We start from the raw sequence: 57,671 nt of genomic DNA, 5'->3' as shown, positions 1-57,671 counted from the left end.
GCCCTGCTGGGTGATCCGCAGACGGTCATGCTGGACGAGCCGGTCAACGGTCTCGACCCCGAGGGCGTGCTCTGGATCCGCAACCTCCTCACCGAGCTCGCCGCCGAGGGCCGTACCGTCTTCGTCTCCTCGCACCTCATGACCGAGGTCGCGCTGGTGGCGGACCACCTGATCATCGTGGGACGGGGCCGGCTGCTGGCCGACACCACCGTGCAGGACCTGATCCGCGAGGTGGGCGGCGACACCGTGAAGGTGGCCACCGCCGATCCGGCCCGGCTGCGGGAGGTGCTGGCCGGTCCCGGCGTCGACATCACCGGCCACGCGGGCTCCGAGGAACTGCACGTGACGGGTGTGACGGCACGCCAGATCGGGCTGAAGGCGGCCGAGCACGGCATCGCGCTGTTCGAACTGAGCGCGAAGTCCGTATCACTGGAGGAGGCGTTCATGGACCTGACCAGGGATGCCGTCGAGTACCACGGCTCCACCACCGCGACCGGCGCCGGCGTCGAGACCCCCGGGAGGGCCGCATGAGCACCATCACCGCGACCGAGACCTCCGCTCCGCTCCCCGCACCCGTCGCACGCCCCGACTACCGGGTGACCGGACGCCGCGTGCTGCGCTCGGAGTGGGCCAAGCTGTGGTCCCTGCGCTCGACCTGGATCACGCTCGGCCTCGGCCTGCTCTTCCTGGTGGCCTTCGGCCTGATCGCCGCGGCCCAGTTCAAGTCGAGAATCAACTCCGGCCACCACATGGACCCGGACTTCGCCCACTCCACCGCCGTCAGCCTGTCGCTGTTCGGCACGAACTTCGCGCAACTGGCGCTGGGCGTCCTGGGCGTGCTCGTCACGGCGGGCGAGTACTCCACCGGCATGATCCGCTCCACGCTGGCCGCGGTGCCGCGCCGGCTGCCGGTGCTCTGGTCCAAGTCGGCCGTGTTCGGTCTGGTCTCCCTCGCCGTGGGCACGCTCGGCGCGTTCGTCGCCTTCCTGTTCGCGAGCGGCATCGTGTCCGGTACGAGCGCGGCCATGACGTTCTCGCACCCGGGTGTGGTGCGCAGTCTGCTGGGCGCGGGCCTCTACCTCGGTCTGGTCGGTGTGATCGGCGCCGCCCTCGGCGCGCTGCTGCGCTCGGTGGCGGGCGGTATCTCGGTGCTGGTCGGCGCTCTGATGCTGGTCCCCGGCCTGATCTCGCTCCTGCCGAGTTCCTGGCAGGACGACATCAGCCCGTACCTGCCCAGCAACGCGGGCGAGTCGATGTTCGCCCTCACCCATGACAGCACCACCCTGTCGCCCACCGCCGGGCTCGTCGTCTTCGTCGGCTGGACCGTGCTGGCGCTGGCGGGGGCCGCCTACCGGCTGGTGCGCAGCGACGCCTGACGGCCCGCGCACCCCGCGTATCGTCCGCTGTCGATGCGGTGCCCGGCTCATCCGGGTGCCGTGCCGCAGTGCCTCGCCCACGATGGACAGGTGACACCCGTGACCGCCGACGACACCGCCGGTATGAGCCCCCTGTTCGCCCGGCTGACCCGCGGCGGACAGTGGCTGCGGCAGGCGGACCGGGCGCGTCCGTGGGTGCTGGACACGGCCGTGGTCGTGCTGGTCTTCCTGATGTTCTGTCTGGCGGACCTGGTGCACGGGCACGACGGCCGGCGCGAACTCGCCGCGAGGTTCACCCGCCCGCCCCTCGCCGGGATGCTGGCGCTGCAGGCCGGACTGGTGCTGCCGCTGCTGTGGCGGCGCAGGAATCCGTCCGCGGCCTTCGCCGTCATCATGGCGGTCTTTCTCCTGCAGTGGTCGCTCGGTGTGCTGCTGCGCGCCGACGTCGCCCTGCTGATCGCCCTGTACAGCCTGACGCTGCACGGAACGCTGCGGCGTCTGGCGTGGGCCTGTGCCGTCACGGCCGTCGGCCTGGTCCTGGTCGCCGTGCGGGCCTCCGCCGTGGTGTCCGTCTGGGACGCGCTGTTCTTCCTGTTCAGCGCGGCGATCGCGGCCGTCGCCGTGGGGATGGCGGTGCGCATCCGACGGGCCCAGCTCGCCGGACTGCGGGAGCGCGCGGCCCGGCTGGAGATCGAGCGCGACCAGCGCAGCAGACTGGCGGCGGCCACCGAACGCACCCGGGTGGCCCGCGAGATGCACGACATCGTCGGCCACAACCTCGCCGTCATGATCACCCTCGCCGACGCCGGTGCGTACGCCTGCGACGTCACCCCCGAACGGGGCAAGCAGGCGCTGCTGCTCATCGGCGACACCGGCCGCCAGGCCCTGGGCGAGCTGCGCCGTATGCTCGGCGTGCTGCGCGAGGAGGCCGAGGCTCCCGCGCTCAGTCCCCAGCCGGGCATCGTCGACATCGACGCGCTCTGCGCGCGCATCCGCTCCGCCGGCCCTCTGATCACCTACCGGACGGCCGGTGACACGGACGCACTGGACGGCGGCGTACAGCTGACGGTCTACCGGATAGTCCAGGAAGCGCTGACCAACAGCCTCAAGCACGCCGGAGCCGACACGCGGGTCCGTCTCGCGATCGGGGTGGAGGGCGCGCGGGTACGGATCCGCGTCCAGGACACCGGGCCGCCGGACGACTCGCGGCCGGCCGGTCCCCCGAACGAGGACGGGCACGGGCTCGCCGGCATGCGCGAACGGGCGGCGCTCTACGGCGGCACGGTCGACGCGGGGCCGGTGCCCCGCCCCGGCCGCGGATGGGCCGTACAGGCGACCCTCGACCTCACCCCGCTCCCCGGCTCCGAAGGCGGAACCCCTTGACCACCGTGCTCATCGTGGACGACCAGCCCCTGCAGCGCTTCGGCTTCCGCATGCTGCTGGAGTCCGTCCCCGACACCGAGGTGGCGGGCGAGGCCGCGCACGGTGCCGAGGCCGTGCGCAAGGCGGCGGAACTGCGCCCCGACGTGGTCCTCATGGACGTCCGGATGCCGGGCATGGACGGCATAGAGGCCACCCGCCGGATCATCGCCACGGGCGGCCGCTCCAGGGTGCTCGTCCTGACCACCTTCGACCTGGACGAGTACGCCCACGCGGCCCTGCGCGCCGGGGCGAGCGGCTTCCTCCTCAAGGACGCCCGTCCGGAGGAGCTGTTGGCGGGCATCCGCGCCGTCGCCGCGGGGGACGCCGTCATCGCCCCCGCCCTGACCCGGCGTCTCCTCGACGCGTACGCCCAGCATCTGCCGGGTCAGGGCGTACCGGACGCGGACGCCGACCCGAGGCTGCGCTCCCTCACCGACCGCGAGCGGGAGATCCTGGTGGCCATCGGCAGGGGCTGGAGCAACGGGGAGATCGCCACGCGCCTCGTCCTGTCGGAGTCCACCGTCAAGACCCACGTCGGCCGGGTCCTCGCGAAGATCGGCGCGCGCGACCGGGTCCAGGCGGTCATCTTCGCCTACGACCTGGGCCTGGCCCGCCCCAACAGCACCGCGTGACCGGGCTGGGAGGCAGACCCGCCTCCCGGCCGCGCGTACGGGTTCGGACCACGTCGTAGTGACCCGGAGGCATAAGTGTCCCGGAGGCATAGTCGCCACACCCCTCGAGGGGAACATCCGTGCGGATGGGGGACGTCGATGGCGTACCGGAGACCGGTGTGGCCGTGCTGCGGAGTCTTAGCCACGGGGCTGTCGCCGGCCGCCCGTTCGGGGCCGTGGAGCCGGGGCAGGACCTGACCCCGGGACGTCGCCGTGTCCCCGCGCGCCTACGTCCTGGCCGGTGTTCGTCGCCGGAGCAGGTAGAGGACCGCGACGGCGACCAGGACCGCCATGCACGCGATGAACACCAGCCCGGCGCCCTCCAGTCCGATCCGGTCCGCCAGTACTCCCGCGCCGATCACCGGCAACGAGATGCCCACGTACGCCACCACGAACAGCAGGGAGATGACCGCCGCGCGCTGGTGGTCGGGGGACGCCTGGGCGACCGCGGACAGCGCCCCGCGAAACGCGATCCCCTGCCCGGCCCCGCCGACGATCGCGCTCAGCACGACCAGCACCAGCAGGTCCCACCGCAGCGCGCCCGCGAGCAGCGCCAGCCCCGCGAGGAGCGCGGCGCAGCCCACCGGCAGCGATCGCCCCAGCCCGATGACACCGACGGCGAGTTGTCCCGCGGTGGAGGCGAAGAAGGCCAGCGCGACGACCAGCCCGCTCACGGCGCGGCTGTGCACGTCCAGGGAGTGTTCGAGGAACGCCGGGCTGACCGCGGTGAACACACCGAACAGCGCGAACCCCACGAACGCGGCGATCGCGGCCGGCCCGAAGACCGCCCGCACCTGCGCGGGCAGGCCGGGCCGTTGCGGCCGTACCGTGCGCAGCGGCCGCCGCTCCCCCACGGTCTCCGGCAGCCGGAGCAGCACGGCGACCGAGCAGGCCACCAGGACGAGATGTACGGCGAAGGGCAGATACAGCGGCCAGGGGGCGTACTGCGCCAGCAGTCCGGCGAGCAGCGGACCACAGCCGAGACCGCCCATGTTGGCGGCCGTCGCCACGAGCGTGCCCCGGGAGCCGCTGCCGTGCGGTGCCAGATCGATCACGTAGGCCGTGGCGGCGCCGGTGAACAGACCGGCGGACAGTCCGGACAGCAATCGTCCCGCGTAGAGCCAGCCCAGCCCGGTGGCACACAGGAAGCAGACGGCGCTGACCGCCGCGAAGGCCAGGCCGCACAGCAGCACCGGTCGTCTGCCCACCGCGTCCGAGGCGTTGCCGGCCAGCAGCAGCACGCCGATGACCCCGAAGGCGTACACGGCGTACACGACCGTGACCATCAGCTCGGAGAACCCGAACTTCTGCTGGTAGAGGTTGTAGAGGGGGGTCGGCAGCGTGGTGCCGGCCATGCACACCGCGAACACCGCCCCGCCGAGCAAACACTGGCGCCACCCTCGGCGAACACCGTCCATGCCGCCGACAGTAACCCCGCGATCCGGCCCGGACCGGTGCGGCGTGCCCGGCGTGCCGGGTGTGCTCCGCGTGCCGCGCGCAGGGGGGTCGCGGGCCGGTTGAGTAGTGGCTACTGATCCGCCGCCCGCCGGACTCGGCCACAGTGCTCGTGTGGCGACGACGGGGGGATTACCCATGGGACAGGGATTCGGGGGCCCGAGGGCCCGAGGGTCCGGGCCCCACGTTTTGGACTTGCAGGTCCATTTTTTCCCTCGCACAGTGGACCTCGTGCCCTGGCCGTCCAGGGCCCCCGTCCGGTCGCGGGCAGTGCGCGTTCGGCCGAGCGGGTTCACGGTGGAGAACCAGGCAACGGAGTGGATCATGTCGAAGCGTCTTGAGGGCAGGACTGCCCTGGTGACCGGGGCGACCAGCAACATCGGGCGGGCGATCGCGGAGGCCTTCGCCGCCGAGGGGGCGCACGTCGCCGTCTCCGGCCGCAGCGCCGAGCGGGGCCAGGAGGTCGTCGACGGGATCCGCGCGCGCGGCGGCCGTGCCGCGTTCGTCCGGGCCGACCTGGACGGCAGCGCCGCCGCCTCGCAGGCGCTGGCCCAGGAGGCGACCCGGGTCCTCGGCGGCCGGATCGACGTCCTGGTCAACAACGCCGGCATCTACCCCGGTGACACCACGACGGCCACCGACGAGAAGACCTTCGACCAGGTCTACGCCGTGAACGTGAAGGCCCCGTTCTTCCTGACCGCGGCCGTCGCCCCCGCCATGGCGGAGGCCGGCGGCGGGGCGATCATCAACCTGGGCTCCTGGATCGCACGTCTGGGCATTCCGGTCGGCGCCCTCTACAGCTCCACCAAGGGAGCCATGGAGACGCTGACCCGGGCCTGGGCGGCGGAGTTCGGGCCGCAGGGTGTGCGCGTGAACGCGATCTCCCCGGGTGTGGTCCTGCCGCCCGCACCGGGCGAGGAGCGCCCTTCCGCGATCATGATGAAGGGCACCCCCGCGGGCCGGATGGGCACTCCCGACGAGATCGCGAAGGCCGCCGTGTACCTGGCGGGCGACGAGTCCTCGTTCGTGCACGGCATCGTGCTCGACGTCGACGGCGGCCGCACCACCGCCGCCGTCATCGCCGCCTGACACACCTCACGGACCCGGGACGCGCCCAGGTCACGCCGTCACCACCGGCAGGCGGCAGCGCGGCGACTCACACGCTCCCGCACCGCGCCCTGAACGACGATCGCCCGGGTGCCGCGGACGCCGTCCCGCGAAGACGGCCCCGAGGGCCCTCATGTCCACCCTGGTGAAGGCGGGTTGACCCGGCGACGGGGTCAACCCGCCTTCCGGCACCGGGCTACCCGGTTGCCACTGCCGGGGCGCCCCTCGACCAGCACCTGCGCGGTCCGGAGCCGCTTCACACACGGCCGCGGACCGTACAGGCCTGTGGCGTACGGGAATTGACCCCTCGCCGCCGCATCCGAAAGCCCCCTCGCCCCGGAAGTACGGCACCAGAAGCGACAACGCGCGGGTGAAGATCACGCCGAAAGGTGCCGGGGGCCATGCCGAATCCGCAGCCGGGGCATCACAGCCCCGAGGACGTGTACATCAGTCACGTCGGCAACTGCCGTGTCTGCAAACGGGAGTCGGGCCGCTGCCCACGCGCCGAGCGGCTGTGGCGCGTCTACCAGGAGTGGCGCGCCACCACACGCGGCCGCTCCGGCTGAGCGGCACCCCGACGGCCGCGGGTGCCGACGCGGACCGAACGACGGCGACGCCTGCGGGACTGCCCCGGGGTGCGCGCGGATGGTGGAGGGCAGTGCCGGAACCGGGGGTGCCTCCGGGCGAGGGCCCGGTCATCGCCGGTTCCGTTGCTGGATCCGTTGATCCGGTAGGTGCCTCCGGGCGAGGGCCGGGTCATCACCCGCCCGGAGGCGTAGGGGGAGGGCGGCGCCCGTTCACAGCCCAACGTCGCGGCTGCGGATGTCGTCCAGGGACTCGCGGCGGACGAGCAGACGGGCGTGGCCGCCCCGCACGGCGATCACCGGTGGGCGGCCGACCATGTTGTAGCCCGACGCCATGGACAGGTGGTAGGCGCCCGCGACGGGGACGGCCAGCAGGTCGCCCGGACGTACGTCGGCGGGGAGTTCGACGTCGGTGGCGAGCACGTCGCCGGCCTCGCAGTGCCGGCCCACGACGGTCACCGCGGCCCGCTCCGCCGCACTGTGACGGCCGATCAGTCGGGGCGCGTAGCGCACGCCGTACAGCGCGGGCCGCGGGTTGTCGCTCATGCCCCCGTCGACGGCGACGAAGACGTGGTCGCCGCTCCGCTTGACGGCGAGGACGTGGTAGAGGGCGACCCCCGCCGGTCCCACGACGGCGCGGCCCGGCTCGATCATCAGACGGGGCACGGTGAGCCCGGCGGCCGCACACGCCTCGGTGAGTTCGCTCCGGACCCGGCGCGCCAGAGCCGTGAGGTCCAGCGCCTGTTCACCCGGCCGGTAGGCGATGCCGTGACCGCCGCCGAGGTCCAGTTCGGGCAGGACGAGGCCGTGCTGCTCACGCAGGCGCGCCATCAGCCCCACCATGCGCCGCACAGCGACGAGATACGGCTTGACGCTGCTGATCTGCGATCCCAAGTGGCAGTGCAGACCGGTGAGTTCGAGCTGCGGCTGGTCGAGGATCCGGGCGATGGCGTGCTGGGCGTACCCGTCGGCCATGGACAGACCGAACTTCTGGTCGTCGGTACCGGTCCTGATCTTCTCGTGGCCGCCCGCGCTGATGGCCGGCACCACCCGCACCATGACCTTCTGGTGCCCGCCGGGCCCGACCGCGGCGGCCAGCCGCGCGATCTCGGAGGGGCTGTCGATCACGATGCGCCCGACGCCCAGACGCAGCGCGGATTCCAGGTCGTGCGGGGACTTGGCGTTGCCGTGCAGCACGATCCGCTCGGGCGGGAACCCGGTGGTGACCGCGAGCTCCAGCTCACCGGCGGAGCAGACGTCGAGACCGAGGCCCTCCTCCTCCACCCAGTGCGCCATGCCCCTGCACAGAAAGGCCTTGGCCGCGTAGAGGACGTCGGCGTCGGGGAAGGCGTGCCGGTAGGTACGGCAGCGCTCGCGCACCTCGCTCTCGTCGAGGACGTAGGCCGGGGTGCCGAAGCGGTCGGCGATCTCGGCGAGCGGGACGCCGCCCACGGCCAGGTCCCCCTGGCGCGCCTCGGTGGCCGAGGCGGGCCACACCGACAGGTCGCCGCCGGTGGTGCTGACGGCGGATTCGTGAACAGTGGTCATCGTGCGTTCCCTCTCAACCGATCCACAGCGCCAGTACCGACACGAGTGCGGCGGCGCCGGTCACCCGCAGCACCCCGACGGCCTGCGGATCCCATGTGCTCGTGCGGGTACGGGGTGCGGACGGCTCCCGCGTGGCGGGGGCGGCGTTCCCGAACCGCTCGGGGGTGACCGGCTCGGCCTGGGCCGGAGCCGGTGCGGAGAAGGAGGGATCCACCGTGACCTTGGTGACTCCCAGCGGCTCGGCCAGCGCGCGCAGGGCGGGCTCGGCGAGCCTGATCCACGCCTGCTCGGGGCCGAGTGTCGTGGTCAGTCTGCGCTCCGAGGTGAAGCCGACGGCCGTACGCTCGCCGAGCGGCGTACGGAAGAGCCGGGCGGCACACCCTGCCGACCCCGGCCGGACCGGAACGAACAACGCTCCGGCCGGGAATCGTTCGCAGGGCTCGGGGTCTTCACCGCACGAGAGTTGTTGCATGGGATGCCTCCTGGAGGATCCGGAACGGTTCGGTGAGCGGCTCGACGCCTCGGACACGAGGCGTCGGACCGGCGCTCACTCCGAAAGCTATGCCCGTACCCCGCGGTTCTCCGACACCTCATGACGCGACGCTGACGGTCATCGAGCCGACGCTGACGGGATACTGACGCGGGGGACGACCGGCTCGGGGGAAGGCCGTCAGGAGCGCGACAAAAAGGGGCGTACGGGGTGTCGGAGCGCCCCGGGCCGGGAGTGCAATGGGAAGCGGTCCCCCGCGGACCGCCCGCGGGAGGGACCCGTGGACGCGTGCGAAGAACGGTCGAGTCATGTCTGATTCCGGCGCCCCCGCAGCCGCTCGTGTCGTGGTGGGGGTCAGCGGCTCCCTCGGCAGCCTCACCGCCCTGTGCCGGGCCGCGGACGAGGCCCGGCGGCGGAGCGCCGAGCTGTGGCCCGTCCTGGCCTGGGAACCGCCCGGCGGCGAACTCGCCGCCCGCCGCACGCCGGCCTCGTACGTGCTGCTCGACGAGTGGCAACGGCTGGCGCGGCGGAACCTGCTCACCGCGCTCGACCACGCCTTCGGGCACGCCGGACCCGGGGTGCCGATGCGCGCCCTCGTCGCGCGCGGCACCGCGGGCCGCGCGCTGGTGGAGAGCGCCGACCGCGACAACGACCTCCTCGTCGTCGGCGCCGGCCGGCGGAGCAGCTGGCACCGGCTCTGTTCGTGCTCGGTGAGCCGCTACTGCCTCGCCCACGCCGTCTGCCCGGTCCTCGCGGTGCCGCCGTCCCCACTGGAGGCGGAACTGACCAGCGCGCACCGGCGCAACCTGTGGCGCCTGCGCCTGGACACCCGGCGCCTGGCGGAGACGGCCGAGGAGACCGTACCGCCGGACGCCTGACGGTCGGGGACTCACGGTCGGGGACTGACGGTCGGCGAGCGACACGGCCGTCGCCCCGTCCCCGGCCTCGCCGACCATCACACGTGTGGCGACGGGGACACCTCCCGGGCGTGGGCCGGACCGGGTCCGGCCGGCAGCGGCAGCGGCAGCGGCAGCAACACCCGTACGGTACCGGCCGGTTCGAGGGTGAGCCGGCCGTCCGCCGCGGTGGCCTGCACCCGCAGGCGTTCCGCGACCGGACCCGGCACCGCCAGGCGCACGCCGGTGACCGTGAGGTGCAGCGCTCCCCGTCGACGCCGCGGCCGCACCCGCGCGGGCCCCCGGTCGCCCGCGCAGGGCGCGGCCTCCACCATCCGGTACGCCGTCAGGGTCACCGACGCCGGCAGTCCCGCGGCGGATTCGAGGGTCCCGCGCAGTGTCACCTCGCGGCCCGAGGCACCCTGCGTACGGCACAGCGCGACGAGGTCGGCGCCCGTCGGCTGCGGCGCGAGCCGCCGTTCGGACTCCGGTCCGTGTTCCAGGCCGTGCAGGAGTTCCCGCACGGCGGCCAGCGCAGTGCGGGCCTCCGCGGACACCTCCTCCAGCCGTCCCCGGTGGGCGAGTTCGACGAGCGCCGACGTCCGGTGCAGCACCGCGTCGCGCAGCCGGACGGCCAGCCGGTTCCGCTCGGCGCGGGCCGCGGTCCGCGCCTGCCACACGGAGTGGGAGAGGGCAAAGTCGTCACCGGGTCGTACGGCTGGCCGTGACCTCCGTCCTCACCGCCGCGCTGAGCTTCTTCTCGGCGGGGAGAGGCGGACCGATGACACCGAGGACGACGACCCCACCGACGGCCCCGCGGCCCCGCGGCGGACCGTGGGCGCGGCGGGCGACGTCCCGGCGGGCGGGGCCGGGGCGTGCCAGCCGTACGCGCGCGACGCCCGGCCGGGAATCCCCGGCCGGGCACCTGTGTGGACCGGGCGCGCCTCACCTTCCGGCGGTCGGCCCGGTCCGCTCAGCTGTGGGAGACGGTCAGCCCGTAGAAGGCGACACGCGCGCCCTTCGTGGTGCTGTCGGAGGACGACTGGTTGTACGAGCCCGCCTTGAAGTACTGCTTGTACGGGTCGAAGGACGACGGAATGGAGTAGTGCGTGGTGGTGCCGTTGACCGTCAGGTCGATCGTGTGGCCGCCGGAGACGCCGATCGTGTAGCTCCATGTCTTGCCGATCGACACATGGCCGACCGTGTGGGTCGTCTGGCCTCCGGACGGCGAGTTCTCCGTGCCGAGGACGATGTCCCCGTTCGAGTGGTAGTACAGCTCCAGCAGCGGCTTGGTGGAGCTGCCTCCGGTGCCGAGGTGGATCTGTCCGACGCACACGTTCTGTGTCACCGACACCACGCGCAGGGTCGCGCTCATCCGGTGGGTACCGCTCAGCGACCAGTTCGCCGCGCTGCCGCTGCGGTTCATCTCCCGCAGCTCGGAGCGGGCGTAGTTGGAGTTCGGTGTCGTGACGCCCTTCTCCGGCGCCCAGAACGTCATGGCACCGTCACGGGTGTCGGTGTAGAAGTACGAGTCCTGGAACCCGTTCGCCCCCTGGAGCCGGGAGGACGGGATCGTGGTGGGCGAGCCGGGCGAACCCACCGGCTCCTGGAGCTGCCAGACGGACAGGTCGAAATTGCCGCCGGGTGCCACGGACGGGTCCGCCAGGACTCCGGCGGTGGCGTTGCCGGTGCCGAGCAGGGCGAGAGTGCCGGCCATGCCCGCGGCGGCGGCTATCGCGAGAAGTTTGGAACGGATCATGTGGGGGGTCCTTCGACGATCGGAGCGATGAAGGGGCGGAGCGATGACGCGAGGGAGCGATCGAACTAGGTCTAGTCCAATAGGACGTCCCACTTGAGTAACACGACCCGGCTCGGCCGTCAACGGGCCCTGACACACACGGAGTTCACGCCCCTCCCGCCGACCGGCCGGCCGGTCACCCCCGGATCCCACCGGCCGAACACCAGGGACACCCGAGGGGGTCCGGGGCGAACGCACAGCGGCCCGCCCTCCCCGGGGGAGGACGGGCCGCGGTCGGTTCGTGCGGAGGGCGGACGGCGAACCGCTCGATCGCGACATCGGTCCGCTCCGGCGACGCCGTCGATCTCCTCGGAGGGGTCACGTTCGGCGTGAAGCCGGAGAACCCGGCCCGATCGCAGCGGGCCGGGTTCTCCATGCGGTGCGGATGGCGCGGTGACGCCTTCACTACCAGTCGCGGTGGTGGTCCTCGACGACGCGGAAGCTGCCCACGACGCCGTTCCTGACCTTCACACTCCCGTGGACACGGAAGGGCATGACACCGTTGCTTGTGCTCCACGGACCGACCGTGGCGACGGGCGAACCGTTGTCACAGGTGGCACCGCGGAAGACCTCGACGGTCTTGTGGCTGTCGTTGCGGACGTTGAAGCTACGCGAACCGAGACCGCTCACCACGGTGATGCAGCCCCAGCTCTGGGCGGAGTAGGAGCGCTCGTTGAAGTCGATGCGACCCTCGTAGTGGCCCCGGCCACCGCGGTCGCCGCCGCCTCCTCCTCCTTCGTTACCCTTCGACTGGCCGCTGTCGCCACCCATGGGAGCAACCTGCTTGACGACGGGGGCGGCCTCAGGAGCCGCGGAGGCCGAGGCGTAGGTGACGCCCGTGGCGACGAGGGCCGTAGCAGCCGCGACAGCGGCCGTCACGGCAATGTTGCGCGTGGTCATGTCACTTTCCCCTATCTCTGAGACGTCGGCCGCACCGGCCGACCTGCGAGAGAACGTACCGATAATCCCTTTATCCGGAATATCGGACACGCAGAAGTCCCGTGGCAGACACCCGTTTGGACCACCACACGCCGTTCACCCCCACCGGTCCGCCCAGGTGACACTTCGACAATCAGCGCTGCGGCAGCCGTAGTTGGCGCTTCCCGGCGACCCGGCCGAGAGGGGCGAGTCGAACAAGGCGGAACGTCGACACACACGGAACCCGAGCCGCCGGGTGCGGCCGGTTCCGCGGCGAGCACATGACGGCAACGCCCCCGGCCACCCAGAGGAGCGGCTCCCGCACGCCCGACGGCCACCACGGGCGCCACGGCGCCCGCGCTTCGAGCGCGGACCCAATTCCGCTTACTCGAAACCGAGTTGGCCAAATCCACTCATACCGGCCTCCGAGTCACTCCGCCCCTCACGACGTCCCCGCACCTCAGTCGCCCAATACACCAGCGCAGAGGCGAACGCGATCGGATCGTTGTACGTTTGGTGGTGCTGGTTCAGTTGTGCCGGCCGCGTGACCGCCGTCGACGGCCGAGCCAATCGCGCCCGTGTCCGCGGTCCGGCGTACCGGAAGGGGCTCCGCATGACATCGCAGCAGGCGCCGACCCATGGATCACGGCGAGCGCCGTCCCGCGGCCCGAAGGGCAGGAAGGCCCTGTGGCCCGTCCCGCTGCTGGCACTGTCACTGGCGACCGCGAGCCTGGGTGTGACGTACCCTTCGCACCCTTCGGCCGCGTCGCGATCGCCCGAGGCGGCAGCCGCGAGCTGTGTCGACAAGGTCTACTCGGCGATGACCGGGCCGCAACGCGTCGGCCAGTTGTTCATGGGCAGCATCACCGCCTCCAAACCGGATCAGGCGCGGATCCAGGTCCTGCGGCAGTACCACGTCGGGTCGGTCTTCCTGGCCGGACGCAGCAAGGCCGGCACGAAGGCGACCAAGTCCCTGGTCGACAGCCTGCAGGCGAAGGCCGACACGGTGTCGAAGCATCGTGTGGGCCTGATGGTGTCCACGGACCAGGAGGGCGGCCAGGTACAGGTGCTGTCCGGCCCCGGGTTCTCGACCATACCGAGCGGGCTGGTGCAGGGAAGCTGGTCGACCTCGAAGCTTCGTGCCGAGGCCGCCACATGGGCGAAGCAGCTCAAGGCGGCCGGTGTGAACCTGAACCTCGCGCCCGTCGCCGACGTCGTGCCGCTGAGCCTGGGCAGGAACAACGCGCCGATCGGCCGGTACGACCGCGAGTACGGCCATACGGCCGCGGCGGTGACGCCTCACACCAACGCGTTCGCCGCGGGTTTCGCCCAGTCCAACGTGCTGGCCACGCTGAAGCACTTCCCGGGACTCGGCAACGTGCGCGGCAACACCGACACCACGGCCAACGTGGTGGACACGGTGACCACGACCAAGAGTTCGAGCCTCACGCCGTTCAGCTCGGGGATCAAGGCGGGCGCGCCGTTCGTCATGATCTCCTCGGCCACGTACAGCAAGATCGACTCGAAGCACCGGGCGGCGTTCTCCTCCACGGTGATCCAGGGGCTGTTGCGCAAGACGATGGGCTTCAAGGGCGTGGTCGTCTCGGACGACCTCGGGAACGCGGTGGCGGTGAAGACCGTACCCCCGGCCGACCGGGCCCTGAACTTCCTCTCCGCGGGCGGAGACCTGGTGCTGGCCGGCGAGCCGAACCAGGTCCCGGCCATGACCAAGGCCGTGACGGCGCGGATGGCGCAGAGCTCGGCCTTCCGCACCCAGATGGACCAGAGCGTCCATCGCGTCCTGACCGCCAAGCAGAAGGTGGGCCTGCTGACCTGCGGTTGATCGCCCGATCGGGGTGGCGTCCCCAACTCCCGCCACCGGAGCGACGGATGAGGTCGTAGCCAGGTCGGTTCCCCACCGCTGACGCGGTGGGAACCGACCTGGCCGCGTTCACCCGACCTCTTCCTTCTTCGAGTTCAGTGCCTGCGCGACGGCGTCACGGACGCGCGCGTCCTCGCGCCGCGTGCGCCGGGCCCGGCCGCGGCGCACGAGGAGGAAGGCGCCGACCGCCGCGGTGGCCACCAGCACGACGAGCAGCAGCAGCGACCAGGGGACGGTCCAGGTGTCCGCGGTGGCCAGGACCGGCTTGAGCGACGTGGTGGAACCCGAGGCGTCGGTGAGCAGCGGGACGAGGTTCACGGTCGCCGTCAGCCGGACGCCGGGGGTCACGCCGTGCACGGGCACCTTGACCTTCCAGTGCTCGCCCGGCAGCAGCTCCGGAGGCGCGGGGACGGTGCCCGCGTCCGTCCGCCACCATCCGAAGGGACCCGTGGTGAAGACGGTCTGACGGGCCGACAGAATGGCGTTGCCGGTGTTGTGGATCGTGTACGTGACGGTGGCGTCGCCGGTGCCGAAGGGGTTGGCCGTCCCGGTGTAGTCCACGCTGAGGTCCTCGACGGCGAGACGCGGCTTCAGTTCACCGCTGACCCGGAGCTTGACCCGGATGCCGAGGCGCCGGTCCACGTTGATGCCCTGCGCGTCGTCGGACTGCCGCAGTGAGGTGAGGACGCCGCCCACGTAGTCACCGGGAGAGGCGTTGCCGGGCACGGCGATCTGGAACGGTACTTCGACGGACTTGCCGGGGCGGACCACCACGGTGGCGTGGTCGGCGTGGACCCAGCTGCCGACGGCGACCGACTTCTTGTCCTTGGTGACCAGGTCGAGTTGACCCGTGTCCGTGGTGAACCCGTCGGCGGCGTAGACCGCGAGGGTGAGCGGCGCCTTGCCGTGGTTGGCGACGACCATGGCGTCCTTGATCCGGCCACCGGGGTTGACCCCGTAGCTGAAGCTGGAGCGGTCGTCGCCGTACCCGTTCGCGGCCGTCCTGACCGTCCAGGTGACGTCGCCGTCGGCCGCCGCGGGGACGGCCCGCAGGCCGACGAGTGCGCAGGCCGTGAGCAGGGTCAGGGTGACGACGCGGACGAGTGCCGTGACCGTGGTCGTACGGCGCGATACGGGCGGGTGCATGTCGGGGATCTCCTGGGGAGGGGGGCGGGGCGGACACCGGGAAGGTGCCCACCCCGCCCGGTGGAACGGGTCGGATCAGCTGCTGAGCGCGGTGATCGTGAGGGTGGCGCGGTAGCCACCCTTCTCGACGCTGTCCGGGATCTTCAGATCCAGGTCGGCGCCGAGGCGGGCCTCGCCACGCGGGTGGCCCTGCTCGGCCGAACCGAGCGCACGCGAGAGGGCCAGGCCCTGACCGTGGTCGTCGTAGCCGGAGGCCACCGGGTCACCGGCCTTGGCACCCGCGCCGCCGTCGAGGACGAACGGCGTCCAGCCGAGGTTCGCGCCCGAGAACGTCTTGTCGGCGTCCCGGAAGTCGCCCACGTTGGCCGAGATGGACCAAGGGGCGAGCGAACGGCGGCTGTCGGAGACGAGCAGCGGGTTGATCTTGCCGGTCGCCGTGAAGTGGTCGCCGTCCTGCTCCTTGGCGGTGCCGAGGTCGACCAGGCCGTTGTAACCGTCGATCGTCCAGCCGAACTCGCCCGGGGCCGGGTTGGGCACGTTGACCTGGAGGTCCTGCTTGTCGCCGTGGAACGGGTGCACGGTGACCTTGTCGACCGTCGAGCCGACCGGCTGGTCGGCGGTGGTGTTGCTGCACGACAGGCCGTGCTCGACCTCGGAGTTCGGGGCCGCGCACGTACCGCTGCGCAGGTTCTCGACGACGAGCTTGTCGTTGCGCACCTGGACCTTGACGTAGGAGCGGACGTGCTCCTGGTTCTGGACCGAGTTGTACCAGTAGTTCTTCGGGTTCAGCGGGTCGGCGCCGTTGCCCGCACCGCTGGTGCCGCTGTTGTCCGGAGCGGTGATGTCGTAGTACTTCGAGCCCGAGGAGGAGTTGGCCGTCACATAGAGGACGCCACCGGGGCCGGGGTACACGTCGGCGGCGCCGGGCTGCTCGGCCGGGTCCGCCTTCTCACCGTTCTTGATCAGGTAGCTGCGGGAGTAGCTGTGGTCGTGACCCTGGAGCACCAGGTCGACGCCGAGCTTGGAGAAGGTGGTCGGGAAGTCCGTACGACGGGTCTTGTTGTCGCCGTCCTTGGCGTGGGACGCCGGGGAGTAGATCGAGTGGTGGTAGACGAGCACCTTCCACTTGGCCTCGGAGCCGTGCTTGTTGATGACGTCGGAGACGTAGTTGACGTGCGCCGCGTCGCCGCCGCCCCCGGTGGCCGGGTTGTAGCTGTTGCTGTTGAGGTCGATGAACAGCACATCCTTGTAGATGTACCAGTAGTCACCGCCCGAAGTGTTCGACGCCGGGTTGCCGTTGGAGTAGTACGACCCCGAGCGGTCGGTGTTCGGCGTGGTGAAGTGCTGCTCGTACGCCTTGCCGCCGACGTCGTGGTTGCCGATGGTGGCGGCCCACGGGTACTGGCGCAGCTTGTCGGGAGCGAGGAACGAGTTCCAGTTGGACTCGGTGTTCGCGGTCTCGACCTGGTCGCCGCCGGACACCAGGAGTTCGGCGTTCGGGTTGGCGGCCAGCGAGACGTCCAGGGTGTCCTGCCAGCCGGCCTGGTCCTTGGCGAGGTCGCCGGACGAGCCGATCTGCGGGTCGCCGTAGAACAGGAAGTCGTAGTTGCCTTCGAAGTCCTGCGTCTTGAAGGAGTACGCCGAGGACCAGTTGCCCTCGGTGCCGACCCGGTAGGAGTAGGCGGTGTTCTCCTTGAGGCCGGTGATCGTCGCGTGGCGGTTGAAGCCGCCGCTCGTCGCGATGTTCGCGCTGCCGGTCGCGTCGAAGGTCGCCGCGTCGGCCGGGAAGTCGCCGCCGGCGAGCTGCGCGGTCGGGACCATCTGGACCTTCTGCGCGGTGTCGGCGGAGGTGTACCAGGTGACCGTGCGCTGCGACTCGTTGGCGCCGACGCCCAGGACGATGCCGGTGACCGCGTCGGTGCCGGCGGCCGAGGCCGGGGATGTCGCCAGGCCGGAGCCGAGGGCCACGGTCAGGCCCAGGAACGCCGCGGCGGCCCCCCGGGCCATACGGCGCTGCGTGGGCTCGGAAGCCCGCGCGGAGTGGTTCGATCTCATTGCTGTGTTCCTTCTGTGCACGGGAGATGTGCATGGTGTGGAGATCGTCAAGCTCGCGGCCCAGGGTAAAGAAAAGGTAAATGCGATCTCCGGGTTGACTGAACAGCGCAGGATGTCTGGGCTGGTCTCACACAGCGGACACGCGTTGCACGAACCACAACAGACCCATCGCGGCGACGCCCGCGGAGATCGTCCCGGTGGTCCAGACACCGGTCCTCGGCGCCTGTCGGCGGATCAGGATCAGCAGCGGGAAGACCAGGCCGATGATGGCCAACTGCACTGCCTCGATACCGATGTTGAACACCAGCAGCGACCACAGAAGGGTCCACGACCACGCGTCGTGGATGCCCAGGGCACCCGCGAATCCCAGCCCGTGCACGAGACCGAAGCAGAACACGACGCCCAACCGGGTCCAGCCCGCGCGGTCCAGGCCGAAGTGACCTTCTCCCGCCGCCCCGAGGTCGGCCGCCGCGCCGCCGCGCCGCCACACCCGCCACAGGTACCAGCCCGCGACCACCGCGATGGACAGGGCGATGACCGGCTCCACCACCGCCGGAGGCACGTCCACCACGCCGAGGGCGGCGAGCAGGAACGTCACCGAGTGCGCCAGCGTGAAACTCGTGGCGGCGAGGACGACCTCGCGGGGGCGCCGCGAACCGGCGATCAGCGCCAGCAGGAAGAGGATGTGGTCGATGCCGGTCAACAGGTGCTCCGCGCCCAGGCGGAAGAACTCCCAGAACCGCTCGTACCACGCCTGACCGATCGAGAAGGAGGGGTGCTCCCCGTCGAGCGCCGCGCTCCCCGAACGGCCGCCGACCTCGTAGGTCACGATCGTCTTGGCGTCACGGACGTAGTGCTCCCCGTCCGGGAACAGTGTGCTGCGTACGACGTGGTCGGCACTCTCCGCCGGGCACGACCAGTCGAGCACCAGCCCCGCGTACGGGACGCCCTCATGACGGCCGATCGTGAAGTCACCCGCGCGTGTGGCCCGGCAGGCCGTCCCGCCCGAGGTGACCGAGAACCGGTCCGTCACGTACTTCACGGCCGGGCGCGTGTGAGCGCGCAGGGCCGCGGCCTGCTCGGCGGCGTCTCCCGCGTCGAACGCGGCGGTGCCGGAACGGAACAGCGGATCGTCGTGCTCGGAGTCCGCGGCGGACACGACGAAGAGGTCGTACTCGACGTCCACGGCTGTCCGCAGGCGGCCGCCGTCCCCTTCGGTGACATGGACGTACACGGTCGAGCTGAATCCGTGGGCGACGGCCGGGCCGCCGACGCACAGGAGAGTGATCACCGCTGCGGCAAGGGCGAGGAGGGCGCGGCGGAACAGTCGTGACATGGTGCTCCTTCAGGTTTCCCGTGCACCGTCCATGTCATCGGTGAACTCGCGCCGCCCCGTCGGCGAACCCCACAAGAACAACCGCGCGATCGGGGCTTCCCGGGCCGGAACCCTCGCCCCGGGATAGCAGGATGGGGGCGTTCCGCTCGCCACCACCCGAAGGACGATCACCTTGCGCCCCCCGCTCAGCGCCCTGGCCGCACTGGCCGCGGTCGCCGCGCTGGTCACCGGATGCGGTGCCGGCGACGACTGGTCAGGTCCGCATCCCAGGCCCACCGCCGTAGGTGCCCTGGGTGCCGGATTCGTCGACCCCGCCCGACGGCCCCAGCCCGAGGCGACCACCACGCCACGGCCCGGCTCCTGGAACGGCGTGCACCCGCCGAAGGACTACCGGGTCGTGCTGCTCACTTCCGGTCACGACCGCCCCACCAGGACGCTCGTCACCGCGGTCAAGGCCTGGGCCGGGGCCGAACACGTCTCGCTGCGCACCATCACCGCCTCGGACCCCTCCGCTCTCGTCCCGAGTGTCACCAAGGCCCTCGGCATGCGGCCGGACCTCGTCATCAGCGCGGGCAACGATCTGATCGACCCCCTCGCGATGGTCACCCCGAACCATCTCGCGCAGCAGTTCCTCGTCGTGGGCGCCGAGTTGGCCGAGCCCACCGGGAACGTGACCGCCGTCGACTGGTCGGGCGCGTCCTTCCGGGGCGAGGGCCTCGGCATGTCGTCGACCTACGACGCGCGTACATTCACGGACCGGCGCTGCGCGGCCGCCGTCAGGGCCGGTGTGGCGGCCGTGCTCCACGACCTGACGGGGATCGTGCTCTGGCTCGACCAGGTGTAGCGGTCTCGTCCTGAGTCTGCCCCGGCGGCGCCCGCGCCCGGCCCCACCGACGCCCGGCGGAGCGGGGTACGAGGTGGTCCCACGACCAGGGCCCCCGTTCCCTGAACGGGGGCCCTTACGAGCGGTTCCCCTCTCGGTCGTACGGTCGGTGCGGCCATTGCTTCCGTACGGCGGGGAAGGCCAGGTGCGCCGGTCCGGCGCCGACCGCCGCCTGTCGCGCCTGTCGCGGTGGACGCGGTGCTCGCGCCGCACGTCATCGCCGGTGCAGACTCGCCACCAGCGCTGCCCCGCGGCTCCGGATCCGGTGCGGGGAAGGGATGTCGGGGTTGGGCGTCGAGGGGTTGGGATCGGGCAGTTCCCGAGCTGCCGGGTGCCGGCTCGTCGACGGGTGCGCGAGCGCGGCGGGAGGAATCACCCTGTCCTCCCGGTCCGTCGCCGAGCCGCTCTCCAGGACATACGGCGCCGACGGCAGTTCGGCCTTCCGCGCCGTGCCGGTGATGATCCGTGCCGGTCGGCCGTTCCCCTTGACCCGGGCGACCGTACCCGTCATACGCCCGTTCCCGGCCGGGAGTGCGAGGGCGTCCTTGCGCTCCTGAATGTGCTGGAACCGGCGGAAGATTTCCGCCGCGTGCGAGAAGTCGGCCGTGGACCCCGCATCGAGACGGCTTTTCGCGGCCAGAAGGTCGCCGTAAACGGCGCTGTAGGCACTGCACAGTTTGATGGCTTCGTCAGCGCGATCGCTCAGCCCGCTGGCGTGCGGGGCGACGATCACGAGTGCGGCGAATCCCGACAGCGCGGAGACGACCACCTGGGCGCCGAACTGCGAGGATTCGGCGACCGCGGGCCAGACGAGCAGTCCCGCGGTGAGGCTGAGCCCGGCCGAGGCGAGGGTGTACATCCGAACCCTCCGCACCAACCTGGCGGCTTCCCTCGGCATGCGGCCGGCCCAGTATCCCGCGTCCTCGGCGCTTTCCTCGAGGAGCCGCAGCATCACTTCGTCAGCCGAGTTCTTCGGCTGTCTGAATACCTTGGACAGTAGTTTCATAGCGCTCTCACGATTGATGGACAATGCATCGACAGTGATAGCACCAGATCCCGACCCGGGACTTCGACGCGCATATGGTCTGCTAAACAATCATCCTATGTGGCGATTCCGAGCTGCGAATGAGGGTGTACGCGAGGCCGGCGAAGGCAGGCCGGAGAGTCGTGATGCCCGGGTCCGGGCGTAGCGACACGCGGAACGGCCGAAGAACACTTAGTATGGCGTAACAGGTTTAACCGGGCGCAGGGCTTCCCGCGGGTTCAGGCCTCCACACGGGACGCCCCCGGGACCCGCACCACATGCCGGAGACTCCGGCCCGATTGCAGCGGGCCGGAGTCTCCATATGGTGCGGACGTTGCCCGTGAGGACTAGTCGCGACCGCCACCGCCGAAGTCGCCGCCGCCGAAGCCGCCACCGTCGCCACCACGGTCGCCGCCGCCGAAGCCGCCGCCGTAGCCACCGTGGTGGTCCTCGACGACGCGGAAGCTGCCCACGACGCCGTCCCTGACCTTCACGCCACCGTGGACGCGGAAGGGCACGACACCGTTGCTGGTGCTCCACGGGCCGACCGTGGCAAGCGGCGAACCGTTGTCACAGGTCGCGCCACGGAAGACCTCGACGGTCTTGTGGCTGTCGTTGCGGACGTTGAAGCTACGGGAACCGAGACCGCTGACCACGGTGATGCAGCCCCAGCTCTGGGCGGAGTAGGAGCGCTCGTTGAAGTCGATGCGACCCTCGTAGTGGCGGCGGCCACCGCGGTCGCCGCCGCCTCCTCCTCCTTCGTTACCCTTCGACTGGCCGCTGTCGCCACCCATGGGGGCAACCTGCTGAACGGCGGGAGCGGCCTCAGGAGCCGCGGCCGAGGCGTAGGTGACGCCCGTGGCGACGAGGGCCGCAGCGGCCGCAACGGTGGCAGTCACCGCAATGTTGCGCGTGGTCATGTCGCTTTTCCCTATCTCTGAGACGTCGGCCGCACCGGCCGATCTGTGAGTGAACGTACCGATAATCCCTTTATCTGCAATATCGGACACGCAGGAGTTCGTCGACAGACACCCGAATGGACGCATGGGCGCACGGGCCCCGGCCCGTCGACGCCCAGAACGCACCTGTTGAGCGCCCAAAGGCCCTTCCGCCGTGGGTATTTGACGCTTCACGGGGGAGGTGGGCCGACGGCACCTGGAACCGGCCGCCGCGGCGGGCCCCGTGCCGCGGGCCGGGCGGCGGACCGGCCGCCGCGACCGGCCTTCACCCGACCGGGCTACCCAAGACCGCCGGCACGGTATCGACGGCCCGCCGCGTCCCAAGGCCGAGCACCAGGTACCTGTTGTCACCGGTAGGGCCACCGGGAAACTCCCCCATGGTGCGGCCCGGCGAGGTGCCCGGGGCGTACCTGTGCGGGCGTCGGACGACGGGGGGGCGCACAGGTGCGCCGGCGCGGCACGGATCGGTGGGTCAGCCCGGTTTGCGGCACAGGAGGGCCGCGGGGCCCGGGTCGGCGCCCAGCCGAGTGGTGAAGGCGATCCCGGCGGCGTACTCGTCGTCGGCGCACTGGCCCTTGTGGTCGCCGTAGGCGAAGTCACCTCCGGCGGCGTCGGCGGGCCGGTTGTCGGACCGGTCGAACCACACCGTTCGCCCGGCGCCCCCCAAGGGGATGCGGGCGGGGACGCACAGGGCCGCCGAGGTCCGGCCGCCGCGACGGCTGTAGCCGATGAGGAAGTTCGCCTCGGGGCACTGGAACTTGGTGTATCCGGAGGCCCAGTCGCCGCCGGCGGGAACGTAGCGCTCGTCGGTGACGACCGTCTGGGTGTTGCCCGCGGCCCGCAGGTCGCCGGTGGTGACATCGGTGCACAGTCCGCGACCGCCGCTGTGGCCGAGCCCGGTCAGCCGCTCGCCGTCCGGGCAGGCGGCCTTGTAGGCGCCCGGGTCCCAGTCACCACCGGCGCGCACCCGGAGCGACTGCACGTAGTCGCCGTGGTCGGTGGCGAGCATGTGCCAGCCGGGAACCGTGGCGACGGGTCCGGTGCGCGACGGGGACGTCATGAGCCGGTTCCACGCGGCGCCGCGCCAGTCGGCCTGGTCGAGGATGCCGTACCGGTTGCCCGCGGTGTCGTAGCGCAGCAGGGACCAGTCGTCGTGCCCCTCCCACCCGACGAGCGGCCAGTAGGCGAAGTCGGTGTCGTGGTCGGCGAAGTAGTCGGTGATGTTGCCGAACCACGTCCGGGCGGCGGCGCCGGTCTCACCCGCTCCGATACCGAACTCGCTGACCCAGACAGGTGCGGTGAAGTGCTGGTTCCCCTGCTCCGCGACGAAGAGGGCCTCGTCGTCGAGGGTTTGGTACAGCTGGTCGCGGGTGAGGTCCTGGTAGCGGGCGTCATGGGTCTCGCCGATCCCGGTGGCACCACTGTGGTGGGGGCCGGTGTATCCGTAGAAGTGGGCGGAGTACACCAGCTTGTGAGCGGCGACGAGGGTGTGCGAGAGCGTGCGTGCCGGGGCGAGGGTGGGACGGTCGTGCGGCAGTCCGTCGACCGGCAGGCCGGTCCAGTTGATCCCCTCGATGACGATGAGCAGGTCGGGATCGGCCTCGGTCAGGATGCGGTCCGCGGCGAGTTGCGCCGCCGCGTACCAGTCGTGGGCGTCGCCCTGGCCCCAGTTGGGGTCGTCCAGCACGTCACGGCGTACCTCGTTGTAGAGGTCGGCGCCCACCACACCGGGGTCCCCGGCGTAACGGCGGGCCATGAAGACCCAGTCGTCCGCCCACTGCTGGGTGGACTGGCCGCTGTTCCACCGTTCGTTGCCGTCGATGCCGCAGCACCAACGGGAGGTGTTGGTGTGGTTGTTGAGGATGACCGCGAAGCCGTCCCCGGTGAGGGCGGCGACGACGGCGTCGTAGACCTGGAGGGGTGTCCTGCCGCGCAGTTGCGGGTTGGCCGTGACGGCGACGTCCGGCACGGGCGTCGTCCCATGGATCATCTCGTTGGAGAACGGCAGCCGGACGCTGTTGATGCCGAGCCGGTGGAAGTCGCCGAGAAGCTGGGGCAGGGGGACACGGTCCAGGCCGAGCGGGATGCCGTAGGAGTTCTGGCCGGCGTGGTGGTCGGCCGGGTCGGCGGTGCTGCCGCTGCCGGTCCAGGAGCCCTGCGCGCCGTCCCAGTTGGCCGACTTGAGCCGGAAGCGGTTGCCCGCGGCGTCGACGATGTACCGCCCGCGGGTGGACAGCGGCGGTTGCCATGTGGCGGCCGCGTGGGCGACGGCGGGGACCGTCGGTTCGCCCGCTGGTTCCGCGGTGGCGGCGACGGCCCCCGGCGCCGTGGCCAGCAGCAGGAGGGCCGCGGCCGCTAATGTCAGGTACTTGCCAAGTCTGTGGGTTGTCACGGGACCTCCGCGAGTGGGGGTTGGTGCACGGACGGTGGGGTGTGCGCGTCGGATGTCACCTCGGGGGTACGGGGCCCGGCGACATGTTCCTGGACCGGGGGCGAGGGCCGGAACACCGGTTGCGGCGACGGGACTTCACCCTTACCGCTGATCGCAGGTACGGGCCCGAGCGTAGCGGGAAGGCAGTGCCCCCGGGGACGGTTCGGGCCGCGCGTGAAGGCGTGCGCGGAAGGGTGTGCCCCCACGGGTGCGGGTCGCCTCCCGCGAGAGATCGGCGACAACGTCCGGAAGCGCCGTAAGGCCATCCGCCAGGGTGCGGCACGAAGTGCTGGTGCCCGAACACCGTTTCGGGGCTTGCCAGTTGTTCATGTGGCGGAGGGCTCCGCGGCCCTTGCCTGGTTGGGCATGCACACGCCATCATTACCGCCGGGTATCTACTCGCATAGACACCCGCTTCTCCTCATTTCTCCCGCTTCACCTGCTTCGCCAGCTCCACCAGCTCCACTGACAGCGACCATCCGTCCCCCGCTACCTGGAGGATCGCCCCAGTGAGACCCCGTCAATCCCGTCGGCGCGGCACCGTCGCCACCCTCGTGGGATCCCTGCTCGTCCTGTCCGCCGGCCAGACCGCCGGCGCCTTGCAGGCGACCGCGGCCGCCCCCGCTCCCTCCACCGCGGCCTCGGTCGACGCGACACAGGACCAGGCCGCCCGCTCGATCGCCCGCTCCCTCGCCGACTCCGCCTGGCGCGCCCGCGTGCAGCACGCCGCCCTCACCTCCGACGAGGTGCCCGTCACGGCCCTCGCCGGGCGGGCGGGCGGTGGCCTGAAGGCCACGCTGGCCGCGGCCGACCGCCGGATCGCCACCGCCAAGGGCCTGGACACGAAGGTCGGTCCGCTGCTCCGGCTGCGCCTCGGGTCCGACAGCATGCGCGGTGCCCTGACCTCCGGCACGGCGCCGTGGGTCGCCCCGGCCACCTCCGACGACGCCGCCACCACCGTCGTCGCCTACGACAGCCACGGCCGGGCGCACACCCTCGACGCCCGCCACACCCCTTCCCACCCCGTGTACGTCGTCGACATCGACGGCTCCAAGGCACTGGCCGCCGGCCTGGACGTCCTCGACGAGCAGTTCCGTCGGTACGGCCTCAACTCCCCCACCCCGACCGCGGCATCGCAGGCGGACGGGACCAAGCGGGCGCGGGCGGCCGGCGCGGGCTTCTGGACCAGCCGTATCACCGCGGTGGAGCTCTCGGACGACGAGGAGCCCTGGGTGAAGGGCGACGCCGAGATCTACACGCTCGTCACCGGCTTCGGACAGGACGGGCAGGTGCGGGTCGACCCCGTCGACATGCCGTACCTCGACAACGACGGCACCGTCTACCGGCCCAACCAGATCCTCGTCAACTGGTCCAACTACAAGTACGACCTGGCCGACGCCGTGATGATGGAGGAGGACGGCAGCACCAACTACCGCGACCTCGCCAAGGCCATCGCCACGGCCCTGCTGACCATCACGGACCAGGGCACCTACGTTCCCCTGGTGAACGCGGTGCTGGACGCCATCCCGGACGACTGGTGGACCGACGACCCCGACTACGTCGACTCCTGGTACACCCTCGCCCAGAGTGACAACGGCACCCGCTACGGCGCGCGAGGCAACGGCTGGATGACCGTGGAGCCGTACTTCGTGCAGGAGTTCTGAGTCGGCACGAACGGAAGGAGCCGTGCCCGGGGACTCCCCGGGCACGGCTCGGCCGCGATACGCCGTCCCTCACCACGCGGTGACCGGACGACGGATCCCGGCGGGGATCAGCGGCCGGTCTTCTTCAGGAAGACGGGGTTGGTGAGGGCGGCCATCGGGCCGAACATGAGCGCGGCGCCCATGGTGTTGCCCTGACCGGGCGTGCCGTCCGCCATGGGGTGGCGGACCTCGGCGCGGACGTACGCGGCGAGCGACGCGGTCGTCCGCCAGGTGACGGTGCCCTCGCCGGAGGCACCCACCGACTCCTGGTGCATCTGACCCTCGTCGGTGATGAAACGGACCGTGCCGTTGGGCACGCCCTTCACGTCGAGACGGACGTCCACGGGCGCGTCGGCGGACACCTTGAGGGTCTCGCCGATGCCGGCCTGCCTGGCGTCACCGGAGACGGTGAAGGTCAGCTGGACGGCGGAGGTCTCCGCGATGTAGCTGCGGCCCGCGCGAATGCCGTCCATGATCGAGTCGGTGGCCAGGTCGTCGGCGAGGACGACGTTGTGCGGCATACCGATGACCTGCGGCTCGCTGTGCGCGTCGCTGTTACCCATGGCCGGGACCCAGCGTCCACCACTGCGGACCGCCTCACCGATCTTCTGGTCCCAGGTGCTGATGGCGTGCTCGTCGTCGTACGTCCACGGGCCGGTCCACACCTCGGTGGCGTCCGTATCCTCGAAGCCGAACTTCCACTGGCTCGCGACATACGCGCAGTACATGTGCGCGGGCACCACGATGCCGCCGCTGCGGCGCACCTGGCGGGCGAAGCGCGGGAACGCGTCGTCGCGGTTGCGGTAACGCCAGTCGATCCACTCGCCGGGCTCCAGGCCGAGGGCCAGCCAGTGGCCGTTGCGGGTGGTGACCTCCTCACCGGTGATGATGAGCAGCTCGGAGTCGGCGTACTGGCCCCAGACACCGTGCGAGGACGAGGTGTTGTGGTCGGTGGAGACCATGAAGTCGAGCCCCGCGGCGCGCGCGCCGGCGGCCACCTCGGCGGGCTGGCGCTTACCGTCGGAGTGCACGGTGTGCAGATGGCAGTCGCCCCGGTACCAGGCGCGGCCACGGCCCTTGGCACGCCGCGGCGGGAAGTTCCTGACGGCGGCCGGGCCGGGCTCGCCGTAGGTCAGGGTCACCTGCACGCGGTAGTTCAGACCCTGGGGCGCGACCTGGTACGGGCCGAGGACGATGTGCCAGGTGCCGCGGCCGACGGGGCCGGGCAGGTAGCCCGGGGTGGCCTCGCTGTTGCTGATCTCGAACGAGGTGCGGAAGCCGCCGGACCAGCCGCGGAAGCCGCGGCCGCCCAGCTCGATGCCGCGTTCGTCGAAGACGCCGATGTCGCAGGAGTTGCCGGGCGTGCCGGACGGGACAGCCGGCTTGTCGTAGGAGTACGACACGGCGATCTTCTGCACGCCACGCGGAACCTCGACCGGGAGGTACACGAAGTCGGCGACACCGGTGGGCAGCAGCCCGGTGATGACACGGGTCTCCTCACCGGTCTTCGGCGGCGCGCCCGCGGTCGTGCTGTCGGCCGCCTCCGCGAACGAGACCGGGGCGAGGGTGATGGCCGCGGCGCCCGCGACACCAGCGGCCAGCAGCCGACGACGGCCCAGCGAGCCGTTCGCCTCGCCGTCGCCTCCCGCCTCGGGCTCGAAGATGTTCACGTGGCTTTCGCAGTGTCCGTCACGGCACATGTATGTGTCCTCAGCAATGTCTTCGTGGTGGGTACATGGGATGCCCTGGACTCTCATACGCCTCGGTGAACGACACATGAGTCCCGGATGGCCCGGTTGGCAACTGCCCGTGGCGTACTCCTCCGCGTTGCCGCAGGTCAGGACCATTGGCGGAACCAGTGCCCGGGGACGGGTACACGGACATCCGACGCATCCGGCGCATCCGGCGCGTCGCCCTGTCACGGACCGGACCGCCGTCCTGTCCGTGCACACGATCGCGGCACCCGCCCCGCGCGTCATCGACCAGCGCGTGGGCGGGTGCCGCGACCTTCACCCTCGGACGTGTGCCGTGTGCCGGCTCACCCCGCCGGCTGCACAGCGGGCGGGGCCGCGTCGGGGGACGTCCCCCACGCGGACGGTTCGGCGCCGACCGTGAAGGAGAGCGACCGCAGGTGCCGGAGCGACTCGGTCGTCAGATACGTACGGCCGTAGGGGGAGCCGTCCACCCGCGCCGACCGGATGTAGCGGTCGCGGTCCGAACTGCCCGGCGCGCTCACGGTCAGCGTGCCGCGCGGGTAGTAGCGCCGGTCGAGCGCCAGGTCGACCCGCTCGAAGACCGGCGTCGACAGGCCCCAGGTGTCGTAACCGGGCTGCACCGGGTAGATCCCGATGGACGAGAGCACGTTCCACGCGGACATCGTGCCGAGGTCGTCGTTGCCGGTCATGCCGGTCGGCGCGTCCGTGAACAGCGTCAGCGCGGCGTGCACCACGTCGGTCGTCTTCCAGGGCTGTCCCGTCGACAGATACGTGTACGGGGCGATGAGGTCGGGCTCGTTCTGCGGGTTGTACTTGTCCGCGTTGTAGTAGTCGTACGGGCCATTGACCCACACCTCGCGGGCCGTCTTCGCCGGGTCCTTCACCAACTGGTCGTACGCGAAGAACGAGTCGAGGCGGTCGTTGGCCGCCCGCGTGCCGCCGATCAGGTCGACCATGCCGGGCAGGTCCTGCGGCACGAGCCACTGGTACTGCCAGGCCGTACCTTCGTGGAAGCCCTCGCTCAGGGCCGGGTCCGCCGGTCCGGTGAAGGCGCCGGAGGCGTCCCGCGCCCGGAAGAAACCGGTCGAGGCGTCGAAGATCTTCCGGTAGTTGCGGGACCGTGCGGCATAGCGTGCCGCGTCCGCGTCATGGCCCAGATCCCGTGCCATCGCGCCGAGCATGGCGTCGGACAGCGCGTACTCCAGGGTGGCGGAGGCTCCGTGGTCGTAGTCCGAGTCGCCGGGCTTCGCGTGCGGGCGGTCCTTGACGTAGGGCGCGAACCCGTTCGCGAGGTACTCCTTGTTGGCCTCGCGGCCCACCGCGGGCGAGTCGGCCGGCGGCACCCCGTCGTCGTTCTTCTTCAGGGCGCGGTAGGCCCGCTCCTCGTAGCCGCCGGCGCCCTTGAGCAGGCCCTGTTGGTAGGCGTTGGTCAGGAACGGGGTGACCGGGTCGCCGGTCATGATGTTCGTCTCGACCGTGCCGTAGCCCCACTTGGGCAGCCAGCCGCTGTCCTCGTCGATCTTGATGACGGAGATCGCCATGTCCCGGGCCTCACGCGGCGCGAGCAGGGAGAGCAGCTGTGACTGGGTGCGATAGGTGTCCCACAGGGACCAGTTCTGGTAGTAGGTGAAGCCCTGCGCGCGGTGGATCCGCTGGTCCCAGCCGGTGTAACGGCCGTCGGCGTCGCTGCCGATGTTGGGTGCGAGGAAGGACCGGTAGAGCGACGAGTAGAACGTGCGGCGCAGGGTGTCGCCGCCGCCCTGGGCCCGTACGGTGCCCAGCCGGGCTTCCCACGCGCGGTGCGCCGCACGCCGCACGGAGTCGAACGAACGGCCTCCCTCGGAACGGAGGTTGAGGGCGGCGCCGCGCGCGTCCACGTACGAGAGCGCGGTGGTCGCCTCGACCGTCCGGTCCTTGGTCGTGTCGAAGCGGACGAAGGCGCCGCCCCGTCCCGTGCTCACCGACTCCTTGGAACCCTCGGTGACGGTGTCGCCGTTCCAGGTGCCCGAGGTGGTGAACGGACGGTCGAAACGGGTGACCGTGTAGACGGTGTAGGGCTTGGTGTCCTGGCAGAAGCCGCTGCCGGTGATGGCGGTGCGCACCGTGCGGCTGTCGAGGATCTCGACCTTGGTGGAGATCGTCCTGTGCAGTGACTGCCCCGCGTTGAGCAGGACGTTGGCCTTGTCCGTGGCCGGGAAGGTGTATCGCTGCACACCGGTCCGGGCGGTCGCGGTGAGTTCGGCCTCGATGCCGGTCTTCAGACCGACCTGATAGGAGCCGGGGGCGGCCCGCTCGCTGTCATGACTGAACTCCGCCTCGTACTTGGCGTAGTCCGTCTCGGTGACGTCACCCGTGGTCGGCAGCACGGGCAGGTCGCCGCCCAGGCCGCAGCCGACGCCCGAGAGATGGACGAGGGAGAAGCCCCGGATGTGGTTCTGGGAGTAGTCGTAGCCGGTGTTGTGGCCGGTGTCCGGCGAGAACTGCACCATGCCGAAGGGCACGGCGGCGCCGGGGTAGGTATTGCCCTCGTTCTCCGTTCCGATGAACGGATTGACCAGATCGGTGAGCGGGGAGCTCGGCGGGACGGCCGCCCGGGCCGCCGGAACCGCCAGGGAGCTGCCGAGGAGCATGGCGGTCGCCACCGCCATCCCCGCGCCGCGCAGCCGTTGAGTCCATCTCATGGGCGGGAACGCCTCCTCAAAGCCTGGACAACGTTGTCAAAGCATGGAGCGCGATCATTCTTCGTCGTGTACACGTAATCGTCAAGGGCGCCGGACCGGCGGGCAGTTCGGGTGTCGCGACGCCAACCGGGGTATCGCCATGTGCCGTTGCCCGCCGGTTCCGCCGTCCATGCGTCGCACGACCGGTCACGGCGCCGGAGTGTTCAGCCCGTTCCCTCCAGCCAGTTCTCCGAGATCGCCAGAGCCACCGCCATGATGCTCAGTTGCGGATTGACCTCGGGGCAGCCGGGCAGGACCGAGCCGTCCACGACGAGGATCCCGTGGGCGCCGCGGAGCCGGCCCTCGGGGTCCACGGGAGCGCGCTGCGGGTCGTCGCCCGCGGCGGCCGTGCCGGTCGGGTGGAACGCCGAGAGATGCAGGTTCCGCGCGGTCACCCGCGTGAGCAGTTCGTCGAGTTCGGCCAGCGAGCGGGCGCGCGGTGCGGAGGGGACGCCGGTGAGGACCTCCTCGGCGCCGGCGGCGAAGAGCAGCCGGCCCATGGCGCGTACGGCCGTCATCAGCCGCGCCCCGTCACGGGGGTCCAGGTCGTAGCGGACGAGGGTACGGTCCCGGCCCCGGACCCACCCGGAGGGGCGGTCCGCGATCATGGCGCCGAGGGTCGCGAGGCGCTCCGCGTCCTCCAGTTCGCGCCGCAGCTCGCGTCCGAGACCGGGGAGGACGAAACTTCCCATGCCGGGCGGGCTCGCGGTCGCCTCGATGAGGATGCCCTGGTCGTGCAGTTCCTCGATTCCGGCACTCTGCAGGACGCCCCGCCAGGCGGTGACCGGCTCGGCGAAGCGTCCCGCGACGCTGGTGGCCGGGTGCACGCTGAGGTTGCGGCCGAGCCGCGGGTGTCCGCCGAGTCCGGAGCGGCGCAGCAGCGGTGGGGTCCCCAGCGCGCCGGCCGCGGTCACGACGAGCGGGCTGAGGATCTCCAGTTCGCTGCCGTCCGGCCGCCGCGCCCGTACGCCGGCCGCGCGCGGGATTCCCGGCCCGTCGGCGTCGAGGAGGATACGCCGGACCCGCGCACCGGTGACGATGCGGGCTCCAGCGGCGCAGGCGGCGGGCAGGACGGAGAGCTGTACGCTCTGCTTGGCGCCGGTGGGGCAACCGACCACGCATTGGCACGAGCCCTTGCAGCCGGGGGCGTTGCGCCGCAGCGGACCGGCCCGCCAGCCGAGCCGTTCGGCGCCGGCGAGCGCCAGCAGGCCGTTGTTCCCCAGTACGTCGAGGGGTTGGGTGGCCACGCGGAGGGTGCGCTCGATCTCGTCGAGGCGGGTTCCGAGGCCCTCCGCGAGACCGAATCCGTACACACGGCGCCACCGGGCCAGCACATGCTCCGGAGTCCGGTAGCAGGTACCGGAGTTGACGACGGTGGTGCCGCCCACCGCACGGCCGACCGGCAGCAGGAGGGGTGGGTTGCCCAGCGCCGCGATGGCACCGCCGTCACGGTACAGCTCGGTGAAACGGTCGAGCGGCGCCCGGCGTCCGAAGGATGCCGTCGAGTGGTGCTCGCCCTCCTCCAGGACGACGACGCTCATCCCGGCGCGCGCGAACGTCCGGGCGGCCACGGCGCCGCCCGCTCCGGACCCGATGACCACCACGTCGGCGGTGGAGCGCGCGGGCCAGGCGTGCGCAGGAGTGCAGTCGAGGGGCGGGTCCTGCGGAGCGGACACGGGAGCCGGCACGGCCGGCCTGCGTTCGGTGCCCGCGGCCAGCAGGACCGGCACCTTCAGGACGTCGAGCAGGGGCACGAGACGCGGGTGTGCGCCGAGCGACCGCAGCACACTCTCGCGTTCGTCGGGGCCGAGTACGGCCAGCCGCCTGCCGGTGCGCAGCAGGGCGTACGTCTCCACGGCCGCGACGGCGGTGTGCACCCCTGCCCTGGCCGGGCGGGGCAGCGCGGCGAGCACCGTGTCGAGGCGGCGCGGCACGCGGGCGGGCCAGTCCTGCTCGCCGTCGTCGGCGAGCAGCGCGGCGATGAGTCCCTCGGCGGTCATCGCTCGCCCGCCTCGGCGTGCGCGGTGCCGTCCAGCACCCAGGACCGCTCGGGGCGCCAGCGGCCCCACCAGCGTTCCAGTACGACACGGGCGTCGGCGGACTCACTGTTGCGGCACACCGCGCGGGCGCCGTCCGGGTCGCGGTACTCCAGGGTGAGGGTCCGCTCGGCGGGCTGTTCGACCTCGACCCGGATGCGGCGCAGCGCGGTGCGGCCGGTCACCGTCCATCGCGGCAGCCCGAATCCGGCGCGGAACCGTCCTAGGCCCAGCCAGCCGATGGCGGACCGCTCCGCCCGCCGTGGCCAGGTCCGGTCTCCCCGGCGCAGGCGCAGGAAGACGAGCGGGGGAAGCCGTCGCAGACCGGGCCTGGTGGACACGGCCGCGACGATCTCCAGGACGTCGCCGCCGCCCAGATCCGCGTGCAGCCAGGTCCACCGGTGCGCGTTGCCGTGCCCGTAGATGCGGGCCGAGGCGCCGGGTGCGCCGCGCAGGGTCAAGGTGTCCTGCCCGTACGAGAACACGCCGTCGTACGTGGCCCGCGCGGCCGGCAGCATCTGGGCGGCGGGGAGCAGCGGCCGGCGCCAGGACCAGCGCGGAAAGGTGAACAGGCTCGCCCCCTGAGGGCGTTCGGTGATCTTCCAGCGGAAGTCGTCGGCGCTTCCCTCCAGTTGTCCGGGGGCGGCGGTGACGGAACCACCCTCGAATCCGTCCGTCGGCCAGGTCCAGGGGACGGGCCCGAAGCGGGCGTGCCGCACCTCTCCCTCGCGGGGGAACGCCGCGACCCATCCGTGGGCGAACGCCTCCGAGCCGTCGGCGGGCGCGGTCACCTCGTGGTGCAGCCACACTCCGGTGCCGCTCGCCGGGTCGGTCAGCGTGGTGTACCAGACCTCGGTGCGGCCCGGTGTGCCGTTCCAGCGCGGTGCGAAGTGCTCGGCGTGGTCCTCGCGGCGGGGAAAGCGGAAGCTGAGGACGAACGGTGCCAGACCGGTCGTGAGGGGGAACCGCAGGACGCCTTCGCCGACCCGCGCGCCGTCCTCGTACAGCGTGACCGGCAGGACGGTCATCGACGCGACCGGGCGGCGTGCCGTGACGGACTTCCAGCCGTCCAGTACCAGGGTGCGGCCGTCGGCGGTGAAGGTGAGCCGGTAGCGGATGCGCCGCCGGGCCAGCGGTGAGATCTCCAACTCGCCCTCCTCGCAGGGCGCGTCGGCGATACCGGTGATCCGCACCCGGCCGGTCAGGCGGGCCCGGGTCGTACGGTGCGGGCGCAGCACCTCGTCGGCCTCGGCGCGCAGGTCGAGGCGTATGCGGCGCTCCCGGCTGTCGGCGTCGAGCCGGACCGTGCCGAGCATCGTCTCGGTGAACACGGTGCCCCTCATGCGAGGTTGTCCAGCATGATGCGCTCGGTGGCCGCGAGGTAGGCGTCGGCTGCCGCGTGTGCCCCGGGAGCGTCCGTGGCCAGCACCGCCGCCACGACGGGGGACAGCCGTTCATGGGCCGCCGCGGGGTCGGTGAAGGGGGCCCTGAGCAGGGAACGGACGGGCAGGTAGGCGTTGAACAGTGTGTTCGTCAGCAGGACGTAGACGCGGTTTCCGGTCGCCCTGGCGAGGGCTCGGTGCACTTCGAGGTCGGCGAGCTGTACCGCGTCGGCGTCGTCGCCCTCCCGTACGGCTTCCAGCAGGGCGCTGAGCTCCGCCCGCTGGGCGCGAGTGGCGCGCGTGGCGGCCCGCTCGGCGATCAACGCGCCGATGCTGCGCCGTACTTCGAAGATCTCACGGACCCATTTCGCGTCGTGCCGGACCAGCATGGGCAGCAGATCCGCTCCGCCCAGCCGGGCGTAGTCGCGCACCCGGGTCCCGACACCGTGCCGGGTTTCGAGCAGACCGGCCTGGACGAGCCGCCCGAAGGCGTGCTTGAGCGTGGTGCGGGTGACTCCGTAACCGTCGGCGAGCTGGCGCTCCGGTGGCAGGTAACTCCCGGCCGGGTGACGGCCGTCGAGTATGTCGGTGCGCAGTCGCCCCTCCAGGACGTCCACGATGGTCTCGCGGGGCAGCGCCTCCACGGTTCCTCCTCCGGTGAGTGCCCGATTCGTTCAGTGGCTGAGCCACTGAACCAGTGGAGGGTGCTGCGGGTCAACCCCATCGTGGCACGGTGCCGTTGACCCGCGGGTCTCGGAGCGCCGCGTCATGTGGGGTTCAGGAGCGCGGAGTTGGCGGGTAAGCCGGACAGTGGAGCGCGTGACGGGGCGCTGTCCACGTGGGCCGGGGGCGGTGCGCTACGAGGTAAGCGCATGCCCCCGCCCCGGTCAAGGGCGACGGCCTCCCACCGACCGGGACCGGCCCCGCCGATCCCGGGCCGCCCGGACCGGCCCCGCCGCCCCGGACCAACCCGCCCGCCGGCGGCACGCCGTGCGTCCCCGCTGGCCGCCGTCTCCGGTCGCAGGGCTCTGTCCTGGACAGGTCGACGGCGCCGGAGCGCGTCACCCGGCGGACGCACCCTCCGACGCCCACCGCCGCAGGACACTCCTGCGGCCTAACCCGGCTGGTCGGTGACCCTCGATGCGAACAGGCTGACCTGGGGGAACCTACGATCACGTTGGGAATCCGCACACATGACAGCCTCGCAACGACGGCCGATATCCCGCAGGACCCGCGTCTGCGTCCTGCTCGCCCTTCTGGCCACCACCAGCGCGACGCTGAGCGCCTGCGGCGGCGACCGCGCCTCCGACAAGAGCACGACGCTGACGAGCGTCGTGGGCGACCAGGCGAAGGCGAAGTACGTCGCCTGCGGCACACCGCCGGTGAAGCTCGAGAAGATCGACCAGGACTTCCTCGACGGGCTGGCGGCCGCCGGCGGGCCGCCGCTGTACGAGATGTCGTACAACGCCGCCCGCGAAGTACTGAACAAGCTGCAGGCGGGGCCGGTGGACATGCTGCCCGCGCAGATCAGCGAGCGGACCGTGCCCGGCGGCCCGACCGGCCCGGTCTCCGTTCACGTCGTCCGTCCCGACGGGGTCAAGGGCGACCTGCCCGGCATCGTCTACATCCATGGCGGCGGATGGGTCCTGGGCAACTTCACGACCCACGAACGCCTGGTCCGGCAGCTGGCCCACGGTGCCCGCGCCGCTGTCGTCTTCGTCGACTACACCCCCTCCCCCGAGGCCCAGTTCCCGGTACCGGTCGAGCAGGCCTACGCCGTCGCCCAGTGGGTGGCCGGCCACGGCCGGGAGATCGGCGTGGACAGCAGCCGCCTGGCGGTCGCCGGCGACTCGGTGGGCGGAGACATGACCGCGGCTGTCACCCTGATGGCCAAGCAGCGCGGCGGCCCGCACTTCCGGCAGCAGGTCATGCTCTACCCCGTCACGGACGCCGACTTCGACACGGCCTCCTACAACCGTTTCGCCGAGAACTGCTGGCTCACCAAGCCGGCCATGAAGTGGTTCTGGGACGCCTACGCGCCGCGCGCGGCCGATCGCGGCAACCCGCTGGCCTCTCCGCTGCGGGCCACCGTCGACCAGCTGCGCGGACTGCCGCCCGCCCTGATGATCACCGATTCCGATGTGCTGCTCGACGCGGCCAACGCCTACGCCGCCAAGCTGCGCTCGGCCGGTGTGCCGGTCACCTCGTCCCACCACGGCGGCGTCACCCACGACTTCATGATGCTCAACGCGCTGGCGGACACCGAGGCCGCCAAGGAGGCCGTCGCCCAGGCCAACGCGGCGCTGCACGACGCGCTGTACGCGCCCGCCGGCACCGGCGCCGGCAAGTGACCGAACCCCCGGTCGTCCCCGTGGTCCCGCGGACGGTGTCCGGCGCACTCTCCGGCTCCCCGGCGAGTGCGCCACCGGGTCGCAGACGCCCCGGTGCGGTTCCGGGCACCGCGAGCGTTCCGCAACCGGGGCCGCCCCCGTGCGTCCTTCCTGCCGCGGGCCGCGATCGGACGCCTCGTCGCGTCCGTCAGTGATGGAAGGCGGAGCCGAGCTGCGCGCCGGGCACGGGGGCGGCGAGTGTGCCCGGTCCGAAGCTCACCGACCCGGTCGCGGTGACGCCGGAGGCGTTGGTGGCGAAGACCCACACCGCGCCGGAACCGGTGTTCTCCCGCGGCGCCGAGACGACGACGTACCGGCCGACGACGGCGGTGCGGCTGCCGAACCGGTCACCGTTCTCGACGGTACCGGGCACACCGGCCGTGTTCTGGCTGAAGACCTGGGCCCCGGTCCCGGTGAGACCCGACGCGCTCCCCTTGAGGACGGCGAAGGTGCCCCCGTCGGTCCGGCCGGCGAGGTCCTCGCCGGGGATCCCCGCGACGACGTCCGCGTACCCGTCACCGGTGACGTCCCCGACCGAGACACCGGTGCCGAAACCGTCGCCGCTCTCCCCCGTCCCGGGGACGCCGGCGGTGTTCTGGCCGATCAGCGTGGCCCGCGGGGCGAGCCCGCTCGCCGTACCCCGCACCACACCCACGAGGCCGCCGCCCGCCGCCGTACTGCGGCCGAAGACGACATCCTGGCGGCCGTCGCCGTTGACGTCGCCGAGGGCGATGCTGTCCGCGGACACGGTGTCGGGGGAGGCGATGACCGGCCCCGCCACCAGACCTTTCCTGGTGCCCCGGAAGAGTTGCAGGTGCGGCGGCGGCACCTTCCCCCCGGCGTCCGAGTCCCACGAACCGCTGCTGACGACCAGGTCCGTCCTGCCGTCGCCGTCCACATCGCCCGCCTCCATCGCGTAGAGCCGGACGTCCAGGTCCACGAGCGGCCCGGTGCGAGCCGCTTCGCCGGTGCGGCCGAAGGGCCCGTAGCGCATGCGGTCGGCCGTCGCCAGATCGAGATGCCCGTCCCCGTCGAAGTCACCGGCCCTGGTCTCCGACCGGCCGTCGCCGATGACGGAGGCGTCGATGAGCCCGCCCACGCTTCCCCACAGGACCGTGTGCCGCCCGGCGTCCCGCACGCTGCCGATGTCCTCGCCCGGGGCTCCGACGACGAGGTCGGTGAAGCCGTCGCCGTCCAGGTCGGCCGCCGTGAGGTCGCTGCCGAAGCGGTCACCCGTCTCCGCCGTGCCGGGTATCCCGTAGCGGTCCTGGCTGATCACCTGGCGCTTGACGCCTCTGGGGCCGTCGGCCATGCCGTAGACGACGGTGAAGTATCCGGCTCCGGACCTGCCGTTCACGGTGCCGCCCGGAGCGGCGATCGCGAAGTCGGTGTATCCGTCACCGTCGAAGTCGGCCCGCACGGAGCCCGCGGCACCGGCGGCGAGGGCGCCGGCGGAGGCCGCTTCGCCGTAGGACACCACGGGGCTCGCGCCGGTCACGGCCACGACGACGGCCGCGGCCGCGGTGACGGCGGACCGGTGGAATCTTCGAGAGGACAAGGTGAACCCCTTGGGCTGGAGAGCGGTGGGCCGCGCTTCGCGCACGCTCGGCAACCACCTTGACCCGCAAGGGGGACGAAGGGTTGTACGGGTTGTACGCCGTCCCTTCACCTCGGGTTCACCTGGCGGGGCCGTGATGCCGCAGTCAGATCAGGTCGATCGGGCCGGTGCGGTCGATGAAGCGTCCCGAGCCCGCGCCGGGTCCTTCGGTGGCGAGGCTGACGATCGCGTCGGTGCCCTCGGTGACGGTCTGGGGGCCGCTGTTGCCGTTGAGATCGGTCGCCGTGTAGCCGGGGTCGGCGGCGTTGACCCGGATGTCCTTCAGTGCCTTGGCGTACTGGGTGGTCAGCATCGTGAGGGCCGCCTTCGAGGCGGTGTAGAGCGGCGCGATCACGGAGGACTCGATCCGGGACGGGTCGTGGGTGATGGCCAGCGATCCCATGCCGCTGCTGACGTTGACGATGACCGGGTCGGGCGACCGGCGCAGCAGTGGGAGGAAGGCGGTGGTCGTCCGGACCACCCCGACGAGGTTGACGTCGAAGACGCCGAGGGCGTCCGGGCCGGTCAGGTCGCCGGGGTCGCCGTGCGGACCGTGGACGCCCGCGTTGTTGACGAGAACGTCGATCACGCCTTCGTGCGCGGCGACGTCGGCCGCCGCGGCGGCCACGGACGCGTCGTCGGTGACGTCGATCCGGACGAATCGCGCGCCCAGCGCGGTGGCGGCGGCCCTGCCCCGTTCCGGATCGCGGGCTCCCATGATCACGGTGTGGCCGAGTGCGACGAGGCGGCGGGCGGTCTCGTGGCCGAGCCCCTTGTTGGCTCCGGTGATGAACGTGGTGGTCATGCGTCGATCGTCCCCAACGCGCCGGCGCCCCGCCAGTGACGCTCCGGCCCCGGAACCGGCAGTACCAGGATCGGATTCCGCCGCCACCGGCGCGGTCCATGGTGGGGCGGGCCCGTGTCGGTCCCGCGCCACCGTCGACCGCGCCGGCGGCGTCCGCGCGTTGTTCGAGCGCCCCTTCGTCAGCCCGCGGAGACGCGCAGCCTGATCGTGCGGGCTTCGGGGCGCAGCGCGAACTCGGGCCACACGTCCGGTCCGCAGGCGCGTGAGCCGAGTCCGTGCTGGGCCGCGTCGACGATCAGATGACTCGTGGTCGAATCCGGCAGCTCGTAGGGGTGTGCGGCTCGGGCGATCTGCTGCGGGGTGTGGCGGCTGAGCGTGAACCCGGGGCGACGTCCGCGTGTGTCCGGCACGGTCGCGAGGCGCAGCACCTCGGTGCCTGCACTCGTCAGCGTCAGCTGTCGTATCCGGGAGCGGTGCCCGGTCTCCTGGGGGCGCGCGTAGTCGACGGACAGGTCGCGGAGGGTGGAGGAGAAGCGCCCGGTGCGTGCCGCGCGCAGGCTGTCGGGGTAGGACTCCAGTGGTCCGAGGCCGAACCACTCGGCGCCGTCGACGGGGGCCGTGCCGTCGGGCAGGTCGAAGCGGATCCCGATGCGCGGCCACACCGTCCGCCAACCGCGTGAGGGCTCGATCTCCACCCGCAGTTCGAGTTCGTCGCCCTCGACCGACCAGACGGTCTCCACCGTCACCGACGATCCGGAGTTCGCGGCGGAGACCTTGGAGATCGTGCGCAGGGCTTCGGCGGTGCGCTCCACGGACACCCGCCTTACGGTCAGCCGGTCGAGGCCGTCGGCACGCCACAGTGCGGCCTGGGAGACCCCGGCGACGGCGGCGTCGCTCTCCTCGACCTCGTCGGACGCGGCTTCGTCGTTGTCGGTCGGGGCACGGAACAGTTCAAGGCGCGGGCCCGTCACGGACCGTCCGGCGAGCCGTACGAGGGACCCGTCGACGAATTCGGCGATGCCGAGGGTCAGCGTTCCGTCGCTGTGCAGCCAGTCGGTACGGGATCGGACACCGGGCGCGGGACGACGGGCCGAACGGTCGAGCTGGGCGGTGGCGATCACATGCCCGGCGCTCGCCCAGGCGGTGTCGGCCGCCAGGACGGCGTCGACGGTGAGCCATGTCTCCGCGTCGTGCGCCACCGTGACCGACGGAAGCTTCACCCGCCCCGACGCGCCCGCCGCGACGACGGGGACCTCCATGTCCCCGGAGTCCACGAGTGTCCCGTCGTGCTCGACGCGCCAGACGAAGCGCAGGTCGGAGGTGTCGGCGGAATGCCGCAGGTTGGTGACCGCGACTTCCTCGGCGTCGCCGTCGAAGGTGAAGCGGACCGGCTGCACAACCGCCTTGTACTCGTGGAGACTTGGAGTGGGGACGTCGTCGCTCAGCAGCATTCCGTCCATCACGAAGTTGCCGTCGTGCACGGCTTCTCCGAAGTCGCCGCCGTACGCGTAGTAGGGCGTACCGTCCGGGGTGGTCGTCAGGATGCCGTGGTCGCGCCATTCCCAGACGAAGCCGCCGTGCAGCCGGGGATGCTCGTGCACCAGCGCCTCGTACTGGTCGAGCGCTCCGGGCCCGTTGCCCATCGCGTGGGCGTACTCGCAGAGCAGGAACGGCTTGGTGCGCTGCCGGGCGCTCTGTGCGGGAGTGCAGTTCATCAGCGGCGACCGTGAGTCGTCGCTTCCGATGCGCTCGGTCTCCGGCACCGACGCGTACATCCGCGAGTAGAGGTCGGTGTACTCGCCGGTGTGGTCGCCCTCGTAGTGCACGGGCCGTCCGGTGTCGCGGGCGTGGACCCACGCCGCCATCGCGGCGAGGTTGCCGCCGGTGCCCGCTTCGTTGCCGAGGGACCAGATCACGACGCTGGGGTGGTTCTTGTCCCGTTCGAGGGTGCGCCGCATGCGGTCGAGGTACGCGTCGCGCCACGCCGGGTCGTCGCTCGGGTTGCCGGCCCAGTCGACCTTGTCGAAGCCGTGCGTCTCCAGATCGCATTCGAGGACGACCCAGAAGCCGAGTTCGTCGGCGAGGTCGAGCAGTCGGGGATGCGGGGGGTAGTGGCTGGTGCGGATCGCGTTCACGTTGAACCGCTTCATACGGGCCAGGTCCTCGCGGGCGTGCTCCTCGTCGAAGACACGGCCGCGCTCGGGGTGCGTCTCGTGGCGGTTCATGCCGTGGAACACGACGCGCCGGCCGTTGACGAGGAACCGGTCACCGCGGATCTCGACCGTACGGAACCCGACCCGCAGGGCGATGCTCTCCGCGGCACTCGACACGGTGGCGTCGTACAGGCGCGGCTGCTCGGCCGACCAGGGCTCCACGGCGCCGACGTCGAACGGGACCACGTCGGCCGGCGTGGCCCAGACCTGCTCGATGCCGAGTTCGGGGACGCGGACGGTGACCGGGAACGCGGCCGCGCCGGCGGTGATCTCCGCCTCGATCCGGCCCCGCCCCTGCTCGTACCCGGCCCGCAGCCAGACGTCCTCGATGCCTCCGGCCGGCCGTGCGATCAAGGTGACGTCGCGGAAGATGCCCGGCAGCCACCACTGGTCCTGGTCCTCGAGATAGCTGGCCGCGGACCACTGGTGCACGCGCACGGCGACGACGTTGTCGCCCGGACGCACGGCCGACGTCACGTCGAATTCGTGGGCGAGCCTGCTGCCGCTCGCGCCGCCTATCTCCTCGCCGTTGACCCACAGCCTGAAGAGGGACTCCACACCGTCGAACCGCAGGACGACGCGCTCGGCCCCCGACCAGTCGGCGGGCATGTCGAAGTGGCGGCGGTAGTCGCCCGTGGGGTTCTCGTCCGGGACATGCGGCGGGTCGATCGGGAACGGGTACTGCACGTTCGTGTAGATCGGCCGGCCGTAGGCTCCGTCGCCCTGGAGCACCCAGTGGGACGGCACCGGGATGCTGTCCCAGTCGCCGTCGTCGAAGCCTTCGGCCGCGAAGTCCGCCCCCACCGGCACCGTCGGTGACAGCCGGAACCGCCAGTCCCCGTTCAGCGAACGAGTGGGGGCGTCGGAGTGCAGCCACGAGCGCGCCGCACGCAGCGCGCCACGCCCCGGGGCGGTGTCCGAAACGTATGCGGAGTTCTGGGAGGGCACGAGGTCACAACTCTTTCTTGCTGAAAAGAAGGGGGGATCCGAACGCCGGCTGCGTCCGCCGGCTCGACTGATCGGGGCTTGGTCGCCCTGTTCGCACGCGGTCGTGGGCTACCGGACCACGACTGTTCGGATCTCCCAGGGGCCGAGGGCGAGTTCGAGTCCGTCCGCGGCCGGTGTCGTGGACAGCGGGCGGCCGAGCAGGTCGACCGTGGTGGCTTCGGTGAACGCGCCCGTCACGCGGACGGCCGATCCCGTGTCGCTCATGGCCACCAACCGCATCTCGGTGCCGGGTCCGCGGTCGTCGTCGGCGACGCGGCGGACGCTCGACACGAGGACGTCCCTGCCGTCGACACGCACGCCGGTCGCGGCGGCCGGCAGCCGGCCCTCGGCGGGTGCGGTCCCGCGGGTGACGAGCACGTCGTTGCGGAACTCCTCGGCGAGGGCGACCGCGTTCGCGCCCTGCCACCCGGTCGCCGAGGGCACGACGGCGAATCGGTTCTCGACGCGCACGCCGAGGTCCTGCGCGCCCGGTGCGGGAATCTCGCTCGCCGCGGGCTCGTCCCGCAGGGGATGGATGTTGACACTGATCGAGCCGATCGCGCGCAGCAGCGTGATGGCGAGTTCGGAGCCGTCGCCGACGAGTTCGTACTCGGTGGCGTGGTCGAGCAGGACGTTGGCGGCGCCGGCCGACACGAACGCGCTCGCGGGGAAGGTCGGGATCGGGTACTCGCCCCAGCCTCCCTCGGCGGTGAGCCCGCGCTCGGTGACGGCGAACTGTCCGGCGGACGCGGACCCGGCCGCCGGCTCGGGCAGGGGCACATGGAAGCGCAGCCGGTGGTCGGCGGACTGGTTCAGGAACGACGTCGAGACGCGCACGAACGGCTCTCCCACACGCACCTCCACGAGTGTCTCCACCGGGGTCGGCACGGTGCGGGTGTCGCGTACGTCGCGCTCGCAGGAGAGGGCGGCGGGCCACTCGTAGACCCGGGTGACGCGGATCCTGGAGCGCAGCGGGCCGTCCTCCAGGAGCTCGGTGGCGATCTCCGTCGGCTCCGACACCAGCACGTCCCGTGCCGGAGGGGCGTAGTTGTAGCTGTCGCCGCGGTCACCGCCGTCGACGAGACGGCCCACCCCGCGCAGTACCGTGCCGTCGGCCCCGGTCACGTCGAGGGTGCCGTCGGCGGCGACCGTGACCTCGACCAGTCCGTTCGACAGGGTGCGGTCGGTCGCCGTCGCGGGGGCGGACGTCGTCGGGTGTGCGGCGGCGCTGTCGCTCGGTGCGACCCGGAAGCTCGTGAGCCCGGACGCGGGGACGTCCACGGGCACCAGCGCGGTCGCGCGGGCCTCCTCCAGGGTCAGCACCCGCCACTCCCCCGGGTGCGCGGCGGCCGCGGCGGCGACCTCGCGGCGCAGGATCAGCAGGTCGAACGGTCCGCTGCTCGGCACCTCGGCGAGGTGGAAGACCAACGACCCCGGGGTGAGTTCGTAGTGGTCGATCAGACGGCCGAAGAGCTCGCGGCGGTGGATGCGGCGCAGTACGCGTTCGAGCTGCGAGGCGTCCATGCGCTCGTCGGCGAGCACGGTCGGGGCCTGGGAGACGAGCTGCACCGGGTGGGCCGAGCCGTCGTCGGCGGTCGCGACGAGGACGGTCCCCTCGGGCGGGGCCACGACGTCCACCTCGGCCAGGGCCGTACGGGGGAAGGGCAGCGGGTTGGCGACCAGGTAGCCGTCGCTCGGCACCCGCGCGGCGGGCTCGGCGAGGGCGGCGTCGCGGACGGCGCGGGCGGTCTGCGCTGCCTCGGCGAGACGCGCCTCGACCTGGTCGGAGGTCTCGTCGGTGCCGGAGCCGACGACCGAGTCGTGCGCGGACGACTCGATGATCTTGTGCCAGGCGAGCGAGAGGAAGGGCGAGTCGTCCCGCTGGGACCACAGGGCGTTCATCCGCTCGGCGTGGTCGACGGTGCGCTCGGCGACGGCCATCCGCTGCTTGAGCGCGAGCCGCACGGAGAGCACGCCCGGGAGGATGTTGCCGCGTACATGGCTGCGCAGTTCACCGGTGACGACGGCGGACACCTCGTCGCGTACGTGCTCGCGGATGTACTCGTCGAGCGTCGCGATGGTGATGGCGCGCTCCTCGCTCGACGCGCGCCGCAGCCAGGCCGCGAGCTGCGGATCGGGTGCGTTGTGGTCGGTGCCGGCCATCGCGAGCAGCGGGTCGCCGCCCCATCGCCCGGCTGTCATCTCCGCGTACTCGCCGAGGGCGCGCCCGATCTGGTCGGGTACCAGCAGGACGTCGAGGCCGTTGTCGTAGCCGTCGAAGAGGAACTCGGTGCGTACCTCGGAGCCGTCGGGGGCGCGCCAGCGGAAGGCGTGGCCGTCGACGGAGCCCGGCACACCGCGCCACAGGGCCGCGTGCTCGATCCCGGCGCGCGCCAGGATCTGTGGCATCTGCGCGACATGGCCGAACATGTCGGGCAGATAGCCGATGGGCATCGAGCCGCCGAGGTCCGCCGCGGCCGCCCAGCCCATCCGCAGGTTGCGCACGATGGTCTCGCCGGAGCAGAGGAACTCGTCGAGCAGGATGAGCCAGGGCCCGATGGCGAGTTGACCGCCGGCGACCAGGGCCACGACGCGGTCGCGGTTCTCCGGGCGCATCTCCAGGTAGTCCTCGATCGCGGCCATCTGCCCGTCGACGGTGAACCGGAAGTCCGGGTTCGCCTCGGCTGTCTCCAGCACGGTGTCGAGAGCGGTGACGAGGCGGTGCCGGAACACCTGGAAAGGCTCGTACCATTCCCGGTCCCAGTGGAAATGGGGCACGAAAACGGCAGAGTCGGCGGAGTTCTGCATAGCGCGAGCGACCTTCTCTTGGCGGGTGACGCGGAGGGGGAGGCGAGTGGGGGCGCGGTTACTTGAGGGCGCCGGAGGCGAGTCCGGTGCGCCAGAACCGCTGGAGGAGGATGAAGAGGATGATCACGGGCACGATCGAGACCAGTGAGCCGGTGATCACGGATTCCTGCAGGAGCGGGGCGCGGGCGGTCTGGCCGTTCCACTCGTAGAGGCCGAGCGTGATCGGGAAGAGCGACTCCTTCTGCAGCATCACCATCGGCAGGAAGAAGTTGTTCCAGATCGCGACGAACTGGAACAGGAAGATGGTCACCAGTGAGGGCGCCATCAGCCTGATCGCCACCGAGAAGAAGGTGCGGAACTCACCGGCGCCGTCCAGCCGCGCCGATTCGAGGATCTCCTCGGGTACGGAGGCGGACGCGAAGATGCGGGCGAGGTAGACGCCGAACGGGCTGACGATGCTGGGCAGGAACACCGCGAGGTAGGTGTTGACGATCCCGGTCGCGGAGAACAGCAGGAAGAGCGGGAGCGCGAGCGCGGTGGTGGGTACGAGGACGCCGCCGAGGATGACGGAGAACAGGAACTCGCGGCCCCGGAACGTGAACTTGGCGAGCGCGTAGCCGCACATCGCGGAGATCAGGGTTCCGACGGCGGCGCCCAGCACCGCGTAGATCACGCTGTTCAGGGCCCACTGCACGAAGATGCCGTCGCTGCGGCTGAACAGGGTGCCCAGGTTGCTGAACAGGTCGAAGTGCGAGAACGCGAGTCCGTTGGTGGAGGCGAGGTCGCGCTGCGGCTTCGTCGCCGCGACGATCAGGAAGTAGACCGGCAGCAGGAAGTAGATCGCCAGGAGGAACATCAGCGCCATGACGGCGGTCCGGCTGGCGCGGCTTTCGCGGATCATGTTCTGGTTGCTCACAGTCCGGCCTTCTTCGAGGTCAGTCGCATGAAACCGAAGCTCAGGACGAAGGTGATGACGGCGATGACCACGGAGATCGCTGCTGCCTGCTGGTAGTTGTTTCCGGAGGCCACCGCATACGCGAGCATGTTCGGTGTGTACGTGCTGGAGATGTTCGAGGAGATCTGCCGCAGGACGGCCGGCTCGGCGTAGAGCTGCAGGGTGCCGATGATCGAGAACACCGTGGTGAGGATGATCGACGGGGCGATGATCGGGACCTTGATCTGCCACGCGATCGCCCAGTTGCTCGCCCCGTCGAGCTTGGCGGCTTCGTACAGCTCCTGCGGGATCGACTGCAGTGCCGAGAACATGATCAGCATGTTGTAGCCGGTCCAGAGCCAGGTGGAGACGTTCGCCGCCGACCAGAGCACGGCGCCCGGACCGAGGAAGTCGGGGTGGAGACCGACGCTCTTCAGCCCGTCGACCAGGGGGCTGATCTGCGGCGAGTACAGGTAGGACCACATGATCGCCGCGATGACACCGGGAACGGCGTACGGCATGAACGCCGTGATGCGGAAGAACGACTTGAGCTTCAGCAACGGGGTGTCGAGCAGGAGTGCCATGATCAGCGCGACGAACAGCATGACCGGGACCTGCACGACGCCGAACAGGCCGATGCGTCCGATGCTGGACCAGAACTCGTCGTTCTGGAACACCTTCGTGTACTGCTCGAAGCCGCCGAAGGTCGTGTACGACGTGCCGTACTGGCCTCCGGTGCGGCGCACGACGAGGAAGCTCTGCCAGATCGCGTAGCCGACGGGGACCAGGTAGAACAGCACGAACGGGAGGAAGAACGGGGTCAGGAACGCGGCGATGGTGCGGCCCCGGGGGCCGCCGCCGCGGTGACGGCGGCGGCCCCCCGTAGACGCCACCACGCGGGTCGCGCGGGGTGCGATGTCAGTCATTCCCTGGTCACTTGCCCGCGGTCGCCGGGATCGCCTGATCCTTCATCGACTTCAGCGCGGTCGCCTGGGCGGCCGAGAGCGCGTCACTGAGGGTGCCGCTGCCCGCCGCCGCCTTGGCCATCGCGTCCTGGAGCGACAGGTTCACCGTCTTCTGGGTGGGGCCCCAGGAGAAGTCGGTGTCGATGTTCTTGGACGAGTCGGCGAAGACGTCGAAGATCTTCTCGTTGTTGTAGTAAGGGACACCCTGCGAGAGCGCGGGAAGCTTCGAACCGGCGGTGGCCGCCGGGTAGAGGCCGCCCAGCTTGTTCTCCAGCGCGAGGGCCTCCGGGTCGGTGTTCAGCCAGGAGTTGAACTTGACCGACTCGTACAGGTGCTTGTTGCCCTTCATGAACGCGACGGTGGAACCGCCCCAGTCACCGGACGCGGCGTTCGCACCCCAGGTCGGCATCGGGACGATGGACCACTTGCCGGCCTGGTCGGGCAGGTTGTCGCGGAACATGCTGTAGCCCCAGGCGGCGCCGACGTAGCTGGCGATCTGGTTCTTCTGGTACGCCGTGTACATCTGGGTCGAACCGTGCGCGAGGTCGGTGCGCACCAGCTTGGCGTCGATCAGCTTCTGCCAGTAGTCGGCGACCTGCTTGCTCTGGTCGGACGCGACCGAGACGTGCCACTTGTCACCGGAGTACTTGTACATCTGGGCGCTGTTCTGCCAGAGCAGTCCGTTGAACGCCTCGGCGTTGTTCGGATCGAAGAAGGTGATGCTGAGTCCGGGGTCCGCCTTGTGCAGCTTCTGCGCGTCCGCCGCGTAGTCGTCCCAGGTCTTGGGGATGTCCAGACCGTGCTTCTTGAAGATGTCGCTGCGCACGTAGAGCGCCATCGGGCCGGTGTCCTGCGGGAGCGCGAACACGCCGGTGCCGCCGAAGCTGGACTGGGACCAGGTCCAGGGCACGAACTTCGACTTGGCCGCCGTGGCCGCCGAGCAGGCCGAGGCGTCCACGAAGGCGTTCTGGGTGCGCAGGAAGGGAAGTTCGTCGTATCCGACCTGGGCGAGCTCCGGCGCCTTGCCCGCCTTGAGGGCGTTGCCGATGGTGCCGTACTGGTCGTTGGAGATGTTCTTCATCTGAACCTGGATGTCCGGGTTCTTCTTGTTCCACAGGGCGACGACCTTGTCCATGCCCGGAACGGTGTTCCAGTACTGGAGGGTGACCTTGCCCTTCGCGGGCTCGCAGGAGGCCGCGGATGCATCACTCGACGGAGCGGGCGAGGAGCACCCGGCGAGTACGGCGACGCCGGCTGCCGCGGCGACGACGGCGAGGCGGATGCGCGTGACTGTGTTGCTCATATCTTCCGTTCCAGAGAACGACTAGCGACGGCGCTAGGCGGGTCGACGTTGACACCTCAGGCGTGAAGCCTTCTGGTTGGAATGGTGGGACATCACGGTGTCGGCGCTGAACGCCGGGCGCCGTGGTGGGACTCAGCAACCTTGCAACGCGCCCCGTGAGCGTTCCCGTGAACGTTCACGGGAGCGCTCACGGGAACGCGGTGAAGTGTTCGGAAGTGTGCGCTCCGGCGTGTTCGAGTGTCAAGACTTTCGAGTCGTGCACGAGTCCGGCAGGTTAAGCGGACCCGCCGAGCCGCAGCTCGGCGCGGACGACGAGCTCGTCCTCCGCCAGCGGGTCCGCTCCGGTCAGCAGCCGTGCGACCTGCTCGATGGCGAGCGCGCCGAGCTTGCGCGTGTCCAGGGCGACGCTGGCGAGCGGGGGTTCGACGAGCGCGCCCAGTTGCAGGCCGTCGAAGCCGATCACGGCCAGATCCTGCGGCACGCTCCTGCCGAGCCGGCGTGCCTCGCGCAGGACGCCGATCGCGATGATGTCGTTGAAGGTGAACACCGCGGTGACGTCGGGATGGGCGTAGAGCAGGGCCCTGAGCGCCGCTCCACCGCCGTCGGCCGACTGGTCGGCGCCGACGACCACGTCGGCGTCGATCCCGTGCGACACCGCGGCGGTCGTGAACCACTCGCGCCGGATGCTGGGGTCGACACGACCGTGGTGGTCGAGCATGCCGATCCGTGTGTGCCCCGCCGCGACCAGATGCGCGACCGCGGCGTGGACGCCCTCCTCGCCGTCGATCCGGATCGAACTGAAGCGCGCGGTGTGATGCTCACGGCCGATGAGCACCACCGGCATGCCACGGGTGAACAGCTGGAGTTCGTCCTCGGGGCAGCTGAAGTATCCGACGACCGCGTCCACTTGCGAGCTGATCACCTGGAGTGTGCCGCGTTCCTCTTCGGCCCTGTCCGCGGTGTCGTACACGACCACGTGCCAGCCGCGCGCCCGGGCCGCTTCCAGCGCGGCCGCCGCGACCTCGGTGAAGAAGGGGTTGAGCAGGTCGGGTATGACCAGCCCGATGGTGGTGGTGTCCTGCCGGACCAGACCGCGGGCGAACCGGCTCGGCCGGTATCCGAGCGCGCGGGCGGCGTCGAGGACGCGCTGTTTGGTGGAACCGTCGATCTCGTCCTTGTCGTTCAGTGCCCTCGACACGGTCTGCCGGGACACCCCGGCGGACCGGGCGACGTCATGGATCGTGACTTTCCGGGGCTCCCCCGACACCGACGACGACACCATCGCCCACCTCCTGCTGCCAGCGGACGCCGATGCGCCCGCAGGGCCCCGAGTATGCCTGTGCCCGGCGCGAACGCGCGACGTCAGGTCTCCTCGCCTGCGGCCACGGCATCACCAGGTCCGGACGGGTCTCCGCGTTCCGTCTGCCGGGATCCGGTGCTCGTACGGCGTCGGCGGCACGGGATCTTCCTGGCGCCACGAGGAACACGCCCTCAGGTCGCTGACGAATTTCCGCCGCTTTCCGAGGACGCGCGAATTTCGGCATCCGGAGGGAATCGACGTACGGAAGTCCAGCGCGGAAAGTCGACGCGGGGAAACTGTCTCGATACAGCAGCCCGCTTTCCCCGCCACTATTACCGTACAGCAGACAGGGGATCTTACCGCAAGGCCCCCATAAGGGGTGAAAATCGCTTCCTGTGCGCCGGACGTCCGGCGTGGGACGGGAGAACGATGCGCTTTCTGTTGTCCACGATCGGGTCGCGTGGGGAAGTCCAGCCAGTCGTGGCGCCGGCCGTGCGATTGAAGGAAATGGGGCAGGACGCCGTGGTGTGCGCACCTCCCGACTTCCGCGGCTGGGCCGAATCGCTGGGAATTGCGTACGTGTCCGTCGGACCCGAATTGCGCGGAACCGCGCGGCGGAGTGCCGGAACCGTCCCCACGCCCGGACAGCGGCGCCGGATGATCGAGGACACGGTGGCCGTGCAGTTCGAGGCGGTCGGTGCGGCCGCCGAGGGCTGCGACGCCGTCGTGGCCGGCGGGGCGCCGGCCGTCGCCGCCCGTTCGGTGGCCGAGCGACGTGGCATCGGCCATGTCTACGCCGCGTTCGCGCCGATCACCCTGCCGTCCGCCCACCACGCCCCACCCGTCTTCCGGATGCTCGGACAGGGGCCCGGGGACCGCGACCCGGACCGCGTGTCCGCCTCCGGCCGCCGGCCCCGTTCCTGGTCAGGGGTGCGGGCGACTCCGGCGGGGGGGTGAGCCCGGACACGAGTCCCGACAACACCCCCCTGGACCAGCCGTTCCTGGACAACCGGCCGCCCGAGCCCCGGTCGGTGTCCCGTGGCATCGCCGGCGGTGCGGGAGCCTCAGCCGGTGAAGGCTTCGACCAGGGTCCAGACGGCGAGTCCGGCCATGCACGCGGCGCCGATGCGCTGGACGTTCTTCAGAGGGACGCGCTGGGCGATGAAACGGCCCACCAGCAGAGCGAGCGCGGAGACCGACATCAGGGCGAGGGCCGAGCCGATGGCGGTGGGCAGCCAGCCGTTGGTGGCGGCCAGGTTGGCCGTGGTGATCTGGGTGAGGTCTCCCCATTCGCTGATGAAGACGGCCATGAAGGCGGTGGTGTAGACGGGCCAGAAGCCGGTCACGGTCTTCGCGGTGCCGTCCTCGTCGTCATCGTCTCCCCCACGCAGCAGGACGAACGCGCCGAACACGAACAGGGCGGCGGAGACGAGCTTGACGGCCATGCCCGGAAGCATGCCGAGCAGACTGCCGGCGCCGACGGCGATGGCGACATGCACGAGGAAGGCGGTGGAGGTGCCGAACCACACGTACAGCGGCCGCATCCTGGTGCCCATGGCCAGTGAGGCGAACATGGTCTTGTCAGGGAGCTCCGCGAGGAAGATCAGCCCGAAGGCGGTGATGAGCGCCAGGGGGTCGAAGGTCATTCCCTTGCTTTCTGCTGGGGGCCGGGCCGACGGCTCGTACGGCACCCACGGGGCGACGGGAGGAACCACTCGGCCCGGCACGACGGAGCGGCCCCCACGGACGTGCGGGGCCTGGTCATGCCTGGCCGAAGGTCTCGTCCGCCCCGCACTGCGTGCGGTGGCCCGGTGGCCGGGGCTCCCTAGGGTGCCCAGTGTGTCGACCAGCGGTTCTCGGGACTACTCCCCTTCGCTGCCATTCACCCTAACAGGCGATCCTCGCCGCCCGTCCCGGCCGCCAGGGAGCCTGGTCACGCCGCAGGCACGGGCGGGCGTCGCCGGGCGTCGCCGGGCGCCCTGTCGGCTCGGGCGAGGCCGCGATCGCGGTCAGGGAGTGTCGCCCGACCAGTCCCAGCGGGTCCCGTCGCCGGGGCGCGGGTCGTATATAGCCCGCCCGCCGGCACCGAACCGCCCCAGCTCCGTCTCGAGCGCGACGCCGGTGCCCGTCTCCTCCGGTGTCCAGCCGGTGATGTCGAGCAGCAGGCCGTCCAGCGGACCGCCGACCAGTTGGCCGTAGACATGGCCCGGCTGAGGACCCCGCCGGGGATCGTCGTGGTCCACGCCGTAGACCCGGCCGCGCAGCAACTCCTCGTCCCTGTCCATACGCCCCAGGATTCCAGGCACCACTGACAGTCATAGTGGTACGCGGGTCTCCGGTGGTCGTGACCCAATCACTGACTGACGTCCTGCTGGGCTGTCCTCCGGTCGTCCCGTCTCGTGCCCCCGACGAGGGCGGCGGCATCAGGTGCGACGATCACCCTAGGCTCAACCCCATGACCGTATTCGACGACCTCGTTAGTCACGTCCCTCCGCCGTCGCGACCCCTGTGGGCGAGCGGGGACTGGAACAAGGTCGAGTCAGTGCTCGGCCTGGAACTCCCCACGGACTTCAAGCAGTTGGTCGGAGCCTACGGGGCCTACCACTTCGCCGGGTTCTTGACTCCCCTCACACCCTTCGGCGGGCGAGACCTGCTGGTCGGCCCGGCGAAGCGGCTGCTGGACCAGGAACGCGGCTTCCGGGACAGCAACCCCGAAGCCTGCCCGTACCCCTTCTACCCGGAGCCGGGCGGACTCCTGCCGTGGGCGCGAACCGACAACGGGGACAACGTGTGCTGGCTCACCGACAGGACGCCGGACGAGTGGACGGTGGTCTGCTGGAATCCGCGGGGCTGGTACTACGACGCCCATCCAGTGGGCGCGGTCGAGTTCCTGGCCGGCTGGCTGTCGGGACACCTCAGCACCACCGTCTTCCCTGATGCCCCTGAGTTCGCGGGCGAGGACTGATTCACTGCTCATCGGGCAACGTCTCCGGCCCGGCCGCACACACCAACTCCAACCACCCCAACCAGCCCGGCCGCGTCAACAACCCTGCGGGTCAATGCACCTAGGCGTTCGCGACGCCGAGGAAGCGGAGGACAGCCAGCACCCGGCGGTGGTCGGCGTCCGCCCTGGGCAGGTCGAGCTTGGTGAAGATGCTGTTGATGTGCTTCGCGACCGCGCTGTCGCTGACCACGAGTTCGGCCGCGATCCCGGCGTTGGACCGGCCGCCCGCCATCAGCTCCAACACCTCGCGCTCGCGCGGTGTCAGCCGGTCGAGCGGATCGCTGTGGCGACGCACCAGCAGTTGTGCGACGACCTGCGGGTCCAACGCGGTGCCGCCGGCCGCGACCCTGCGGGCCGACTCCGCGAACTCCTCCACGTCGGCGATCCGTTGTTTGAGCAGGTAGCCGACGCCGGACGTGTTGGCGGCGAGGAGATCGGTCGCGTACCGCTCCTCCACATACTGCGACAGCAACAGCACGGAGGTGTCCGGCCACTGCCGACGGATCACGAGAGCGGCCCGTACGCCCTCATCGGTGAACCCGGGCGGCATGCGGACATCGACCACGGCAATGTCCGGCCGGTGCTCTTCGACCGCTGCCAGCAGCCCTGCCGCGTCGGCCGCCTCGGCGCACACCTCGAAGCCGGCCATCTCCAGTACCTTGACCACCCCGATCCGCAGCAGGACGGAATCCTCGGCGATCACGGCGCGCACGGCAGCTCCACAGTGACAACGGTCGGGCCCCCGAGGGGGCTGCGGCAGGAGAACGTACCGTCGACGGACGCGACACGCTGGGCGAGTCCTGCGAGCCCGGTGCCCGAGACACCCGAGGGATCCGCGCCTCCTACGCCGTCGTCCGTGATGGCGATCGACAGTCTCCCCCTTGTCTGTTCGACGGTCACGTCGGCCCGCGAAGCCCGAGCGTGCTTGACCACGTTTGTCAGGGTCTCGGAGACCACGAAGTACGCAACCGCCTCGACGGTGGGCGACGGGCGCCGCTCAAGGCTTACCGACAGACGGACCGGCAGGGGAAGTCGGGCGGCGACGCCGGAGAGGGCGGCGTCGAGCCCGCGGTCCTCCAGGACCGCCGGATGCAGGCCACGTACGAGGTCGTTCAGCTCGGAGATGGCCTCCTTCGCCTCGCGGTGCGCCTCGTCGATCACCTTGCGGGCGTCCTCCGGCAGGTCGCCGAGGGTGGCCTTGGCGAGGCCGAGGTTGACGGCGAGCGCCACCAGGCGCTGCTGTGCGCCGTCGTGCAGGTCACGCTCGATCCGCCGCCGCTCGGCGTCGGCCGCATCGACCACGCCGGCGCGGCTCTCGGCGAGGTCCGCCACCCGTCGGGTCAGTTCCTCCTCGCGGCTCGGCCCGAGCAGCGCGTTCGCCGCGCGGGCATCACGGCGGGCCAGCCCGTTCGCCAGCCAGGCCGTCGCGTAGAGCAGGGCGACGCCGGCGACGGTGACGTAGGCATCCTTCACCGCGTATCCCGCGTCCTCCACCCGCCACTGCCACGGGGTCACCCAGAGCCACACGTAGATCGAGGCCGCGGCGGCTCCTGCCGCCCACAGCACCAGCACCAGCAGACCGCCGAGCGCGCACAGCGGGCCGACGAACAGGTGGTAGCGCAACTGGCGGCGGCCCGGACTCGAGCGCAGCCACTGCCGGATGCCCTGCCGTCCGGGCCGCTCCGCCAGGCCCGCGGGCGCGGGCACCACCACGCCCAGCCGGTCGCGGAAACGTGTCCGTTGCACCCGGGTGAGCAGCGGGCCGCCGAGCACCACGGCGGCCGACGGCACCACGACGGCCACCGTCACGGCCCACATCGCCGTCGGCACGAAGTAGATCCATGGCAGCGCCAGGACCAGCAGCACGCCGAACTGGATCGCGATGCCGGCGCAGAGGAACGCGGTGGCGCGGCCCGCGCCCTCGAACGGCCGCCGCACGAGGGCCGGTTGCCACGCTCTGAAGTGCATGCCCGAACAGTAAAGCCGCTGGCCACCGCCGGGCCATGACGTTTGTGCCCGGGGCCGGGGTGCACTTTTCTCCACCCCAGGTCGGATACCTGCGTGACTGACGACGCCTGGGCTCGCCACGGAGGCTGGAGGCCGTAAGGGAAGAGCACGCGGGAAAGGGAGCGAGAGCATGCGACAACTGGCCTCACATACCGAGGAGTTCACGGCGGAAGGCGACGCGTGTGCGGACGGCGTTCCGCTGCACGGCCGTGCCCGGCCGGAGGCGTCGAAGCGGGCGGCGGCCGAGGCGGAGCCGGGCTCGCGGCTGGTCGGCCGGGCTGGGTGGCTGCTGGTCGTGTGCGGGCTCGTTCTGCTGCCCTGGCTGTACGTGCTGGCGACTGAACTGCCGGACGCCGCGACCGCCGCGCACTGGCCAGTCGCATGGGTGGGTCTCGATGCGCTTGAGGCGGTCGGTCTGATCGCCGCCGGCGTCCTTGCCGCCCGCGGCGACCGGCGGCATTCCTTGGCGGCCACCGCGGCCGCCACCCTGCTCGTGATCGACGCCTGGTTCGACACCACGACGGCGGCCGCAGGGAGCGACTTCGCCACGGCCGCAGCGATGGCGCTCTGTGCCGAGCTGCCGCTGGCCGCGCTGTGCGCGTGGCTGGCGGTCCGGGGCAGCGGGCGTGACTCCCGACCCCACGGCTCCGTCGAGGTCGGTCCTCCCCGCGACCCGGTGGAAGCCGACGTCGAACACTGGTCCCGGACCTGCCTGCCGAAGGCCGACCCGGGCCGGTGAGGCTTCCCGATACACCCAGTATGAGGACGACCCTCCGCCTTGCGATGCACCGCATCCGACGCCGCGCGCTGATCCACCGGGGATTGCGGGACAGTCCTTAGAACACCCTTAGCCCAGGTTCCGGGGAGCCTCCGCCGACCGGGAGGAGCGGGACGGCACGTCCACGCCTTGGGCCACGTCCGGTCCGGCCGCCTTCGGGTCTTCGGCGCCGGACGAGATGATCACTACGGAGCCAGGGCTGCCCCGGTCCATGAACCCGCCGGTGAAGGCCAGGCCGAGGCCCGCCACCGCGAGAGCCGCACCGACCAGGTTGGGCGAGGCCCAGCCCCAGCCCGCCGAGATGGCCAGGCCGCCGAGCCAGGCGCCGCCCGCGTTGGCCAGGTTGAAGGCGGAGTGGTTGGAGGCCGCGGCCATGGTGGGAGCGTCCTTCGCCTTGGCCATGAGCAGCATCTGGACGGGCGTGGTGATGAGGGATCCCACCGCGCCGATGAAGGTGATCGTCACCAGGGCCGGCACGGTGCTGTGGACGGTGAAGTAGAACGCCACCAGCGCCGCGGCGAGCAGGATGAGCCCCGCGTACAGCGTCGGACGCAGGGCGCGGTCCGTGAGGGGGCCCGCGACCAGCGTGCCGAGCGTCATACCGACGCCGTAGAGCGCGAGGACCAGGGTGGTCGAGGAGTCGGAGATGCCCGTCAGGTTCGTCAGCATGGGCACCAGATAGCTGTAGACGGCGAAGAATCCGCCGAATCCGACCACCGCCGTGGCCAGACCGATCGCCACCTGCCTGTTCCCCATCGCCCGCAGCTCGTGCCCGATGCCCGCTTGCCGGCCGCGCGGCTGATGAGGCACGAACAGGGCCAGCGAAGCGAGCGCGATGAGGCCGATGACGGCGACGCCGGCGTAGGCCCACCGCCAGCCCAGCTGCTGCCCGAGGATCGTTCCGGCCGGGACGCCGACGATGTTCGCGACGGTGAGACCCAGGAACATTTTCGACACCGCGCGCGCGGCCCGTTCGGGCGCGACCAGCCGTGAGGCCACGACAGCGCCCACGCCGAACAGTGCGCCGTGCGGCAGACCCGCCAGAAAACGCGCGGCGAACAGGAGGCCGAAGCCGGGTGCGAGCGCGGACGCGAGATTGCCGATCACGAACAGCCCGGACAGAAGCAGCAGCAGTCGCTTGTGGGGGACGCGCGCGCCGATGCCCGTCAGTACGGGCGCGCCCACGACGACACCGAGCGCGTAGGCCGACACGAGGTTGCCGGCGTGCGGCACCGACACGCCGACACCGTCGGCGATCTGGGGCAGCAGCCCCATGGTGGCGAACTCGGTCGTGCCGATACCGAACGCGACGACAGCCAGGGCCAGCAGGGCAAGTGGCATGGCGCAGAAGAACCCTTCGAAGACAGCGATCCAGGAACCAGGGAGCAGCAGGAAAGGCCTGGATCGTGTCCAGCTCCCGTCACGTGGCGGGCACCATTGCCCGACGTCCCCTCGGAACAGGGCAGGGCCCTCAACGCGGCAACCGTGGCGGGGACCCGCGCATTCCGGGATCGAGCCGGCCACACCATGACCTACGTCACTGCGACTCGCGCCGCCTTCGCCCGCTGCCGTCCGGTCGCCCTCTCATGCCACAGGAATCGAGCAGTCGGTTCGGGCGCCACCTGCCGGGCGGGAACGGTCCGCGGGCGTCGCCCGACGGGTCCGCCTCTCCCCGTCCTGAGCCGTGCGGTCTCAAAAACCGCCGCGGCATCAGACACCGGGGGTCAGGCGAACAGGCGGCTGTGGTGGGAGACGCGTCGGGCCGTGTCCAGGAGGGCGCGGATCCTGGGGCCGGCCTGGTCGATGTCGCTGACAGGCGTGGCGAACGGCAGCCGGACATCGCGGTGTGCGGTGGGGTACTCCAGGCGCAGAGTCACTCCGTAGCGGTCCATGGCCAGGGGAACCGCACGGATCATGCCTCTCGCCGGCCGCGGCCGCACGAGGCGTACCAGGAGAGGGACGAGTTCCTCGTGGCTGTCAACGAGGTGCGTCAGCATGCTCGCCTCGCTCGTGGCCATCGGGTCCGGGCCGGCGGCCTGGAGTTCGTCCAGTGTGACGAACCGACGGCCCTCTCCGTCCTCGATGACCGCCTGGCCGAACTCCATACAGGCACTTCGGGGCGACTCGTTGCTGTACGGGTCCGCGAGCAGCCCGGTGAGGGTGACGCGGGCACGCAACCGGTCGCGCACGGCCGTGGGTGCGATGTCGGTGAACTCGAGCCGGACCGGAACGCGCGGACCGGCCCCGGCGGGGGCGATTTCCGCCGGAGTGTGAAGGTGGAGGCGGCCCCTCGCACTGGCGTTGTCGAGGCGGTGGACCTCGGCATGACTCCCGTCGCTCACCACGGTCATGGACTGGGCCGCGTACAGGATGGACTGCACGCGCTCGGCGGGGGTCGGCCGTGTGACGCGGGCGCTGAAGGGACGCATGCGGGTTCTCCAGGGCGAGGGAAGTGGTCGGCGAGGTCGAAGCGGTCCAAGTCGGCTACTTAGGTAAGCCTAACCTAATGCACGGATGGAGGGCGGGATACTCCCCCGCACTCTCTCCGTACCGGGACGCCCGCCCCGCTCACTGTTCCGACCCGACCGAGTTGCTCGGTCAGAGGCATGCCGTCATGTAGCGGTTAATGTGCCCCGACAGGGAATCGCGCCGCCCGAGCCGAGATGCGGAACCGACCCCTCGGTCGCGCCGACGACGCGGGCGGCGGAGCTGCGCTCCCGGAGCCGACGTGGGCGGCCGGCCGCGTATCCCCTGACCGCCCAGCCCCTCGGCCCGTCGCCCAAGGCGTCGCACAACCCCGGAGGACCGCCATGCATCCCGTACTCGCCGAAGACCGCGCGCGCCTCACGGAACTGCTCCGGTCGGTGAGTGAGTTGGCGGGCCGGGAGCTGGCGGCGGTCGACGCCCGCCCCGCCGCGCGGCTCGGCCCCGCCCCGGAGCCGCAGCCGCTTCCCGCCGAGGGCACGGGCACCGAAGGCGCGCTGGCGCGTTTCGCCGAGCGGTGGTCGCCGGGCTTCTCCGGCAGCTCGGGGCCGCGCTACCT

Annotated in this window: 46 protein-coding genes (2 of these 46 running past the window's edge); 15 read left to right on the top strand and 31 right to left on the bottom strand. The window is 71.2% G+C overall.

What is annotated here, in order from left to right; genetic code table 11:
* From HEP85_RS34790 to HEP85_RS34775, 4 genes are all read left to right on the top strand, one after another.
* Positions 1–531: the 3' portion of an ATP-binding cassette domain-containing protein gene (locus tag HEP85_RS34790; RefSeq protein WP_168531488.1), read on the top strand. The gene continues 420 nt to the left of window position 1, outside the view; the window shows 531 of its 951 coding nt (coding positions 421–951); its start codon lies beyond the left edge, outside the window; its stop codon occupies positions 529–531.
* A complete protein-coding gene (locus tag HEP85_RS34785; protein ID WP_168531487.1) occupies positions 528–1,376 on the top strand; it encodes an ABC transporter permease in 849 nt (282 codons plus the stop codon). Before HEP85_RS34790 ends, HEP85_RS34785 begins: the two co-directional genes overlap by 4 nt.
* Before the next feature lie 90 nt (positions 1,377–1,466).
* Positions 1,467–2,759 carry a sensor histidine kinase gene (locus HEP85_RS34780; protein ID WP_248002195.1) on the top strand — a complete coding sequence of 431 codons (1,293 nt, stop codon included), beginning with the start codon at positions 1,467–1,469 and terminating at the stop codon, positions 2,757–2,759.
* On the top strand, positions 2,756–3,430 hold the full coding sequence (locus tag HEP85_RS34775) for a response regulator transcription factor (protein WP_168531486.1): 675 nt from the start codon (positions 2,756–2,758) through the stop codon (positions 3,428–3,430). Before HEP85_RS34780 ends, HEP85_RS34775 begins: the two co-directional genes overlap by 4 nt.
* A gap of 266 nt (positions 3,431–3,696) precedes the next feature.
* On the opposite strand, the gene HEP85_RS34770 is transcribed toward HEP85_RS34775, so the two are convergent.
* Positions 3,697–4,887 (bottom strand): MFS transporter, encoded by a 1,191-nt coding sequence (locus HEP85_RS34770; RefSeq protein ID WP_168531485.1) that lies wholly within the window; start codon positions 4,885–4,887, stop codon positions 3,697–3,699.
* Between the two features lie 361 nt (positions 4,888–5,248).
* Between HEP85_RS34770 and HEP85_RS34765 the strand changes: the two genes are divergently transcribed.
* Together HEP85_RS34765 and HEP85_RS34760 are read left to right on the top strand one after the other, a co-directional pair.
* Entirely contained in the window at positions 5,249–6,013 is a 765-nt protein-coding gene (locus HEP85_RS34765) for an SDR family NAD(P)-dependent oxidoreductase (protein ID WP_168531484.1), read from the top strand.
* Between the two features lie 419 nt (positions 6,014–6,432).
* Positions 6,433–6,597 carry a hypothetical protein gene (locus tag HEP85_RS34760; RefSeq protein ID WP_168531483.1) on the top strand — a complete coding sequence of 55 codons (165 nt, stop codon included), beginning with the start codon at positions 6,433–6,435 and terminating at the stop codon, positions 6,595–6,597.
* Positions 6,598–6,828: 231 nt separating this feature from the next.
* Here HEP85_RS34760 and lysA read toward each other — a convergent pair whose 3' ends face one another.
* Positions 6,829–8,163 carry a diaminopimelate decarboxylase gene (lysA, locus tag HEP85_RS34755; RefSeq protein ID WP_168531482.1) on the bottom strand — a complete coding sequence of 445 codons (1,335 nt, stop codon included), beginning with the start codon at positions 8,161–8,163 and terminating at the stop codon, positions 6,829–6,831.
* A 13-nt stretch (positions 8,164–8,176) separates the two neighbouring features.
* The gene (locus tag HEP85_RS34750; RefSeq protein ID WP_168531481.1) at positions 8,177–8,635 is read right to left on the bottom strand and encodes an SAV_915 family protein; all 459 of its coding nucleotides are present in this window, start codon (positions 8,633–8,635) and stop codon (positions 8,177–8,179) included.
* A 326-nt stretch (positions 8,636–8,961) separates the two neighbouring features.
* Between HEP85_RS34750 and HEP85_RS34745 the strand changes: the two genes are divergently transcribed.
* Complete coding sequence (locus tag HEP85_RS34745) at positions 8,962–9,531, top strand: universal stress protein (protein WP_329292338.1); 570 nt, start codon at positions 8,962–8,964, stop codon at positions 9,529–9,531.
* Positions 9,532–9,608: 77 nt separating this feature from the next.
* Here HEP85_RS34745 and HEP85_RS34740 read toward each other — a convergent pair whose 3' ends face one another.
* The 3 genes from HEP85_RS34740 to HEP85_RS34730 form a co-directional block, all read right to left on the bottom strand.
* On the bottom strand, positions 9,609–10,229 hold the full coding sequence (locus HEP85_RS34740) for a hypothetical protein (RefSeq protein ID WP_369657972.1): 621 nt from the start codon (positions 10,227–10,229) through the stop codon (positions 9,609–9,611).
* Between the two features lie 293 nt (positions 10,230–10,522).
* Positions 10,523–11,308, bottom strand: a complete 786-nt coding sequence (locus HEP85_RS34735) for a polysaccharide lyase family 7 protein (protein ID WP_168531478.1) — start codon at positions 11,306–11,308, stop codon at positions 10,523–10,525.
* 444 nt (positions 11,309–11,752) lie between these two features.
* Positions 11,753–12,247: a hypothetical protein gene (locus tag HEP85_RS34730; RefSeq protein ID WP_168531477.1), complete on the bottom strand. Its 495-nt coding sequence runs from the start codon at positions 12,245–12,247 to the stop codon at positions 11,753–11,755.
* A 631-nt stretch (positions 12,248–12,878) separates the two neighbouring features.
* Here HEP85_RS34730 and HEP85_RS34725 point away from each other — a divergent pair.
* Positions 12,879–14,108, top strand: a complete 1,230-nt coding sequence (locus HEP85_RS34725; RefSeq protein WP_168531476.1) for a glycoside hydrolase family 3 protein — start codon at positions 12,879–12,881, stop codon at positions 14,106–14,108.
* 108 nt (positions 14,109–14,216) lie between these two features.
* On the opposite strand, the gene HEP85_RS34720 is transcribed toward HEP85_RS34725, so the two are convergent.
* From HEP85_RS34720 to HEP85_RS34710, 3 genes are all read right to left on the bottom strand, one after another.
* A complete protein-coding gene (locus HEP85_RS34720) occupies positions 14,217–15,293 on the bottom strand; it encodes a DUF916 domain-containing protein (protein WP_168531475.1) in 1,077 nt (358 codons plus the stop codon).
* Between the two features lie 75 nt (positions 15,294–15,368).
* Positions 15,369–17,348, bottom strand: coding sequence for a metallophosphoesterase family protein (locus tag HEP85_RS34715; RefSeq protein ID WP_168531474.1), 1,980 nt, complete (start codon positions 17,346–17,348; stop codon positions 15,369–15,371).
* Positions 17,349–17,475: 127 nt separating this feature from the next.
* The gene (locus HEP85_RS34710; RefSeq protein ID WP_168531473.1) at positions 17,476–18,684 is read right to left on the bottom strand and encodes a HupE/UreJ family protein; all 1,209 of its coding nucleotides are present in this window, start codon (positions 18,682–18,684) and stop codon (positions 17,476–17,478) included.
* Positions 18,685–18,856: 172 nt separating this feature from the next.
* Here HEP85_RS34710 and HEP85_RS34705 point away from each other — a divergent pair, with 172 nt between their 5' ends.
* On the top strand, positions 18,857–19,528 hold the full coding sequence (locus tag HEP85_RS34705; protein WP_168531472.1) for a hypothetical protein: 672 nt from the start codon (positions 18,857–18,859) through the stop codon (positions 19,526–19,528).
* A 253-nt stretch (positions 19,529–19,781) separates the two neighbouring features.
* Here the strand turns inward: HEP85_RS34705 and HEP85_RS34700 are convergent, their stop codons facing one another.
* From HEP85_RS34700 to HEP85_RS34690, 3 genes are all read right to left on the bottom strand, one after another.
* The gene (locus tag HEP85_RS34700) at positions 19,782–20,426 is read right to left on the bottom strand and encodes a hypothetical protein (RefSeq protein WP_168531471.1); all 645 of its coding nucleotides are present in this window, start codon (positions 20,424–20,426) and stop codon (positions 19,782–19,784) included.
* Positions 20,427–20,938: 512 nt separating this feature from the next.
* Positions 20,939–21,511, bottom strand: coding sequence for a hypothetical protein (locus HEP85_RS34695; RefSeq protein WP_168531470.1), 573 nt, complete (start codon positions 21,509–21,511; stop codon positions 20,939–20,941).
* Between the two features lie 511 nt (positions 21,512–22,022).
* Positions 22,023–23,942: a glycoside hydrolase family 5 protein gene (locus HEP85_RS34690; RefSeq protein ID WP_168531469.1), complete on the bottom strand. Its 1,920-nt coding sequence runs from the start codon at positions 23,940–23,942 to the stop codon at positions 22,023–22,025.
* Between the two features lie 548 nt (positions 23,943–24,490).
* Here HEP85_RS34690 and HEP85_RS34685 point away from each other — a divergent pair.
* A complete protein-coding gene (locus tag HEP85_RS34685; RefSeq protein WP_168531468.1) occupies positions 24,491–25,645 on the top strand; it encodes a DUF3103 family protein in 1,155 nt (384 codons plus the stop codon).
* A 107-nt stretch (positions 25,646–25,752) separates the two neighbouring features.
* On the opposite strand, the gene HEP85_RS34680 is transcribed toward HEP85_RS34685, so the two are convergent.
* The 5 genes from HEP85_RS34680 to HEP85_RS34660 all read right to left on the bottom strand — a co-directional run bounded on the left by HEP85_RS34680 (position 25,753) and on the right by HEP85_RS34660 (position 34,181).
* Positions 25,753–27,384, bottom strand: coding sequence for a CehA/McbA family metallohydrolase (locus tag HEP85_RS34680; RefSeq protein ID WP_329528122.1), 1,632 nt, complete (start codon positions 27,382–27,384; stop codon positions 25,753–25,755).
* A 338-nt stretch (positions 27,385–27,722) separates the two neighbouring features.
* Positions 27,723–30,080, bottom strand: coding sequence for a GH92 family glycosyl hydrolase (locus HEP85_RS34675; RefSeq protein WP_369657971.1), 2,358 nt, complete (start codon positions 30,078–30,080; stop codon positions 27,723–27,725).
* A 203-nt stretch (positions 30,081–30,283) separates the two neighbouring features.
* Positions 30,284–32,119 carry a GMC family oxidoreductase N-terminal domain-containing protein gene (locus HEP85_RS34670; RefSeq protein WP_369657970.1) on the bottom strand — a complete coding sequence of 612 codons (1,836 nt, stop codon included), beginning with the start codon at positions 32,117–32,119 and terminating at the stop codon, positions 30,284–30,286.
* Positions 32,116–33,498: a hypothetical protein gene (locus HEP85_RS34665; RefSeq protein WP_168531467.1), complete on the bottom strand. Its 1,383-nt coding sequence runs from the start codon at positions 33,496–33,498 to the stop codon at positions 32,116–32,118. The genes HEP85_RS34670 and HEP85_RS34665 overlap by 4 nt, the downstream gene beginning before the upstream one ends.
* Positions 33,495–34,181, bottom strand: a complete 687-nt coding sequence (locus HEP85_RS34660; protein WP_168531466.1) for a FadR/GntR family transcriptional regulator — start codon at positions 34,179–34,181, stop codon at positions 33,495–33,497. The genes HEP85_RS34665 and HEP85_RS34660 overlap by 4 nt, the downstream gene beginning before the upstream one ends.
* A 549-nt stretch (positions 34,182–34,730) precedes the next feature.
* Here HEP85_RS34660 and HEP85_RS34655 point away from each other — a divergent pair.
* A complete protein-coding gene (locus HEP85_RS34655; protein ID WP_369657969.1) occupies positions 34,731–35,888 on the top strand; it encodes an alpha/beta hydrolase in 1,158 nt (385 codons plus the stop codon).
* A 187-nt stretch (positions 35,889–36,075) separates the two neighbouring features.
* On the opposite strand, the gene HEP85_RS34650 is transcribed toward HEP85_RS34655, so the two are convergent.
* The 8 genes from HEP85_RS34650 to HEP85_RS34615 form a co-directional block, all read right to left on the bottom strand.
* Positions 36,076–37,485 carry an FG-GAP-like repeat-containing protein gene (locus HEP85_RS34650; RefSeq protein ID WP_369657968.1) on the bottom strand — a complete coding sequence of 470 codons (1,410 nt, stop codon included), beginning with the start codon at positions 37,483–37,485 and terminating at the stop codon, positions 36,076–36,078.
* A gap of 145 nt (positions 37,486–37,630) precedes the next feature.
* Positions 37,631–38,329: an SDR family NAD(P)-dependent oxidoreductase gene (locus HEP85_RS34645; protein ID WP_168531463.1), complete on the bottom strand. Its 699-nt coding sequence runs from the start codon at positions 38,327–38,329 to the stop codon at positions 37,631–37,633.
* 179 nt (positions 38,330–38,508) lie between these two features.
* Positions 38,509–41,490, bottom strand: coding sequence for a glycoside hydrolase family 2 TIM barrel-domain containing protein (locus HEP85_RS34640; RefSeq protein WP_168531462.1), 2,982 nt, complete (start codon positions 41,488–41,490; stop codon positions 38,509–38,511).
* Between the two features lie 108 nt (positions 41,491–41,598).
* A complete protein-coding gene (locus HEP85_RS34635; protein ID WP_365770785.1) occupies positions 41,599–44,337 on the bottom strand; it encodes an alpha-mannosidase in 2,739 nt (912 codons plus the stop codon).
* A 58-nt stretch (positions 44,338–44,395) separates the two neighbouring features.
* On the bottom strand, positions 44,396–45,253 hold the full coding sequence (locus tag HEP85_RS34630; protein WP_168531460.1) for a carbohydrate ABC transporter permease: 858 nt from the start codon (positions 45,251–45,253) through the stop codon (positions 44,396–44,398).
* Positions 45,250–46,197, bottom strand: a complete 948-nt coding sequence (locus HEP85_RS34625) for a sugar ABC transporter permease (RefSeq protein WP_329292299.1) — start codon at positions 46,195–46,197, stop codon at positions 45,250–45,252. The genes HEP85_RS34630 and HEP85_RS34625 overlap by 4 nt, the downstream gene beginning before the upstream one ends.
* A gap of 7 nt (positions 46,198–46,204) precedes the next feature.
* Positions 46,205–47,539 carry an ABC transporter substrate-binding protein gene (locus HEP85_RS34620; protein WP_168531459.1) on the bottom strand — a complete coding sequence of 445 codons (1,335 nt, stop codon included), beginning with the start codon at positions 47,537–47,539 and terminating at the stop codon, positions 46,205–46,207.
* 274 nt (positions 47,540–47,813) lie between these two features.
* Complete coding sequence (locus HEP85_RS34615) at positions 47,814–48,821, bottom strand: LacI family DNA-binding transcriptional regulator (protein WP_168531458.1); 1,008 nt, start codon at positions 48,819–48,821, stop codon at positions 47,814–47,816.
* Between HEP85_RS34615 and HEP85_RS34610 the strand changes: the two genes are divergently transcribed.
* Positions 48,774–49,796 carry a glycosyltransferase gene (locus tag HEP85_RS34610; RefSeq protein ID WP_369657967.1) on the top strand — a complete coding sequence of 341 codons (1,023 nt, stop codon included), beginning with the start codon at positions 48,774–48,776 and terminating at the stop codon, positions 49,794–49,796. The genes HEP85_RS34615 and HEP85_RS34610 overlap by 48 nt on opposite strands.
* Before the next feature lie 107 nt (positions 49,797–49,903).
* Here HEP85_RS34610 and HEP85_RS34605 read toward each other — a convergent pair whose 3' ends face one another.
* Both HEP85_RS34605 and HEP85_RS34600 read right to left on the bottom strand, forming a co-directional pair.
* Positions 49,904–50,485 carry a TMEM165/GDT1 family protein gene (locus HEP85_RS34605; protein WP_168531456.1) on the bottom strand — a complete coding sequence of 194 codons (582 nt, stop codon included), beginning with the start codon at positions 50,483–50,485 and terminating at the stop codon, positions 49,904–49,906.
* Positions 50,486–50,848: 363 nt separating this feature from the next.
* A complete protein-coding gene (locus HEP85_RS34600) occupies positions 50,849–51,124 on the bottom strand; it encodes a hypothetical protein (RefSeq protein WP_168531455.1) in 276 nt (91 codons plus the stop codon).
* A gap of 170 nt (positions 51,125–51,294) precedes the next feature.
* On the opposite strand from HEP85_RS34600, the gene HEP85_RS34595 reads away from it, so the two are divergent.
* Positions 51,295–51,804, top strand: coding sequence for an SMI1/KNR4 family protein (locus HEP85_RS34595; RefSeq protein ID WP_168531454.1), 510 nt, complete (start codon positions 51,295–51,297; stop codon positions 51,802–51,804).
* A gap of 100 nt (positions 51,805–51,904) precedes the next feature.
* Here HEP85_RS34595 and HEP85_RS34590 read toward each other — a convergent pair whose 3' ends face one another.
* The gene (locus tag HEP85_RS34590) at positions 51,905–52,555 is read right to left on the bottom strand and encodes a response regulator transcription factor (RefSeq protein WP_168531453.1); all 651 of its coding nucleotides are present in this window, start codon (positions 52,553–52,555) and stop codon (positions 51,905–51,907) included.
* Complete coding sequence (locus tag HEP85_RS34585) at positions 52,543–53,811, bottom strand: sensor histidine kinase (protein WP_168531452.1); 1,269 nt, start codon at positions 53,809–53,811, stop codon at positions 52,543–52,545. Before HEP85_RS34585 ends, HEP85_RS34590 begins: the two co-directional genes overlap by 13 nt.
* 169 nt (positions 53,812–53,980) lie before the next feature.
* Between HEP85_RS34585 and HEP85_RS34580 the strand changes: the two genes are divergently transcribed.
* Positions 53,981–54,589 (top strand): hypothetical protein, encoded by a 609-nt coding sequence (locus HEP85_RS34580; protein WP_348772453.1) that lies wholly within the window; start codon positions 53,981–53,983, stop codon positions 54,587–54,589.
* Positions 54,590–54,697: 108 nt separating this feature from the next.
* On the opposite strand, the gene HEP85_RS34575 is transcribed toward HEP85_RS34580, so the two are convergent.
* Positions 54,698–55,969: an MFS transporter gene (locus HEP85_RS34575; RefSeq protein WP_168531451.1), complete on the bottom strand. Its 1,272-nt coding sequence runs from the start codon at positions 55,967–55,969 to the stop codon at positions 54,698–54,700.
* Between the two features lie 383 nt (positions 55,970–56,352).
* Entirely contained in the window at positions 56,353–57,057 is a 705-nt protein-coding gene (locus HEP85_RS34570) for a DUF2470 domain-containing protein (protein WP_168531450.1), read from the bottom strand.
* Between the two features lie 381 nt (positions 57,058–57,438).
* On the opposite strand from HEP85_RS34570, the gene HEP85_RS34565 reads away from it, so the two are divergent.
* Positions 57,439–57,671 carry the start of a pyridoxal-dependent decarboxylase gene (locus HEP85_RS34565; RefSeq protein WP_168531449.1) on the top strand. Its footprint extends 1,168 nt past the window's final position, so only the first 233 of its 1,401 coding nucleotides appear in the window; its start codon is at positions 57,439–57,441; the stop codon falls past the right edge of the window.

The sequence above is a fragment of the Streptomyces sp. RPA4-2 genome, from assembly GCF_012273515.2.
GTDB lineage: Bacteria > Actinomycetota > Actinomycetes > Streptomycetales > Streptomycetaceae > Streptomyces > Streptomyces kaempferi.
The sequence above is the reverse complement of the archived record's forward strand: the minus strand, read 5'-3'. Positions and strand labels throughout refer to the sequence as shown.

What these genes read in the sequence shown, in the direction of transcription:
- HEP85_RS34785 (WP_168531487.1), top strand. Translation starts at nt 528, where the DNA reads ATGAGCACCATCACCGCGACCGAGACCTCCGCTCCGCTCCCCGCACCC.
- HEP85_RS34770 (WP_168531485.1), bottom strand. Translation starts at nt 4,887, where the DNA reads ATGGACGGTGTTCGCCGAGGGTGGCGCCAGTGTTTGCTCGGCGGGGCG.
- HEP85_RS34765 (WP_168531484.1), top strand. Translation starts at nt 5,249, where the DNA reads ATGTCGAAGCGTCTTGAGGGCAGGACTGCCCTGGTGACCGGGGCGACC.
- HEP85_RS34760 (WP_168531483.1), top strand. Translation starts at nt 6,433, where the DNA reads ATGCCGAATCCGCAGCCGGGGCATCACAGCCCCGAGGACGTGTACATC.
- lysA (WP_168531482.1), bottom strand. Translation starts at nt 8,163, where the DNA reads ATGACCACTGTTCACGAATCCGCCGTCAGCACCACCGGCGGCGACCTG.
- HEP85_RS34750 (WP_168531481.1), bottom strand. Translation starts at nt 8,635, where the DNA reads ATGCAACAACTCTCGTGCGGTGAAGACCCCGAGCCCTGCGAACGATTC.
- HEP85_RS34745 (WP_329292338.1), top strand. Translation starts at nt 8,962, where the DNA reads ATGTCTGATTCCGGCGCCCCCGCAGCCGCTCGTGTCGTGGTGGGGGTC.
- HEP85_RS34735 (WP_168531478.1), bottom strand. Translation starts at nt 11,308, where the DNA reads ATGATCCGTTCCAAACTTCTCGCGATAGCCGCCGCCGCGGGCATGGCC.
- HEP85_RS34730 (WP_168531477.1), bottom strand. Translation starts at nt 12,247, where the DNA reads ATGACCACGCGCAACATTGCCGTGACGGCCGCTGTCGCGGCTGCTACG.
- HEP85_RS34725 (WP_168531476.1), top strand. Translation starts at nt 12,879, where the DNA reads ATGACATCGCAGCAGGCGCCGACCCATGGATCACGGCGAGCGCCGTCC.
- HEP85_RS34720 (WP_168531475.1), bottom strand. Translation starts at nt 15,293, where the DNA reads ATGCACCCGCCCGTATCGCGCCGTACGACCACGGTCACGGCACTCGTC.
- HEP85_RS34715 (WP_168531474.1), bottom strand. Translation starts at nt 17,348, where the DNA reads ATGAGATCGAACCACTCCGCGCGGGCTTCCGAGCCCACGCAGCGCCGT.
- HEP85_RS34710 (WP_168531473.1), bottom strand. Translation starts at nt 18,684, where the DNA reads ATGTCACGACTGTTCCGCCGCGCCCTCCTCGCCCTTGCCGCAGCGGTG.
- HEP85_RS34700 (WP_168531471.1), bottom strand. Translation starts at nt 20,426, where the DNA reads ATGTACACCCTCGCCTCGGCCGGGCTCAGCCTCACCGCGGGACTGCTC.
- HEP85_RS34695 (WP_168531470.1), bottom strand. Translation starts at nt 21,511, where the DNA reads ATGACCACGCGCAACATTGCGGTGACTGCCACCGTTGCGGCCGCTGCG.
- HEP85_RS34680 (WP_329528122.1), bottom strand. Translation starts at nt 27,384, where the DNA reads ATGTGCCGTGACGGACACTGCGAAAGCCACGTGAACATCTTCGAGCCC.
- HEP85_RS34675 (WP_369657971.1), bottom strand. Translation starts at nt 30,080, where the DNA reads ATGAGATGGACTCAACGGCTGCGCGGCGCGGGGATGGCGGTGGCGACC.
- HEP85_RS34670 (WP_369657970.1), bottom strand. Translation starts at nt 32,119, where the DNA reads ATGACCGCCGAGGGACTCATCGCCGCGCTGCTCGCCGACGACGGCGAG.
- HEP85_RS34665 (WP_168531467.1), bottom strand. Translation starts at nt 33,498, where the DNA reads ATGAGGGGCACCGTGTTCACCGAGACGATGCTCGGCACGGTCCGGCTC.
- HEP85_RS34655 (WP_369657969.1), top strand. Translation starts at nt 34,731, where the DNA reads ATGACAGCCTCGCAACGACGGCCGATATCCCGCAGGACCCGCGTCTGC.
- HEP85_RS34645 (WP_168531463.1), bottom strand. Translation starts at nt 38,329, where the DNA reads ATGACCACCACGTTCATCACCGGAGCCAACAAGGGGCTCGGCCACGAG.
- HEP85_RS34635 (WP_365770785.1), bottom strand. Translation starts at nt 44,337, where the DNA reads ATGCAGAACTCCGCCGACTCTGCCGTTTTCGTGCCCCATTTCCACTGG.
- HEP85_RS34625 (WP_329292299.1), bottom strand. Translation starts at nt 46,197, where the DNA reads ATGACTGACATCGCACCCCGCGCGACCCGCGTGGTGGCGTCTACGGGG.
- HEP85_RS34620 (WP_168531459.1), bottom strand. Translation starts at nt 47,539, where the DNA reads ATGAGCAACACAGTCACGCGCATCCGCCTCGCCGTCGTCGCCGCGGCA.
- HEP85_RS34610 (WP_369657967.1), top strand. Translation starts at nt 48,774, where the DNA reads ATGGATCGTGACTTTCCGGGGCTCCCCCGACACCGACGACGACACCAT.
- HEP85_RS34615 (WP_168531458.1), bottom strand. Translation starts at nt 48,821, where the DNA reads ATGGTGTCGTCGTCGGTGTCGGGGGAGCCCCGGAAAGTCACGATCCAT.
- HEP85_RS34605 (WP_168531456.1), bottom strand. Translation starts at nt 50,485, where the DNA reads ATGACCTTCGACCCCCTGGCGCTCATCACCGCCTTCGGGCTGATCTTC.
- HEP85_RS34600 (WP_168531455.1), bottom strand. Translation starts at nt 51,124, where the DNA reads ATGGACAGGGACGAGGAGTTGCTGCGCGGCCGGGTCTACGGCGTGGAC.
- HEP85_RS34595 (WP_168531454.1), top strand. Translation starts at nt 51,295, where the DNA reads ATGACCGTATTCGACGACCTCGTTAGTCACGTCCCTCCGCCGTCGCGA.
- HEP85_RS34585 (WP_168531452.1), bottom strand. Translation starts at nt 53,811, where the DNA reads ATGCACTTCAGAGCGTGGCAACCGGCCCTCGTGCGGCGGCCGTTCGAG.
- HEP85_RS34580 (WP_348772453.1), top strand. Translation starts at nt 53,981, where the DNA reads ATGCGACAACTGGCCTCACATACCGAGGAGTTCACGGCGGAAGGCGAC.
- HEP85_RS34575 (WP_168531451.1), bottom strand. Translation starts at nt 55,969, where the DNA reads ATGCCACTTGCCCTGCTGGCCCTGGCTGTCGTCGCGTTCGGTATCGGC.
- HEP85_RS34570 (WP_168531450.1), bottom strand. Translation starts at nt 57,057, where the DNA reads ATGCGTCCCTTCAGCGCCCGCGTCACACGGCCGACCCCCGCCGAGCGC.